At 39.6% G+C, this 45,972-nt stretch carries 35 protein-coding genes, 8 tRNA genes and 2 pseudogenes; 30 read left to right on the forward strand and 15 right to left on the reverse strand.

Translation table 11 applies throughout. The features are described 5' to 3' along the window. Nucleotides 1–141: 141 nt before the first annotated feature. Both FTV09_RS07805 and FTV09_RS07810 read left to right on the forward strand, forming a co-directional pair. On the forward strand, nt 142–552 hold the full coding sequence (locus FTV09_RS07805) for a hypothetical protein (RefSeq protein ID WP_180057778.1): 411 nt from the start codon (nt 142–144) through the stop codon (nt 550–552). Between the two features lie 24 nt (nt 553–576). Next, on the forward strand, nt 577–1,953 hold the full coding sequence (locus tag FTV09_RS07810) for a hypothetical protein (protein WP_180057780.1): 1,377 nt from the start codon (nt 577–579) through the stop codon (nt 1,951–1,953). 58 nt (nt 1,954–2,011) lie between these two features. Here the strand turns inward: FTV09_RS07810 and FTV09_RS07815 are convergent, their stop codons facing one another. The 4 genes from FTV09_RS07815 to FTV09_RS07830 form a co-directional block, all read right to left on the reverse strand. Beyond that, nucleotides 2,012–3,727 carry a proline--tRNA ligase gene (locus FTV09_RS07815; RefSeq protein ID WP_180057782.1) on the reverse strand — a complete coding sequence of 572 codons (1,716 nt, stop codon included), beginning with the start codon at nt 3,725–3,727 and terminating at the stop codon, nt 2,012–2,014. 96 nt (nt 3,728–3,823) lie between these two features. Continuing rightward, nucleotides 3,824–6,928 (reverse strand): efflux RND transporter permease subunit, encoded by a 3,105-nt coding sequence (locus FTV09_RS07820; RefSeq protein ID WP_180057785.1) that lies wholly within the window; start codon nt 6,926–6,928, stop codon nt 3,824–3,826. Nucleotides 6,929–6,951: 23 nt separating this feature from the next. Next, a complete protein-coding gene (locus FTV09_RS07825; RefSeq protein ID WP_067764569.1) occupies nt 6,952–8,055 on the reverse strand; it encodes an efflux RND transporter periplasmic adaptor subunit in 1,104 nt (367 codons plus the stop codon). 49 nt (nt 8,056–8,104) lie between these two features. Then, nucleotides 8,105–8,692: a hypothetical protein gene (locus tag FTV09_RS07830; protein WP_373685038.1), complete on the reverse strand. Its 588-nt coding sequence runs from the start codon at nt 8,690–8,692 to the stop codon at nt 8,105–8,107. Between the two features lie 349 nt (nt 8,693–9,041). Here FTV09_RS07830 and pilG point away from each other — a divergent pair, with 349 nt between their 5' ends. The 6 genes from pilG (at nt 9,042) to FTV09_RS07860 (ending at nt 17,658) form a co-directional block, all read left to right on the forward strand. Continuing rightward, complete coding sequence (gene pilG, locus FTV09_RS07835) at nt 9,042–9,425, forward strand: twitching motility response regulator PilG (protein WP_004723803.1); 384 nt, start codon at nt 9,042–9,044, stop codon at nt 9,423–9,425. Between the two features lie 24 nt (nt 9,426–9,449). Continuing rightward, the gene (locus FTV09_RS07840) at nt 9,450–9,818 is read left to right on the forward strand and encodes a response regulator (protein ID WP_067764563.1); all 369 of its coding nucleotides are present in this window, start codon (nt 9,450–9,452) and stop codon (nt 9,816–9,818) included. 6 nt (nt 9,819–9,824) lie between these two features. Further along, nucleotides 9,825–10,361: a chemotaxis protein CheW gene (locus tag FTV09_RS07845; RefSeq protein ID WP_067764559.1), complete on the forward strand. Its 537-nt coding sequence runs from the start codon at nt 9,825–9,827 to the stop codon at nt 10,359–10,361. A gap of 44 nt (nt 10,362–10,405) precedes the next feature. Further along, a complete protein-coding gene (locus FTV09_RS07850; RefSeq protein ID WP_067764556.1) occupies nt 10,406–12,481 on the forward strand; it encodes a methyl-accepting chemotaxis protein in 2,076 nt (691 codons plus the stop codon). Between the two features lie 161 nt (nt 12,482–12,642). Continuing rightward, complete coding sequence (locus FTV09_RS07855) at nt 12,643–17,193, forward strand: Hpt domain-containing protein (RefSeq protein WP_180057788.1); 4,551 nt, start codon at nt 12,643–12,645, stop codon at nt 17,191–17,193. 3 nt (nt 17,194–17,196) lie between these two features. Then, nucleotides 17,197–17,658: a hypothetical protein gene (locus tag FTV09_RS07860; protein WP_067764550.1), complete on the forward strand. Its 462-nt coding sequence runs from the start codon at nt 17,197–17,199 to the stop codon at nt 17,656–17,658. 56 nt (nt 17,659–17,714) lie between these two features. On the opposite strand, the gene dapE is transcribed toward FTV09_RS07860, so the two are convergent. From dapE to FTV09_RS07875, 3 genes are all read right to left on the reverse strand, one after another. Beyond that, complete coding sequence (gene dapE / locus FTV09_RS07865; protein WP_180057791.1) at nt 17,715–18,848, reverse strand: succinyl-diaminopimelate desuccinylase; 1,134 nt, start codon at nt 18,846–18,848, stop codon at nt 17,715–17,717. 115 nt (nt 18,849–18,963) lie between these two features. Beyond that, nucleotides 18,964–19,113 (reverse strand): entericidin A/B family lipoprotein, encoded by a 150-nt coding sequence (locus tag FTV09_RS07870; RefSeq protein ID WP_067764544.1) that lies wholly within the window; start codon nt 19,111–19,113, stop codon nt 18,964–18,966. A 151-nt stretch (nt 19,114–19,264) separates the two neighbouring features. After that, nucleotides 19,265–20,125 carry a DUF1853 family protein gene (locus tag FTV09_RS07875; RefSeq protein ID WP_180057794.1) on the reverse strand — a complete coding sequence of 287 codons (861 nt, stop codon included), beginning with the start codon at nt 20,123–20,125 and terminating at the stop codon, nt 19,265–19,267. 88 nt (nt 20,126–20,213) lie between these two features. Here FTV09_RS07875 and FTV09_RS07880 point away from each other — a divergent pair, with 88 nt between their 5' ends. The 11 genes from FTV09_RS07880 to FTV09_RS07930 all read left to right on the forward strand — a co-directional run bounded on the left by FTV09_RS07880 (nt 20,214) and on the right by FTV09_RS07930 (nt 23,133). Then, nucleotides 20,214–20,639 carry a YbaN family protein gene (locus tag FTV09_RS07880; protein ID WP_067764538.1) on the forward strand — a complete coding sequence of 142 codons (426 nt, stop codon included), beginning with the start codon at nt 20,214–20,216 and terminating at the stop codon, nt 20,637–20,639. Further along, nucleotides 20,632–21,126, forward strand: coding sequence for a cell wall-recycling L,D-carboxypeptidase ElsL (elsL, locus tag FTV09_RS07885; RefSeq protein WP_180057797.1), 495 nt, complete (start codon nt 20,632–20,634; stop codon nt 21,124–21,126). Before FTV09_RS07880 ends, elsL begins: the two co-directional genes overlap by 8 nt. Before the next feature lie 554 nt (nt 21,127–21,680). Further along, nucleotides 21,681–21,756: transfer RNA gene (locus FTV09_RS07890), tRNA-Val, on the forward strand. A 32-nt stretch (nt 21,757–21,788) separates the two neighbouring features. Continuing rightward, nucleotides 21,789–21,865: transfer RNA gene (locus FTV09_RS07895), tRNA-Asp, on the forward strand. A gap of 48 nt (nt 21,866–21,913) precedes the next feature. Next, nucleotides 21,914–21,990 (forward strand) — tRNA-Asp (locus tag FTV09_RS07900). 21 nt (nt 21,991–22,011) lie between these two features. Further along, nucleotides 22,012–22,087 (forward strand) — tRNA-Val (locus FTV09_RS07905). 13 nt (nt 22,088–22,100) lie between these two features. Continuing rightward, nucleotides 22,101–22,177: transfer RNA gene (locus tag FTV09_RS07910), tRNA-Asp, on the forward strand. Nucleotides 22,178–22,209: 32 nt separating this feature from the next. Next, nucleotides 22,210–22,285: transfer RNA gene (locus FTV09_RS07915), tRNA-Val, on the forward strand. Between the two features lie 44 nt (nt 22,286–22,329). Continuing rightward, nucleotides 22,330–22,406, forward strand: a tRNA-Asp gene (locus FTV09_RS07920). Nucleotides 22,407–22,515: 109 nt separating this feature from the next. Beyond that, nucleotides 22,516–22,591, forward strand: a tRNA-Val gene (locus tag FTV09_RS07925). An 80-nt stretch (nt 22,592–22,671) separates the two neighbouring features. Continuing rightward, nucleotides 22,672–23,133, forward strand: coding sequence for a DUF2750 domain-containing protein (locus FTV09_RS07930; protein WP_067764532.1), 462 nt, complete (start codon nt 22,672–22,674; stop codon nt 23,131–23,133). Between the two features lie 43 nt (nt 23,134–23,176). Here the strand turns inward: FTV09_RS07930 and FTV09_RS07935 are convergent, their stop codons facing one another. The 4 genes from FTV09_RS07935 to yccS form a co-directional block, all read right to left on the reverse strand. Continuing rightward, entirely contained in the window at nt 23,177–23,947 is a 771-nt protein-coding gene (locus FTV09_RS07935; RefSeq protein ID WP_180057800.1) for a YdcF family protein, read from the reverse strand. 137 nt (nt 23,948–24,084) lie between these two features. Then, nucleotides 24,085–26,748: a sulfite reductase flavoprotein subunit alpha gene (locus tag FTV09_RS07940; RefSeq protein ID WP_180057802.1), complete on the reverse strand. Its 2,664-nt coding sequence runs from the start codon at nt 26,746–26,748 to the stop codon at nt 24,085–24,087. A gap of 190 nt (nt 26,749–26,938) precedes the next feature. After that, nucleotides 26,939–27,499 (reverse strand): YcxB family protein, encoded by a 561-nt coding sequence (locus FTV09_RS07945; RefSeq protein WP_180057805.1) that lies wholly within the window; start codon nt 27,497–27,499, stop codon nt 26,939–26,941. An 85-nt stretch (nt 27,500–27,584) separates the two neighbouring features. Next, entirely contained in the window at nt 27,585–29,753 is a 2,169-nt protein-coding gene (yccS, locus tag FTV09_RS07950; RefSeq protein WP_180057808.1) for a YccS family putative transporter, read from the reverse strand. A gap of 134 nt (nt 29,754–29,887) precedes the next feature. On the opposite strand from yccS, the gene FTV09_RS07955 reads away from it, so the two are divergent. The 10 genes from FTV09_RS07955 (at nt 29,888) to FTV09_RS08000 (ending at nt 41,791) form a co-directional block, all read left to right on the forward strand. After that, on the forward strand, nt 29,888–31,090 hold the full coding sequence (locus FTV09_RS07955) for a multidrug effflux MFS transporter (RefSeq protein ID WP_180057837.1): 1,203 nt from the start codon (nt 29,888–29,890) through the stop codon (nt 31,088–31,090). Nucleotides 31,091–31,530: 440 nt separating this feature from the next. After that, complete coding sequence (locus FTV09_RS07960) at nt 31,531–32,880, forward strand: DcaP family trimeric outer membrane transporter (RefSeq protein ID WP_180057811.1); 1,350 nt, start codon at nt 31,531–31,533, stop codon at nt 32,878–32,880. A 632-nt stretch (nt 32,881–33,512) separates the two neighbouring features. Then, the gene (gene gltS, locus FTV09_RS07965) at nt 33,513–34,754 is read left to right on the forward strand and encodes a sodium/glutamate symporter (RefSeq protein WP_180057814.1); all 1,242 of its coding nucleotides are present in this window, start codon (nt 33,513–33,515) and stop codon (nt 34,752–34,754) included. Nucleotides 34,755–34,817: 63 nt separating this feature from the next. After that, nucleotides 34,818–36,293, forward strand: coding sequence for a sodium:alanine symporter family protein (locus tag FTV09_RS07970; RefSeq protein ID WP_180057817.1), 1,476 nt, complete (start codon nt 34,818–34,820; stop codon nt 36,291–36,293). A gap of 246 nt (nt 36,294–36,539) precedes the next feature. Beyond that, nucleotides 36,540–37,532, forward strand: coding sequence for a patatin-like phospholipase family protein (locus tag FTV09_RS07975; protein WP_180057820.1), 993 nt, complete (start codon nt 36,540–36,542; stop codon nt 37,530–37,532). A 366-nt stretch (nt 37,533–37,898) separates the two neighbouring features. Further along, nucleotides 37,899–38,075, forward strand: coding sequence for a hypothetical protein (locus FTV09_RS07980; RefSeq protein WP_167348721.1), 177 nt, complete (start codon nt 37,899–37,901; stop codon nt 38,073–38,075). 303 nt (nt 38,076–38,378) lie between these two features. Beyond that, entirely contained in the window at nt 38,379–38,900 is a 522-nt protein-coding gene (locus FTV09_RS07985) for an acyl-CoA thioesterase (RefSeq protein ID WP_067764501.1), read from the forward strand. A 197-nt stretch (nt 38,901–39,097) separates the two neighbouring features. Then, the gene (locus tag FTV09_RS07990; RefSeq protein WP_180057823.1) at nt 39,098–39,703 is read left to right on the forward strand and encodes a TetR/AcrR family transcriptional regulator; all 606 of its coding nucleotides are present in this window, start codon (nt 39,098–39,100) and stop codon (nt 39,701–39,703) included. After that, nucleotides 39,690–40,898 (forward strand): MFS transporter, encoded by a 1,209-nt coding sequence (locus FTV09_RS07995; protein ID WP_180057826.1) that lies wholly within the window; start codon nt 39,690–39,692, stop codon nt 40,896–40,898. The genes FTV09_RS07990 and FTV09_RS07995 overlap by 14 nt, the downstream gene beginning before the upstream one ends. Beyond that, the gene (locus tag FTV09_RS08000) at nt 40,898–41,791 is read left to right on the forward strand and encodes a LysR substrate-binding domain-containing protein (protein ID WP_180057829.1); all 894 of its coding nucleotides are present in this window, start codon (nt 40,898–40,900) and stop codon (nt 41,789–41,791) included. The genes FTV09_RS07995 and FTV09_RS08000 overlap by 1 nt, the downstream gene beginning before the upstream one ends. 81 nt (nt 41,792–41,872) lie before the next feature. Here the strand turns inward: FTV09_RS08000 and FTV09_RS08005 are convergent, their stop codons facing one another. Beyond that, the gene (locus tag FTV09_RS08005; RefSeq protein ID WP_180057831.1) at nt 41,873–42,784 is read right to left on the reverse strand and encodes a DUF4349 domain-containing protein; all 912 of its coding nucleotides are present in this window, start codon (nt 42,782–42,784) and stop codon (nt 41,873–41,875) included. A gap of 201 nt (nt 42,785–42,985) precedes the next feature. Between FTV09_RS08005 and FTV09_RS08010 the strand changes: the two are divergent. Continuing rightward, nucleotides 42,986–43,594, forward strand: a pseudogene (locus FTV09_RS08010) (glutathione S-transferase family protein). A 54-nt stretch (nt 43,595–43,648) separates the two neighbouring features. Here FTV09_RS08010 and FTV09_RS08015 read toward each other — a convergent pair. The 3 genes and pseudogenes from FTV09_RS08015 to FTV09_RS08025 all read right to left on the reverse strand — a co-directional run. Beyond that, on the reverse strand, nt 43,649–45,256 hold the full coding sequence (locus FTV09_RS08015) for a bifunctional 3-(3-hydroxy-phenyl)propionate/3-hydroxycinnamic acid hydroxylase (protein WP_180057834.1): 1,608 nt from the start codon (nt 45,254–45,256) through the stop codon (nt 43,649–43,651). A gap of 348 nt (nt 45,257–45,604) precedes the next feature. Then, nucleotides 45,605–45,826: a hypothetical protein gene (locus tag FTV09_RS08020; RefSeq protein WP_067764484.1), complete on the reverse strand. Its 222-nt coding sequence runs from the start codon at nt 45,824–45,826 to the stop codon at nt 45,605–45,607. Between the two features lie 35 nt (nt 45,827–45,861). After that, nucleotides 45,862–45,972: pseudogene (locus FTV09_RS08025) on the reverse strand (IS701 family transposase); the annotation flags it as partial.

The following is a 45,972-nucleotide window of genomic DNA, read 5'->3' on the forward strand; positions in this document are numbered from 1 at the left end:
AAAATCATTTGAATGATTTCTTCTTGGTCTACGTGCCATAAAATACTCCTTATATCGATGTTTATAACATTATTTGGGGAGCAAAATATCACTTATAGGTGTTGTTCAAATTTCCTGATCCACCTCTTTGTTATACCTGGTATGGAAAGTTTGGATGCGACACCTGAGACAAACTTTCTGTCGTTCAAGTCTAACTTTGAATTTAATACCCTCAGTGCAGCTGACCTATCTGATGAAAAGAAAAAAGGCAGTTATCTTAGTATTAGTAATGAAGATACGGGCGCATCAGGAACTAAAACATCTAGTTTGAACTTGAACAAGCTGCAAGGTCATTTAGGTATGAATGGGCGTATCTATATGAAGAGTGACTCAGTAGCGCTAGATAACCAAGTACAATTTAATTATAAATCTACGTTAGCTTCGGGTGGTCAGGGAACACCATTTAAAGCTGAAATGGCAATGTCGCCGTCGGGTTCGACTATGCAGAAAATAGCAGACATCGCGATTACTGGAGGTACCATGCGTAGTACTTTAGGTATTACCCCACGCTAAAAATAAAAAGATAGGGACTAGGGAATGAAAATAAAATTTTTATCGGCTGTAGTGACGCTGTGGCTAGGTATTACGCCTAGTTTTGCAATGACAGCAATGGATGATCAAGCATTATCTGAAGTGGATGGGCAGGCTTTATTAAATTTAGTTAAAGAGTCAGATACGGGTCAAGGTCTTGATTTTTATAAATTAGCTATTAGCGCTGAATTGTCACTTAATACCAATATCAAAACGCTGCAACTTGGTTGTGGTGGTGATAATGGTGCTGGTGGATGCGATATTGATATTTCAAATTTATCATTCGGATGTGTAGCAAATGCTAGTGGTACATGTATAACTTTACCGACAACAGTTGCTGGGCAACCGAAAGGGATTGATTATAATAATGATATTTCTAATCAAAATCAGTTAAAAGACTTTGTATTGACCAATCCTTTTTTCCAGTTTGCTATTCAGGGTGGAACTCAAGCTTCGACTCGTCAAGTAGTTGGTGTGCGATTAGGTGCGGAAAAAGCTGAAGGGCCAATGAGTGTTGGCACATTAAATACTTTTAGTGGCTATTTAACAGGTAAAACAAACTTAAATATTTCAGCACAAACTAACATTGCAGTAACTTGCCAAGGTGGCACTGCGGGTTGTAGCGATTCTGAGGCATCAAAATTTTCAGGACCAGGCTATGGGATGTCATCTAGTGGTACCGTGGCAACTGGCTATTTGGGTGTAAAAGATGCTGAAATTTTAAATTTGCTCGGTATTAAGGTTCGTTATAAAGATTTAACCATTGATACAAAATCAGCATCTTCAAATGCAGATGTAATAGCAAATGGAAAAAGGCTAACACAAGTTAAGATTGCTAATCTTGGATTAGGTACAACGGTAGACAATGTTGTAGCAGGTTTAAAAGTTAATCAATCTTGTGGAGAGTCAATATTTGGTGGATGTAATTTATTAACAAGTCCAGGAATTTCAAATGCTTTACTACCACTATTGGAAACTGGTATTCAAACGTATATGAAACAGCAAACTTTAAGTGGTTTAAATTTAGCAGTTCCGGCACAGGGTAGTTTGAGTGACAAAGATTATAGTGCGTTATTAACAAATACGTTGAATGCTTATTTACTGCCTTATAATTTAAACAATGTTCATCAATTAGATGTTAACTCTAGTTTATTTGGAATCGCCTTAACTTCATTAGATCAAGGCATTAAATATCCAGGTTATGCTCAAGCAGTGAATAAAGGTTGGTCAATGTATTTACAAGATGCATTTACACTGAATATTAATGATTCATTGACAAGTCTGATGTCAAACATGGTTCAAAACGGAAATGCAGCAGCAGGTAACATTACTATGCTAGAGCCAGCATATCGTAACTGTTTTGGAAATTTGAAATTTTGTTAATTTATTAGTCATAAAAAAATCCCGCCTTAAGCGGGATTTTTTTATGACTGAGTAAAGATTATTTCGCAATTTTTGCTAAAAGGTCTTCTTTACTAAGGTTGCTTGATTCTTCATCACGGCGACCTTTGTATTCGAATGTCCCTGCATCCAAACCTTTTTCACCAATCACAATACGGTGTGGAATACCCGTTAATTCGATATCAGAGAATTTAACCCCTGGGCGTTCATTACGGTCATCTAATAATACATCGTAACCAGCAGCTGTTAATTCTTCATACAGCGCTTCAGCTGCTTCTAAAGTACGTGGAGATTTATGCGCATTCATAGGCACAATCGCAACTTCAAATGGTGCAATCGCTGACGGCCAAATAATACCTTTGTCATCAAAGTTTTGCTCAATAGCAGAAGCAACTACACGTGTTACACCAATACCATAACAACCCATGGTCACGACTAGTGGTTTACCATCTTCACCTAATACTTTACAGCCCAATGCTTCGGAATATTTTTGACCGAGTTGGAAGATGTGACCTACTTCGATACCACGTTTAATTAAGATCGTACCTTGACCATCTGGAGATGGATCGCCTTCAACAACATTACGCAGGTCATACACTTCGGTAAATTGTGCATCACGTTCCCAGTTTACACCGACTGCATGTTTATCGATTTGGTTTGCTCCAGCGACAAAGTCTGAAAGTACTGAGGCAGCACGGTCAACAATCACTGTAATGCCTTTTTCGACTAAACCTTGTGGGCCACAGAAGCCCGCAGTTAAACCCAGCTCAGCTAGTTGAGCTTCAGTAGCAAACGTCAATGGTGCAGCAATTAACGGATGCTTTTCAGCTTTAATTTCATTAAGTTCGTGGTCACCGCGTAAGAATAAAGCAATAACTGGTGTAGCTTTACCTTCTTCAGCAACACCTTGTACTAATAAGGCTTTTACTGATTGTGCAGGGTCTGATTTTAAGAATTCAGAGACATCTGCAATAGTTTTTTGGTTAGGTGTATCTACAATTTCGAGTGCTTTGGTTGGCGCAGCGCGTTCACCCACAAGTACTGCTTCAGCCATTTCAACGTTCGCGGCATAGTCTGAGTCGGTAGAGAATGCGATATCGTCTTCACCACTTGATGCCAGTACATGGAATTCGTGTGAACCCGATCCACCAATTGAGCCTGTATCTGCTTGGACTGGACGGAAATTTAAACCCAAACGAGTGAAAATTTTGCAGTATGCAGCATACATATTGTCATAGGTTTCTTGTAAAGATGCTTGATCCACATGGAAAGAATAAGCATCTTTCATAATGAATTCACGTGAACGCATTACACCAAAACGTGGACGAATTTCGTCACGGAATTTCGTTTGAACTTGGTAGAAGTTCGCAGGTAATTGCTTGTAACTTTTTAACTCGTTACGTGCAAGATCAGTAATCACTTCTTCATGCGTTGGTCCAAGAACAAAGTCATTGTTATGACGGTCTTTAAAACGTAGCAGTTCAGGGCCATATTGCACAAAACGACCTGATTCTTCCCATAGCGAAGCAGGCTGAGTGACAGGCATTAGGACTTGAAGTGAACCGGCACGATCCATCTCTTCACGGATAATCGCTTCAACTTTATTTAATACGCGAACGCCCATCGGCAGCCAAGTGTATAAACCTGAAGCCAATTTACGAATCATCCCAGCACGAAGCATTAACTGATGTGAAATAACTTCAGCATCGTTTGGGGTTTCTCTTAACGTTGCAAATAAAAAGCGACTCGCGCGCATGGAAACTGTCCTAAAAAATTAAGCGTTAAAGTAGAGAGTATACAATAAAAAATGAGGCGAACATTTTTCAATGTCCCCTCAATTTAGATTTTGCAATTATGACATGATTTTTTTGGCTTGACGTGCAAGAAAATTACGGAAGTCATCAAGATAAGTAAAAATAACCGGCACCACCACAAGAGTGAGGAGAGTGGAAGTAATGACCCCACCAATCACAGCATGGGCCATAGGTGCACTTTGCTCACCACCTTCACCCAGCCCTAGAGCAAGTGGTACCATTCCCATGACCATGGCACTGGTAGTCATTAAAATGGGACGTAACCGCGTCTTACCAGCATCGATAATGGCATCGTAACGATCGACGCCACGATCCATGGCTTTTTTAATAAAGTCGATGAGTAGAATGGCATTTTTGGTGACTAAGCCCATGAGCATAATGATCCCGATAATGGAAAATAGATTCATGGTGGAGTTAAAAACAAATAATGCGAGGAACACACCGATTAGAGATAGTGGGAGTGATGCCATGATGGCCGCAGGGTGAATGAAGCTATTGAACTGCGAACCCAAAACGATATAAATAAACACAATTGAAAGGGTAATGGCAGTCATGGCATAGCCTGCGGATTCAGCCATATCTTTGTTCGCGCCTTGTGTAACAAAGCTATAGCCCGGTGGCAAATCAAAGTCTTTTTCAATTTGATTGATTTCTGCACCAATATCACCTGCAGGACGGCCTGCAGTATTGGCTTCCACCATTACTTCACGAGCCAAATCACGACGATTAATTTGTGAAGCACCTAAAGTTTGCTCAAAACTCGCAACACTGGCCAAAGGTACCAATATAGGTAAGCCAGCTCCATCGTTTTTTTGAGAAGTGATATACATATTTTGAATATCAGTGGGTAGGCGACGTTGATCTTCGGTGAGACGTAGATTTACATCATAGGTTTCACCTTTGTCGTCTTTCCATGTAGTCACATTGTCGCCTGCTAGAAGTGGGCGAACTACATTGGCAATTTGATTGACTGATAGTCCTAAATCACTCGCAAGAACACGATTTACGTGAACCCCTAAAGTTGGTTTTGGTTCCTTTAACGAGCTTTCTAAATCGACAATACCTTCTACTTTTGCTACCTCAATTAAGAAACGATCTGAAATACGTTGTAATTCGTTTAAGTCAGGGCCTTTAATAGAAATCATGACCGGTTTTTGACCACCTGAAACAGTTTCATCGGCTGAAGCGACTGATGTGATTGTAATCCCAGCCACATGTTTCAAGCGTTGACGGAATTCGTTGTTTAAATCAGTCAAACTCTGCTTACGTTCAGTACGGGGGGTAACTGTGACACGTAAACTCACATGGTTCTTACCACGATCTGTAGCACTATTAATTGCGCCGTAGGTTGCTTTGACTTCAGGATGTTGACGAACAATCTGATCAACTTGCTTCAGTTTGGCTTGTGAATATTCGAGCGTTGCATCAACAGGTGTTTCAAATTTAATGCGAATTTCACCTTTGTCTGGCACAGGGACAAATTCTGTCCCGATCAGTTTCGACAGACCAAGTGCACCAAATAAAGATGCAACAGCAATTAAAATAGTAATGAAACGGAAGCGTAAAGCCAGTTTGAGCAGCTTTTCGTAATGATGACTTAAGTTATCGAGCTTTCCAGAGATCCAATTAAAGAAACGCTTTACACGTCCTGGTTTTTTGTTTGGGTCATGTTTTTCAGCCCAATGCGCAGAGAGCATCGGGTCAAGGGTAAAGCTGACAAACATGGAAATGAGTACCGCCGTACTTACCGTGACACCAAACTGATAGAAGAAGCGGCCAATAATACCGCCCATAAAAGCGACAGGAAGGAACACCGCAACGATAGTGAGCGTTGTCGCTAATACAGCGAGGCCAATTTCTTTGGTACCATCTAGTGCAGCTGTGACATGGTCTTTACCCATATCGGCGTGGCGTACAATATTTTCACGGACCACAATCGCATCATCAATCAACAGACCAATACTCAGAGATAAAGCGAGTAAAGTCATCATGTTAATTGTGAAACCAAATATCCAAATAAAGGTTAGCGTGCCCAATAGAGCTATCGGTAAAGTTAAACCTGTAATCGCTGTAGAGCGGAATGAGCCTAAGAATAACAAGACGATTAATATCGCCAAAACGGCACCTTCAATAATGGTACGCGCTACATCTTTAATACTGCCGCGGATACCTTTTGAAGAATCGACGACGACTTCGGCTGTTGTTCCTTTAGGGAGTTGTTTTTGAATCTCTGCAAGGGTCTCACGGGTATTGTCTACGACTTCAATCACGTTTGAATCTGAACTGCGTAAGATGTCGACAGCAACAGCCGTTTTGCCATTGAGATAGGCGCTCGATTCCATTTCAGCTTGGCTATCTTCAATCTCCGCAATTTGTTTGAGATATATTGGTGCACCATTTTTATTGGTAACCACCAAATCACCAAAAGCTGAAGGGTGGATTACACGCGATTTAATTTCGACTACCAACTCTGAATTGGCTTGTTTAAGCGTACCGCCTGGAACTTCGATATTTTCAGCTTTTAAGGTATTTATGACTTGATCAATACCAATGCCATAGCTTTGTAATTTTTGAGGATTAACCTGAATGCGGATTTGTCGTTGAGCATCGCCGAGTAAATTGACTGTTCCGACCCCGGGCACAGTACGAAGTTGAGGCACAATCCGTTGATTCAAATAAGAACTCAGATCACGTAGGCTCATATCTTTGGATTCAAAGACAATGGACATGATAGCACTGGCTGTCGGATCGTAACGCTCTACAATGGGATCATCAATTTCATCACGAAATTGGGCGGTCACAGGTGCAATTTTATCTCGTATATCTTGTGCTGCAACTGAAGAAGATACGTCAAGATTAAACTCTACAATGACCGTTGATAATCCTTCACTGGATTGTGAGATGACTTGTTTGAGTCCAGAAATGGTGTTGATTTGATCTTCAAGTTTTTTGGTAATTTCAGATTCGACCGACTCAGGCGAAGCACCTGGATAATTGGTATAAACCACAACAAATGGAAAATCGACATCAGGAAATTCCTCGACACCCATCCGTTGCCATGAGGCAAGCCCAAGCACCATCAGACAGAACATCATCATAATGGTGAAAACAGGGTATTTCACACTAATTCGGGTTAACCACATAACAACAATCCTGATTTTTTCTTTTAGTTCTTGGCAATGCTTACGACTTGCTGAATATCTTCATCGTTAAATTTTACACGGCTAATCAAATCGCTATTTTGCAAGCCTTGAACGATCGCTGTGTTATTGCTGTAGCTTTGATTCAAAATCTGAATAGGTGCTTTAGCAATTTTATTTTGTCGAATGACCCACACATATGGGTTGTCTTTTACATTTTGAATCGTGTCGAGGGGAATTTGTTGACCACTTATGGACTGGGCACTAACGAGACTGCCATCAACAAAAGAACCAATACTTAAAGAGGTGATCGCTTCATTCGGTTGTGCAAAAAATTCAATTTGACGGCTGGTTTGATCGGCAATCGGGGAGATACGATTGACATTGGCAGTTAGTACATTGCTATTCCCTTGAATCGTGTATTCAATTTTTTGTCCAATTTTTAGTGCGGCTTGCATATCACTTGGCAGTTTGGCCTGAATTTCTAGGCGGTCAGGATTCACAATTTCAAACAAGGTTTGTCCCGCACTAACCGTTTGGCCTGGCTCGACTTCACGTTTAGTAATTACGCCACTAATAGGGCTATAAATGGTTCCATCTTGATTGGCTTTACGTGCAATATCTACATTGGCTTGTTGTGCACGAACACTTTCCATTTGACCTTGATAGTCCACGCGACTTTGCTCAAATTCAACTTTGGAAATAAAGCCTTGATTCAGTAAACGTTGTTTTCTTTCCATCATCAAGCGTGCTTGATTGGCTTGGGCTTGAGTGGACGCGAGATTGGCCTGTGCTTGAGCAAGACGTGATGCATTATCTTGATTGTTTAAATGGACAAGAATTTGACCTTTATGAACCTGTTGACCCACTTCAGCAGTGACATTGGTTGCAGTAGCCGTAACTTGAGCCTGAATACTACTTTGTTGCACGGCACGAATGGTGCCGGTAAAGGCAGTTTTACTGACCGCTGAACCTTGTTGAATCGGGACTAAATCTTGCTGAATTAACTCAATCTTATTTTGTGTTTTAACCGTTTCTTGCTTTTCATCTTTTTGACATGCTGCCAATGTTAGGCTTAAGCAAAGCAAACTAAGTTTAAAAAAATGAGATGAAGGCTGTGCAGATTGCATAATGGTCCTTTTATTCAGCTGTCTACAGAAAGCAATTGCATAACAGAATTTACTCCATCGCTTTTAAACGTGAGATAATTCTGTCGTATTCTGCTTCTGTATTTCGATAGCGAGTTTGTAACGATTGAATATATTCTTTTTTCGCTACCATGTTTTTTTGATTATTGTTTAATGTGGTTTTTAGTTTTGCAGGAACAGTTTCACCTTTCCTGAAATATTCACGTTCTTGGCGTACAAATAATACACGATCTGTTTGTAATTGTTTTAATTGTTCTTGTTCAAATACAATTTGCTTACGGATGCCGGTCAACGCATCACGCTTTTTCGCTGCAGCAGTACGACTATTGGTATAAGCTTTTTTTAATTTTAAATCTGCATCTTGCTGACGAGCTTGTGCAGCACGTTGAGGTGCTTGGCGAACATCCGATTCAGCATTGTATGGACGGTTACGTTTTATGACTTGCATGTTTTGGTCAAGTGCTTCATAACCGTAGCGGATGTGATTAGGTGTCACATTGGTACTAATATTGGCCACACCTTTGCTGTCGTAATAACGATACCAAGTGGCTTTTTGAACTTGTTGAGCAGATGTAGTTGCAGCTTGAATACAGGGAACCTGTGCAAACAAGCACAACATCAATATCGTTTTTTTTGTGATGCTTTTCAGACCAATGAAGGTAAGTTTTTTATTGAACTGACTCGACATTGTACTCCCCAGTTTAAAGTTGACTAAATTACTTATTTTTAAGTAATTAAAATGCTATATTATGCTCAATTGCGATAATTAAAAACTATTCCAAGATAAAAAAAAATCGTTGGTCATCGGAAAGTGTGAAACGGTTAATAAAAATGAGAATAAATGTGTCTTCGCGCAGAAATTGTTCGTTGATAATGCAAGTAAAGATATGTTGAAAATGTTCACAACTTGTAAAGAATAAAGCTACTAACTTAATTGTTTGTACAGCCTCAATGGGTAGGGTCAATAAATGGACGATAAATTCCAAAATCTAAAAGTCATGGTCATTGACGATTCAAAAACCATCCGTCGTACAGCCGAAACACTTCTTCAGCGTGAAGGTTGTGAGGTGGTTACAGCCGTTGACGGTTTTGAAGCACTTTCAAAAATTGCAGAAGCAAATCCAGATATTGTATTTGTCGATATTATGATGCCGCGTCTTGATGGCTATCAAACTTGCGCATTAATCAAAAATTCACAAAATTATCAAAATATTCCAGTCATTATGCTTTCAAGTAAAGACGGTCTTTTTGATCAAGCAAAAGGCCGTGTTGTGGGTTCGGATGAATATTTAACAAAACCATTCAGTAAAGATGAATTACTGAATGCAATCCGTAACCACGTAACAGCTTAATTAGATTTTTTATTGGGGAAAAGCATGGCACGTATCCTAATCGTTGATGATTCACCGACTGAAACATTCCGTTTTAAGGAAATTTTGGGCAAACATGGCTTTGAAGTCATTGAAGCTTCGAACGGGGCAGACGGTGTAACCATGGCGCAGGCCGAACTTCCAGACCTCGTGTTAATGGATGTGGTGATGCCAGGGGTAAACGGTTTCCAGGCAACACGCCAAATCGCACGTGGTGCAACGACAAAACACATTCCAATTGTGATTGTAAGCACCAAAGATCAGGCAACTGACCGTGTTTGGGGTAAACGCCAAGGGGCAAGTGACTATCTAACAAAACCTGTAGATGAACAACAATTAATTGATGTGATTAAGCAACACCTCAATGCAGGATAACGCTCTATGGCAGCAAATGGATTTATCGAATTACTTCGAATAGCAAAACGTGGAAACAAAAACTATGTTTCTACAGAAAATGAAGTAAACCGATGGTCAGGCATTGCTTTTGAGATGATGGGGCAATATTTCGTTGCCCCTCTTGGTGAAGTATCTGAAGTGATCTATCCACCAAAATATACGCCAGTTCCAAACACGCAAGCATGGGTGTTGGGACTTTCGAATATTCGGGGGCGCTTACTTTCGGTATCCGACCTTGCACAATATATAACAGGTCACAGAAGTAGTTTTTCACCTACTCAGAAAGTTTTATGTATTAGTCATAATGACCATTATGTCGGTTTAGTCGTCGATCAAGTTTTGGGTATTCAGCACTTTAATAAGAAAAGCTATTTTTCTAAACATAATGAGTTGGATAGTAATTTACAGGAATATTGTCAGGGGTATTTCCACCAGCATAACCAGCAGTGGAATGTATTTCTCTTCAGTCGTTTACTGCAAAATCCAAAATATATGAACGCATCTATAAAATTTATAAATTAATTATCGCGCAGCTACGAAAGAAGGCGTAATCGGGGAGAAGCTGAATGGGCTTTAAACTTAAAAAGAAAAATACGAGTGAAAGCACGGGTAGTCGTAAAGGCGGTAATGCTTTTCTGGCAAAATTGCAGTCACAAACAGATCAATTATCACGCGTATTTGGGGACAGTGAAAAATCTAAACCATTTATTTATGGTGCGATTGGTTCATTGGTGTTTGCAACACTCATCTTATTCTATCTCTTCTACAGTGTACCTCGTGGGAACGAATTAACACGTAGTCTTGGTGAATTACGTCTTCTATCGCAAACGATTTCTCGTCAGGCAACTGAAGCAACCGCTTCAGGTACTGAAGATTCAATGAAGAAATTGATTGAATCGCAAAACAGCTTCAAAGAAAACTTAGAAACTGTTAAAGATATTCACGCCAATACTGATGCATTGAAATCAGTTGATACTCAGTGGGCTGAAGTATCAAAAAGTATTGATTTAATTACGTCGCAACAAAAAATCATTAACAAGCTATACGACACGAACATTGCAATCGGTGAAACGATTCCAGGGATTCAGGCTGAATATAACTTGATGGTTGACCAAATGGCACGTCAAGACATGCCGTCAAACCAGGTGGTTATTGCGAAAAACCAGGTGTTTATTGCGGAACGTATTTTACGTTCGATCAGTTCTGTACTTTCTGGTTCAGACAGTTCACGTGAATCTGCAGATGACTTCAGTGCCGATACTGAAACATTTGGTTCTTACTTAGAAGCACAATTAAATGGTAGTGCTGAGTTGGGTGTACAACGTATTGAAAGCCCAGAACTTCGTGAGTCTTTAGAAGGCATTAAAGCTGAATACGATGATGTACTTAAATCAGCTGCTGCAACAATTCTGAAAAACTCTTCGCAAATTGTGAACGTACGTAAAGCGTCTTCTCAAATTTTTGCTGAGTCAGATAAGTTATTAGAAAACTTAAACCAATTGTCTTCAAATACTGGTCTTAAAACGATTTTACCAGCGGTATTGTTAATTCTTGCATTAACAGCATTCTTGATCTGTGTATTCAAATTACTTTCTTTACGTGGTCAGTCAGATAAACACCGTGTGGGTCGTTTACAAGAAGAATATGACCGTAACCAAAATGCGATTTTGCGTTTACTTGACGAGATCGCCGATCTTGCAGACGGTGACTTACGTTCATACGCAACGGTATCTGAAGACTTCACGGGCGCGATTGCCGATTCGATTAACTTCGCGATTGATCAATTACGTGACCTGGTATCGCGTATTACTGAAACATCGCAAGAGGTTGCACAATATACGGCGAATACTCAGGGTATTACCAACCAGTTAGCTGAAGCATCTGAGCATCAGGCGCAAGAGATTGCTGGTGCCTCTGCTGCGATTAACGAAATGGCAATGTCAATTGACCAAGTATCTTCAAACGCAGAAGAGTCAGCGGTGGTAGCAGAACGTTCAGTACAAATTGCTGCAAATGGTGCAGATGTCGTAAACCGTTCAATTGAAGGTATGGATACGATTCGTGAGCAGATTCAAGAAACTTCAAAACGTATTAAACGTCTAGGTGAGTCATCTCAAGAGATTGGTAACATCGTAGCCTTGATTAACGATATTGCCGACCAAACAAACATTTTGGCATTGAACGCTGCTATTCAGGCATCGATGGCTGGTGAAGCTGGTCGTGGTTTCGCCGTGGTAGCGGATGAAGTACAGCGTCTTGCGGAACGTTCTGCATCTGCAACCAAACAGATTGAAGGCTTGGTAAAAACCATTCAGACCGATACTAACGAAGCTGTAATTTCGATGGAGCAAACGACTTCCGAGGTTGTACGTGGTGCGAACTTATCTAAGGATGCCGGCGTTGCACTTGATGAAATTCAGTCTGTATCGGGTAACCTTGCAAAACTGATTGCAAACATTTCGGATGCTGCAAAACTTCAGTCTGCTTCTGCAGGTCATATTGCAACAACGATGAACGTTGTACAGGAAATTACCTCGCAAACAACGACTGCAACATTTGATACTGCACGTTCGGTATCTGAATTGGCAAATATGGCCGAATCATTACGTGAATCTGTATCTGACTTTAAACTTCCAGAATAAGTCAGGCGCATTATCGTGGTGTCCTACTTTAGGGTAGGACGCTACATCGATTACAGATAACACATCGACAAGATGAACTTGACCCACGGTTGAGTCTTGCGTGATGGTTACAATTAAGTTTGAGCAACCTTCTTGGTGGCAAAACATAAGAAGCCTTAGCTATGAAAGAAATATTAAAAAATTTAGTTGAAACGACTACGCTTCCTGAAGATAGTTATCTTGATCAAGATGCAGAAATTCTTGAGATTTTTGTTGAAGAAATAGAAGAGATCTTCGCTGAATTAGATGGTCTATTTACAACTTGGCTAGACAATCCACAAGATAAAGAAACCCTCACGACTATTCGTCGCCATTTCCATACGCTGAAAGGTTCAGGTCGTATGGTCGGGGCGAAATCGGCAGGTGAATCGGCTTGGGCGGTTGAAGATACACTCAATCGTGTGATTGCGGGTTCAGTTCAGTTAACACCTACAGTTCAAAAATTTGCTAAAACTGTTTTAAACGTTTATCAATACAAACTTTATCCACGCTTCAAAAATGTCGCAGAATTGGATGTAGACTTGCGTCCATTGGTTTTACTAGGTCAGCAATTACAACAAAATATGAGCCTAGAGCCAGCATTGGAAGAGCTGCTTGGTTTAGCAGATAGCTTAAACAGTGAAGATGGTGTTACAGGTTTAGAGCTTGTTGATCAAGCTGTTGAAGTAGCGCCTGCGCCTGAAACAATTGTAGTAGTGAATGAACTGGAACAAATAGATAATGCTGATGACTTTGATGATGCTCTGGTTGCTGAAACCCTGACGATCTTTATTGAAGAAGCAGAAGAGTATCTATCAACAATTGATCAGTTCTTACAAACCGAAGATTCAAAATCACAGGACTATAATGGCTTAATCCGCGCGTTACATACATTGCGTGGAAGTTCATCGATGGCACAAATTGATGAAATTTTTGAAGCAAGCTCAAAAGTAGAGAACTTATTTAAAACATTACTACAAGAAGAGATTGTTTCATCATCGAAAGAAGCTGCATTGTTAATTCAATATGCTGAATTTGTTCGTGATTATTTACATGTATTACGTGCTGGAAATACTGATAACTTACAATCGATATATGCAACATTCAACAAAGCTTGGGAAGACTATGGTTTTGCAAGTCAAGAACATCTAGAGTCAGAAGACAATCCTCAAGGCTTGGTTTCTAAGTTGATTGAATTAAATATTGATCAATTATTAGATGCCGAATTTGAGTTTGATAAACGCGCACTCGCAGAATTCCCAAGTTATATTGAAACGTTGAGTCAGCAAGCACAGCAATTGGCTGATCATACCAATACACGTGCGTCAGTCGGTATTCATGACTTTACGACAGAATTAAATGCTGCATATCAAGCACTGATTCAAAAGCCTGAATTACTGCACGCTGATTATGCATATGAGTTATTTGCTCAAGCACATCAAGAGTTCATTCAGTTATTTGACACATTGGCAGCAGGTCAACGTGTAGTTTTAAGTGAAGATATACAGAAATTCTTAGCTGAATTAACTGCATATGTTCAGCAAGATATTGAACAGTTTGCTAAGCTTAAGTCTGCCGATGTTGTTGAGGTAGCTGAAGCTGTAGAACCAGTGACTCAGGCTGAACATGGTGTTGACGATGTTCAAACCTCAACTTCAACTGCTGTCAAAGGCGTTGATTTTGCATTATTGAGTCAGCGCGTTCAGCAAGATCATCAACAAAAGCAATCAGATGCTGCTAACCGTGATTTTGATGAAGATTTATTAAATATCTTTATTGAAGAAGCTGAAGAATTATTGGTTGGGATTGACCAAGACCTCAGTACATGGACACGTGATCAAAGCAATACAGCGGCGCTGAATAACCTCATGCGTTATTTGCATACACTGAAAGGTGGTGCAAACATGATTTCAGCATCACATGTAGGTTTAATTGCACATGAGCTAGAGTCGATTTATGAACGGATTATTCGCCAGCAAATCAGTGTGAGCCCGAGCTTAATTCATATTATTCGTTTGGTTCAGGATGATATTGCCGATCGTATTCAAACGATTCGTGAAGAAGCAATTGATTATCCAGCAGATCAGGTCATCGATATTTTACAGAATATCCAATCGATTTCTTCGGGTGAGGTATCACATGTTGACGTGAAAGCGCCAGCTGAACAGTTTGATCAGCCTGCCGCGGTTGTTGATGATATTTCTGTTGTGGAGCAATTTGCTGATAGCAATACTGTAAACACAGAACAAGTTGTTGATGAGCCTCAACCGTCTCTATCAGAGCTTGAAATTGCTCAAGATTCAGCTGTTGAGATCTTAGAGCATGCTGTTGCTGAGCATGGACAAGATGTTGACGATGACCTTCGTGCAGTCATGGAAGAAACCTTCCTTGAAGAATCGGAAGAAATTTTAGAACAAGCGACCCAATTACTAAATCATTGGATTGAGCAACGTAGTGACCGTAACTTATTACTTCAATTGCAACGTGCAGCCCACAGTATTAAAGGTGGCGCACGTATGGTTGAAAATGAACCTGTTGCGTCGATTGCCTACCAAGTTGAAACCACATTTGAACAATTTGCGGTACATCATTTCAACTCGAATGCCTACGATGGTTTATTAAAAACCACCTTAAGCTGGTTAAAACAAGCTATTTTCAATAAAGATTATAGTAACTTTGACAGCATTAAATTAAGTCTTGAATCCATTCAATATGTCGACGTTACGGCTCAGTTGCCAAATCGTGTTGCTGAAATTGATCAAGGTATTGTGACTAAAGGCTTTGAATTTATTCAAGGTGATGGTGTCGAACCACCTTCAATGCTAGGTGAATGGGCCGAAGCAAGTAATACTGATAACAGCAATGAAATGATTCGTATCTCAGCTGACTTGGTTGAGAAGATGATTGACTTGTCTGGTGAGAACTCGATTAACCGCTCGCGTATTGAGATGGATTTGGGGCAATTGGGGAATACCCTCAATGAAATGGAATTGGCGATTAAGCGTCTTGCTGATCAGTTACGTCGAATGGATGGTGAGCTTGAGTCGCAAATTATTGCTAAGCACGGTTCTGAAAATTCGCGTTATGCCGATTTCGACCCATTGGAAATGGATCAGTATTCATCCATTAACCAATTATCAAAATCACTTGCAGAATCTGCGTCGGACTTAGTCGATTTTAAGAGTACATTGTCTGAAAAAATCCGTGATGCTGAAGGTTTGTTATTACAACAATCACGTATTCAATCAGAAATTCAAGAAAGCTTAATGCGTACGCGACTGGTGCCTTTTGATCGTTTGCTACCGCGTTTACAGCGTATTGTGCGACAAACATCTTCGACCTTGAACCGTCCAGCTGAATTGGTGGTACAAAATACAGAAGGTGAATTGGATCGTACCATTCTAGAGCGTTTGGTGACTCCGTTTGAGCATATGCTACGTAACGCGATTGACCACGGTTTAGAAGATACAGCTGAGCGATTGGCATTGAATAAGCCAGAAGTGGGTAATATTGTCTTGAATATTAGCCGTCAAGGTACAGACGTATTGGTATCGTTCAGTGATGATGGTAAAGGGATTGATGAAGCGAAGATTAAAGAAAAAGCTTTAAAACAAGGTTTAATCAAAGCAGACCAATTCTTAGATAAACAAGAAATTCTGCAATTAATCTTCCATCCAGGTTTCTCAACTGCGCAAGCAGTGACCCAAATTTCAGGTCGTGGTGTTGGTCTAGACGTTGTACAAAGTGAAATTAAAGCGTTGGGTGGCCATGTATCTGTAGACTCAGAAATGGGCAAAGGCACGACATTTACCATTCGTGTACCAACAACTGTAGCGGTCAGCGATGCCTTGATGGTGAAAGCCGGTGATCAGCAATATGCGATTTCACTTGCACAAATTGAACGTATTGTTCGTATTGCACCGTCAGCGCTAGAAGGCTATTTCAATGGTAAAGAAGACTTCTTCAAAATTGACAATACTAATTACAAACTGCGTTATTTATCTGAGTTTGTAGGTAACCAGCCAGTACCACGTTTAAGCAATGTGGCACATTCACTGCCAGTCCTGTTAATCAAAGGTAACAGCGGGCAAACCATTGCGCTCTTGGTAGATCAGCTTGTGGGTTCACGCTCGCAAATTGTGGTTAAACCAATTGGTCAGCAGTTTACCAGTGTCGGTGCCATTGCTGGTGCAACGATTTTGGGTGATGGCCAGGTATGTTTGATTCTTGATGGTCAAAATATTGCACGTCAGATTCAAACTACTCAACGCATTAAGCAATCAATCGATCAACGTGATCTTAGCCGTCAAGGTAATGCACGTCGCCTCGTTATGATTGTCGATGACTCGGTAACGGTACGTAAGGTAACGTCTCGTCTACTTGAACGCCAAGGTTATGACATTGTAACGGCCAAAGATGGTGTGGATGCAATTGAGCAGCTTGAAAATGTCCGTCCTGATTTGATGTTGCTAGATATTGAAATGCCTCGTATGGATGGTTTCGAAGTAACCAACTTGGTACGTCACCATGATATACATCGCGATTTGCCAATCATTATGATTACTTCGCGTACCGGTGAAAAACATCGTGAACGCGCATTTAGCTTAGGTGTGACTCACTATATGGGTAAACCATTCCAAGAGGCTGAATTACTTGCCAACATTGAAGCACTAATCGCAGAAAAGCAGGGGTAATCCATGAGCCAAAACTCTGTATCTAAAGTTGTAAGTGAAAAGATTGATCAGCAAGAGCTACAACATCTGATTACTGTTTCAACGGGTTTTATCGATGCTTACATCATTGATTGCCATGGCAAAGAACCCATGTTGTTGCCGCAGAACATTGTGTTGTCAGCACTCGATAGTCAGACTCAAGTTCCGTTTGTTGAATGGCATGAGTTGAAACTGCCTGTTTATACCGTCAATGACCCTGAAAAAAGTACTGGGGTGGCATTGGTTATTGAAGGAGACGATGTTGGACAGCGTTTTGCTTTGATGTGTAATCAAATGCCACGAACAATTCGTTTGCGTATTTCTGAAGTGGTTGATGAGGAAAAAGCGGGGACAGATCCTGATATTTTCCAATATGTTCGTATGGCAGATCAGGTTTTTCATATTCCTGATTTGGCTCATATTCAAGCCAGTATCGGTATTGCATAAAAAATCGATGTAAAAAAGGAACTCTTATGAGTTCCTTTTTTTGTCTGTGCTGTAGATTAAGCCAAAAGCTTCACTAAAATTTGTTCGTAAATTTCAGAAAGTGGTTCAAGTTCTTCCACATTTACATGTTCATTGATTTGATGAATTGTCGCATTCAATACACCAAGCTCAAGCACTTGTGCCCCTGTAGGTGCAATGAAGCGGCCATCCGACGTTCCACCACTGGTGGAAAGTTCAGTTTCAGTGCCAGTAACTTCACGAATCGCATCACGTGCAGCATTTACCAATTCACCAACTGGCGTTAGGAATGGTAAACCAGATAATGTCCATGAGATATCATATTCAACACCATGGCGATCGAGTATTTCTAATGTACGTGCTTTCAGTTCTTCCGCAGTTACTTCAGTTGAATAACGGAAATTAAATAAAACATTCATCGTACCCGGTACGACGTTGGTTGCCCCAGTACCAGCATTGATGTTTGAAATTTGGAAAGTGGTTGCTGGAAAGTATTCGTTTCCATTATCCCATACAGTTTCACAAAGTTCTGCAATCGCTTTTGAAGCAGTGTGAATAGGGTTTATCGCCAGATGTGGGTAGGCCACATGGCCTTGTTTACCTTTAATCGTAACATTGGCATTTAATGAACCACGACGGCCATTTTTTACAATATCACCTAAAGTGTTCGTACTTGATGGTTCACCAACCAAACACCACGTCATTTTTTCATGACGTGCTTCTAAAGTCTCAACAACTTTAACTGTGCCATTAATTGAAGGTCCTTCTTCATCTGAAGTGATGAGAAAAGCAATTGAACCTTTATGATTCGGGTGTTTAGCGACAAAACGTTCAGAAGCAACCACCATTGCAGCCAAAGCAGTTTTCATATCCGCACTGCCACGACCATAAAGTTTGCCATCACGAATTTCGGGTTGAAACGGGTCTGAACCCCAAGCATCTAAACTTCCCGTCGGAACAACGTCTGTATGACCTGCAAAGCAGAATACAGGTGATTCAGTGCCTTTACGTGCCCATAAATTATCGACATCATCAAAACGCATGTTTTCGATATTAAAGCCAATCTTGGCTAAGCGATCTGCCATGATGTTCTGACAAGTGTGGTCTATAGGCGTAACCGAAGGTTGGCGTAATAGTTCAAGGCTGAGATCTAGAGTTGCTGTTGAGGTCATGCTAATTACAGAAATCAAAAATGTCGCAATATAATAGGCGAATCATGTGATGAAAGGGAAATTTAGATATAAAAAAACCCTATTAAAATAGGGCTCTTTTTACTCGGCAGTAAAATTAATTACGGCGAATTTCATCTGAAGTTTTTTCAGCTGTATTGGTTACAGCATCACCCGCTTTAGATACGTCCTTTCCAACGCCTTTTACTGTATTACAACCAGTCAGTACAAAAGCAACCAAGAGTGAAGCAGCTAAAATTTTATTCATTGACCTTATTCTCCATATGAATGAATAATTTTTTTAAGATAAATTATTCTGTTGTGTGAATTAGAGTAAAAAAACACCGATTTAAACAGTAGGTGGTTTTTACAGTGGTTCGGTAAACAAATGTAAAAATGAATTAGCTCAGCTTATAACTTTAAACTTGGGGAAGTATTAAACGTGGTTGCCGATACATATAATAGTGTTCTTGATCTGCCTGTTTATATAAGCCGTCTGTCCACCACTGTGCAGTTAAACTACTCGGTCGAGGTTGTGGACAAATCCATTCATGTCGTTGCAGGCGATAGAAATTTTGATCTCGTGACGGTATTTGGTATCCCCATTCACCAATCCTGCGATGTGGATTCACCCAGTCAGGCAGTTCTTGCGGATTGTTTTGTGGTAAATAAAGCTGACCTTTCAAGATGCAATAGCGCTGCTGGATTTGCTCATTTAAAGCCTCTGTAAACTGAAATTGCTTTTGACTAAAATGATTCAGTTTTCGGCTGAGGGTATCACTGCGGTTTAACCCATACCAAAAGGGAAGTGTGTAATCACGTTCTGCGAGGTAATACTTTAATGCGACCTCCCAATGTTCAATTTCATCAGTTTCAGTATTACGAATGACAAAGTCCAGTTCACCGACAGTTCTAGGCCCATCAATTTTTTGAATGCTGTGTCCCAACAGCTCATATTGATGATAATGATGATCCAACAACCAGAACCAAATAAACATTTCAAAACGCAAACCCAAACGTGTGCTTTTTAATTTCTGTAAAAAATCCACGAGTTCATCTGCATTTTGATCCAATTCCAGCAAACGTGGATGGTAATTTTGCCAATGCTGTTGCCATAGTTCGGATGCGGGCAATTGGAATGAATGCACAAGTGATAATTCGTTTGGTAGGTGCTGCAAAATGCCAGGACTGGCAATACAGAAGGCAAGTTGACGTACCAGCGGATTTTTATAATTTAACCAAGGTTCAAACAATGGCGTTGTATCAATCAGATGAGACATAGATAAACCTTGAGAATAATGCACAATAACAACGGATAAACCTTGAAAACACTTTATACTACATAAATTGCAAACTTAGGGTTGTTGTATGAAAACGTTGTTTTGGCGAAGTTTGGTGGTCATCTTTGTCATATTGGGTTTTATAGGTGCTTTATTGCCAGGTATGCCAACAACGGTATTCTTAATTCTAGCTGCATGGGCTGCGTCAAAAGGCTGGCCACAAATGGATGCATGGTTGTTAAATCATCCTAAATATGGTCCTACACTGCGTGCTTGGCGTGAAAATGGCACTGTGCCTAGAAAAGCCAAATGGTTTGCATCCGTGATGATGTTGGTCAGTGCGATACTCATGCTTTTTACCAATGCACCCTTATTGGTCAAAGTTTTTACAAATTTAACCATGTTGGCAGTCAGTATTTGGTTATGGAAACGACCAGAACCACTCAAAGAATTCATTCAAATCGATCAATCTAAAACAACGACTTCAGTACAAAAAGAGAAAGAACATGTCTGATTATTCAATCGATCAAGCAGATGTGTTGATCAATCTGAAAGATCAAACCTTGAGTCTGCCAAAACTCAATAAATTTTATGTCGTATCGACAGGTAAAAATGGTATTGGTGAGCAGGAAAATAGTGGCAAGACACCACGAGGTTGGCATCGAATCGCTGAAAAATTTGGTGCGAATGAGCCTAAAAATGCGGTTTTTAAAGCACGCCAGTGGACTGGGGAGGTCTACGATGCCGAACTGGCAGCCGAATACCCTGAGCGTGACTGGATTTTGTCGCGCATTCTTTGGTTAAGTGGCTTAGAAGCAGGATTTAATCAAGGAGAGGGCTGCGATACCTATCAGCGCTATATCTATATACATGGAACACCTGATACAGAGCCGATGGGAATACCAATGTCGCATGGATGTATTCGTATGCGAAACGATGATGTTGTTGAATTATTTAATTTGGTGCCAATTGATGCGAAAGTTTATATATCAGAAAAGTAAGTTGAGATCATTTAGTTCAGTCTTTTAGGCTGTATTGATTTAGGCATTACAGATTTGAGTTATCTCAAAACGGTCATAAATCAGTTAGACAGTAAACGTCCTCCAATTTTAAGTTAGACAAAAGCCCATTTAGGGCTTTTGTTGTATTGATTACTTACTAGAAAATTAAATATTTAATGCTTTTAAGATGCATTTAGGGGCAATGAAATTGTTTTAAATGTACTTAAAATTTTGAGTTCATCATTTATTACAGTAAATAAATGCTGCTTAATAAAAATGAATGTACAATTAATGCGCTTAAATTGGTTTTGTGATTTTTATTACTAGTCAGTTTTATCGAAGATTATGTGAATGTTGTATAAATTAGAGGAATTAAATTGTAGAAAAAAGTGCAATTTAAAGCTAAAAAACATACAAAAATACTGATTTTTCCGCAATATAACTTATTTTTTAATCACTCAAACAGAAAAAGTGGAAAAGAGTTAGAAAAGCGTTTGACACTCGGTGAGGATTCTCTATAATGCACCTCATCAAACGATGAACATGTTTTGAAAGGGCGCTTAGCTCAGTTGGTAGAGCGTCTGCCTTACAAGCAGAATGTCGGCGGTTCGATCCCGTCAGCGCCCACCAAGCTTCTTTCATATTGTTTGAGATTTTATAGTGCAGCGGTAGTTCAGTTGGTTAGAATATCGGCCTGTCACGCCGAGGGTCGCGGGTTCGAGTCCCGTCCGCTGCGCCACTTTAAATCTCAATCATACGTTTGCCACAATAGCGACATTGTGTAAGTGCAGCGGTAGTTCAGTTGGTTAGAATACCGGCCTGTCACGCCGGGGGTCGCGGGTTCGAGTCCCGTCCGCTGCGCCATTTACATGATAGACCTTTTGAGGGCGCTTAGCTCAGTTGGTAGAGCGTCTGCCTTACAAGCAGAATGTCGGCGGTTCGATCCCGTCAGCGCCCACCATATTTTTTGTGATGCAGCGGTAGTTCAGTTGGTTAGAATATCGGCCTGTCACGCCGAGGGTCGCGGGTTCGAGTCCCGTCCGCTGCGCCATTTCAAAAAATATAAAAGTTGTAACCCTTAAAGGGCGCTTAGCTCAGTTGGTAGAGCGTCTGCCTTACAAGCAGAATGTCGGCGGTTCGATCCCGTCAGCGCCCACCATATCTTTTAAGATATAGGTTGTGTTTCGAAAGAAACATCGTGATGCAGCGGTAGTTCAGTTGGTTAGAATACCGGCCTGTCACGCCGGGGGTCGCGGGTTCGAGTCCCGTCCGCTGCGCCATTTATCTTAAAATATCTTAAATTCCTGAGATTTAAGATGTTTCAAATACCAAGACTTCGTATCCGTTTGTCTTGCGTCATAAAAACAACAGCGTTGTTTTTATTCCTCAGGGCGCTTAGCTCAGTTGGTAGAGCGTCTGCCTTACAAGCAGAATGTCGGCGGTTCGATCCCGTCAGCGCCCACCATATTCTCTTATAATACTTGCCTAATCTCTCTAGTTTTCATAGAATCCGCTCTATAATAATTTTAATATCGTATGTGATCTATGAGAAATCCATATCAGCGCAAGGCCGCGTCGAAAACTCAAACTACTAATTACAATCCTCAAGATACTTATAAGCAATTTATTGAAAATATGGTTGCTCAAGGTGGTGTTATTGCGCTTTATCAAGATGGTTGGGCACTTTGCGCAACACCTACAGGTCAACGCTCATTTGCAATTTGGCAAAACCGTGGATTAGCACGACTGCTTATTAAAGATAATTGGGCAAATTACCAGATTCAAGAAATCAGCTTGAAAGATTTTATTGAAAAAGTGATCCCGTTTTTACGTAGCGAAAATACTACTGTTTCTTTGGATTTAACGCCTGAAGGGCAAAATATTTTGGTTGCCCCTGAAAAGATGCTACTCGATATTAAAAATTATTTATATCAGGTCTATCAACAGCGCCCAGAAGTGTTTGAAAACATCAAAATACCCTTGCCTAGAACCATTCGTCTAAACTAATTTTCATCTTCGACCGTGTATATCTCTATAAATACACGGTTTTTTAGTATTCATTTAACAACCAGCCACTAATGAATGCAAAATATTCACGTAGCCATGCGTTATAACGAATGTAGAGTGGTGTAGGTGCACTGATAGGGTAAGTATTTGAATAACCTAAGTGTGCCGCGATTGCTTGTGCACGCGGTAAGTGAAAATCACTGGTAGCAATTGCAATTGGCGCATTTAGCGGGATATCTAGCTGTTTTAATATCACTTTAGTATTAATTAAATTTAGCTCAGTACTTGTGCTATGGATTTCTTGATAAATTTTATTGCTAACTTGAGGGTAGTATGTGCGTATGTAGCGTTGCATGACATCAGCTTCAGTGATGTTTTCATTAAAGCCTAAACCACCTGTCATGATGACGGCCGCTTGTGGTTGAGCGACTGCGACCTGAGCTGCCACATCAAGACGAGCTTTTAGCGTAGGTGAAGGTTGTCCATTTTCAATACCACTGCCCAGTACTACGATTGCTTGTACTTGAGCTACGGAATTATTTTTATGATTATTGAAATGTAGATAGGCAAAGAAAAGGAATAAGCTAAATAGCCATACCCAAAATATATTCCAACAAACACGATAAAGCACTTTAATGTAGGGATAGCGATTTAAAAGCTTTTGAATTGGTGCAGAAAAGCAGCTACAGATGAGAAAAAAAATGCCAATGATTAGCGGGAGTACAATGCCAAGATTTATCTTGTCCTGTGCCAATAACCAAGTAGCATCCGCGCAGAGTAGGGTGCCAAATATAATTAACAAGATTTTTTTCATTTAAATCGTACATTTTTTACTTGTCGCTAGTTTAGTCACTTTTATTGAAAAGCTGAATATAGAACTACAGATGTAAAAAACCAGACATGGCGTCTGGTTTTTTGAGGAAGATTAAATGACGATCTTAAAGAGCAGTCTTAGTAAACGTCACGGCGATAACGACCTTCGCTACGCATTTTCTCAACTGTATCTTCACCTAGAATATCAATCAGGGCATGATCAACATCAGTTGCCATACCTTGAATGCTACCGCACACATAGATGACAGCACCTTGTTTTTCCCATGCACGTAAACGTTCTGCTTGCTCACGCAGCTTATGATGCACATAGATTTTTTCTTGCTGATCGCGAGAGAAAGTTAAATCGATGTGCTGCACAAAGCCTGTGGTCTGCCACGCTTCGATGACATCTTGATAGAAGAAGTCATGCGCACGTTGGCGTTCACCAAAGATTAACCAGTTTTGGGTGTAGTCTTGGCGGACACGTGAGTGGAGTAGACTCATTAGACCAGCAATACCTGTACCATTACCAATACAAATCACTGGTCGATTGTCATCAATGAGGTGGAATGATGCATTGGTACGAATGCGAAGCTGTATAGGAGTATTTAGTGGTGCGTGTGCAGTCAACCAACCTGAACCTAGTCCTAATTCACCTTGCGCATTAGATTGCTGACGTACCACAAGGCGTAAAACTTGTTGACTTGGAATGCTGGCAATTGAGTACTCACGCGACGGTAGCGTCGGGAGTTGTTCTAGTAAATGATCTAGATTGGCAAATGGCTCAATTTCAACAGTTAAATCTTTATCCCAAAGGGCTTGTTCAATTGTTTGCTGAGTTGAATCGACCAATTGTTCTGCTGGAATATGCTGTTGCTGCATAAAGTGTTGAATACGTTCAGGGCTGTTGCCTGGTTGAATTTCTGCAATATCACCTGCTTGCCAGTTTGCTTCATGTTGCGCTTTTAATTCGATATTGAATGCTGGCGCACCTAAACTATTTGGATTAAGTAAACTACGTTGGGTTAAAGTCCAAGTGTCGAAGGTTTTGATAATATTCATTGCTTGCAGTTCAAGCTTTGATGCTTTTGCTAGTGCCGCATTCCACGCTTCAATGGCATTGGTGTCTGCATTATTTACTTCTATGGTTTTGAAAAGTGCTTGAGCACCATTTTTCGTCATCCAAGCCGCAATCGCATGACCAAAACTACAGTATGTATCTGGATACTCTTGAGAGCCAAGCGCGAGTACTGCAAACTGAATATGCTTCAAATCTAGCGTTGTACGCATAAATTTTCGTTCAAAACTGCTGGCTAAATCAGGTGCTTCACCTGTGCCATAAGTACTAGCAACAAACAACACTTGATGTACCTGTTGTAAGTCTCCTGTACTTAACTGTTGAACAGCTTTAACACTCACAGGTTGACGCGCTTCTTGTAGGCTCGTTGCTGTACGCCAAGCCAATTGTTCTGAAAGCCCAGTTTGGGTGGCATAGCAAATTAACCAAGGTTTAGCATTTGGATCAACACTAAGCGGTGCTAAGCTTGCTTTTGCTGCTTGAGTCAGTTTTTTCTGCTTGCGACGTTTTAAATACAGCATCCAACCTGTTACAAAGAACAGTGGCATAAGCAATGAGGCTACCATTGCAAAGAATTGGTAAATTGGACCGAAGAAGCTACCACGGTGTACAGGCAGCATGCTGCTCATGATTTTTTCATTGAGCTTTTTGTCTTCATACAACTCAACATCATTCAGTGATGAAGTTTGGTAGTTATAGGTTGCTTTGTTACGTGCGCGTTCATGTTGTGGAACAGCATCTACAAAGTTAATTTCTAATTCGCCATTGGCTTTTTTCGGAATATTAAAGGTAACTGATGAATATTCACGGCCAATTTTTTGATTAAAACCTGCCCAACTTTGGCTTAAGGCAATATTAATTTGTTCAGGTTTTAAACCTTCTTTTTTGCCATGACTCTCACCACGATGTTCTGCGTCTTGTCGCGTTTGACCTTGGTTATTTCCGTCGCCACGCATATGTTGTTCACCACGCCCAGCATCTTTTTTCTCAGAGCCTTGGCTATTAGTAGGATCTTTTTTAGCACCCTGATTTACTTGTAATTGAGGCTGCGGACGTTCAACTCCTAATACTTTGAACATGCCATTACGCCACCAGTCATATGACCAATACAAGCCTGTACATGCTAAAACAAGGTAGAAAATAATGACCCATGTTCCTACAACAGCATGCAAATCCCAAATGAAATTACGACCCTTAAGCTTGGGTTTAACTGCGAGCCATTGTTTTATTGAATGCTTTTTAGGCCAGCGTAAATATAAGCCACTGAGTACAAAGAAAATCAAAATAAGCGTACATGCACCTGTAATTTGCTTACCAATAGGGCCGACAGTTAAGTTACGGTGTAATTGTTGAACAAATTGAAAGAAGGCTTGTCCTTTTATTTCGGGTAAAACCTCAGCGGTGTAGGGGTTGACCATCATGTTATAGCCACGACGAGCCCCTTCTTTCACAATATTTACTGTGCTTGAAGCTGTAGGGTCTTGTGCAAGTGTAATACTATTAATTTTCATTTCAGGGTTCGTTTGACTGAAATGTTGATAGAGCTGGGCAGGGCTGAGTTTTGATTTTTGTTCAGCAACAACCGTATAACTGTCCTGATTGATGGCTTTTAATATTTGCTGTTCATAAGAATAAATTGCGCCAGTTACGCCCATAAGTGAGAGTATTAAACCAGCGGTAATTCCAAAGAACCAATGAAGTTGGAAAAAGGTCTTTTTTAGCATGATGGAGAGTATATGAATATACGGTGGCTGAATTGCGACGAATTATAAACGATGATTTGGCAGAGAATGTGGATTTTGTAATTAATATTCATTCTCATTATTGTAAATTTCAATAAAGTTTTGAATAAATTGCATAAAAAAACCTCCATGAATGGAGGTTTTCTATATCAGCAAATTTCGGTTTAATTCATTAAACAGATTTAGCTGGGCCAACAGATTCGTTCAAGTGCTTGCGAATGGTTGCAAAAGGAAACTTTTTGCTGTCCATGCGTTTCGGTAAAATATACGCACCATCTTGACCTTTAACTTTGAAGTTTAAAAGGATGAAGTCGGCAGTATCGTACCATTCATGAATATCTTTCCAACCGACAGTCATCGTACCCATGTTAGCACCCATACGTTGCTGCATAGAGATACCATGTGGTTGTACACCCATACGGATGCCTTTGATTTCTTGTACAGGCACTTCACTGAGTTTGCGTTTTGCATACCATTCAATGCCGAATTTACGCACTAGGAAGTAAATCACAACACAGACAATCGCTACCCAGCAAAATACGGTTGAGTAGTTTTTGATAAAGATCAGTCCAAGTACTGCAAGTGCGATAATAGCACCCATGATGAGCCACGCTTTTTGGCCAATTTTGAAATTGCTGCGCGAAAGAACAAGTTGCGCATAACGCTGTTCTTCTTCAGAAATTTCATAAGCTACTGGCTCTAGCGTATAGGCATATAAATTTTTTGCGGTCATAGTCAAAGTAACAGATTTAAAACTGTAAAAAGTTTAGCATTATTTATACCAATTCAGTGAGTATATTGTTCCAAAATCATCCAAATTATAAGGATGCCAATTCAGTCGATGCTTGATCATGCTCATGACTCAAGTTTTGCTTTAACTGACTGAATTGATTCAACACACTAAACATCAATGAAAGTTGTTGTAACACAATTAAAGACTTTTGATCATCATCATTATTTTGCGATAAGCGCTGACGAATCTCTTGCAGCATATTTTGTGCACTCAAGTCAGGTACTTCATCACGTAATAAAGCACCTTGAATATCTTCTAATGCTTTATCTAATAAGTTTAAAACTTGCTGATCTGAAATTTTTTCTCGGTGTGCGCCCAGTGCGGCAATATAGCTAATAAAGGTATGGTTTAAGCATAAGAACTCAAAAGCTAAGGCTTTTTGGGCAGGGTCAAAGTCTGGTTCAGTGGCTAAAGTTGAAATAAGTGAAGCCACATCTGCATCAGTATTATGTGCAGCACGACGCACGATACGATAATTTAGACCATTGTTACGTCCAGATTTATATTGCTCAACCACTTCTGCCAAGTAGTTACATTGGGCTTGAATAGAACGACTAATGGTGCGCGGTAAACGGCGAAATTTCCAATCGGGGAAAATAAAACTCACGCCTAACCATGCCAATGCACAGCCTATAAGGGTATCAATCATACGTGGTATGGCAGCTGCAAAGCCCATTCCATCGAGGTTGAAGTTAATGAGCGCTAGAATAGTAATAAATGCAGTTGCTTGAGCATATTGCTTACTCCGTAATTCAAAAAACAGTACGCCACTTAGGATAAGCAGTAGGAGTTGCCCCTCGACTGAAGGCACAAAATACAAAATCGCGTAGCCAACTGTAATACCAACCAACGTTCCGACAATGCGCAAATATAAACGACGTTTGGTGGCGTTAAAGTTGGGCTGACTCACAAAAAGCGCTGTGAGTAAAATCCAATATCCATAAGTGATATCGGTAATTTGTACAAAAATGTAGCCTACGAACAGCACAATCGAAAGTCTTACTGCATGACGAAACAATACGGATTCAGGACTGAGATGCTGTTTAAAACGCACCACGATGTCGTCCCAACCTTTTAGATCATCATCTTTTAAACGACTTTCAATAATGGCTTGTTTGTCGATATAGCGCTCAGTTTCGACATTACGTAGTTGAGCGTCAATGGCTTTTAAATTTTGGTATAACGAAAACAGTGAGTTTACCCAGACTTCATCGTATTGTTGTTCTTGGCGCAGCTTTTCGAGCGAGAGTTTCAGGTTATGAAAGGCATGCTTGAAGCGTTTATTATGATGGTAAGGTTTTCGTTGTAAGATGCTGATACTTAAATCTTTACACGCTTTACCTTGGATTGAAAGTACACGTTGAAAGCGGAATAAAATATCACTATGTTCAAAAATTCGGGTCAGCTTTTGATAGTCAATATGTGCTGAATCGGCACGTTCATGAATGTCTTGAGCAACAAAATAATATTGCAGGCTACGTCGGGTATCTTTTTGTCCACGGTCACCTTTTAAACGGGTGAGTAGGGCGGTTTTCATGTCGTTGAAGATGCCAATCAGCTTGCCATTTTCAAGTGACAATTCAATCATGCTTTGTTGATAACTTTCAGGTGTCATATCAACATCAAACAAGTTCGATTTAGCAAACAAGAAATCACCTAAAGATGAATAACTTTGCGCTAATTTATCTTGCACTTGGCGTACAGGGAACAGTAAAAAACTAATCGTTGAAAGTAAGCCGTACCAGATAGCACCAATGACGAGTAAGCCTGCTTGGGTATACCAGTTATCAAATAACTCAACACCGAGCATAGAATAAACTGCAATCACTAAGCAACCATAGGAAATGGTGGCATAACGTCGACCGAGTGAACCAAGCAAAATCCAACCGAGGCAAGAGACAATCAAACCAATGGCAAACAGCACTGGATGTGGAAATAACACATAGATTGAAACAGCGGTGATAAAGAAACCAATATAGGTATAAATTTGGTTCATGATGCGTACAGAGAAGCGATCATCGATATCACTGAGACCGGCTGCAACCACACCCAAAGTAAGCGGAATGGTCATCAGTTGCTGATCAAGATAATAGGGAACAAAGGCAGTACCTGCGAAGGCAATGATCATGCGCAGGTTATACATAAAGGTCGTGTTATATGTCGCTTGTTTCAGACGTGCAAGCCAGGCGTTCAAAATATTTCCTTTACAAAAGCTTATCGCTAAAAGAGATTTGTATCGTGTGAATTTTCACTTAGATGCTAAGAAATAATACTATGTGCAGTGTAAACTTGTCTGCAAAACTTGCTGTCCATCTACGAAATATTATTATGCCAATAACACCTGAAAAAAAGGACTTTTCCCAGCGCTGGATTTTACTTCTAGCGTTATTAACAGCACTGGGTCCATTATCCATTGATATGTATTTGCCTGCTTTACCACAAATGGCTGATGATTTTGGTGTTTCAACGCAGCAAGTGGCCAATAGTGTGCCTGCATATTTTTTAGGGCTTGCCATTGGTCAGTTAATTTATGGTCCTGTCAGTGATCGTATTGGGCGTAAAACTCCGCTTTATTTCGGCTTGGTTTTGTATATTGCTGCAAGTTTTCTTTGCATATTTGCAGATAGCGAATGGAGTTTAATCACAGCGCGAATCGTTCAGGCATTGGGTGGATGTGTGGGCGTAGTAATTGCTCGTGCGGCCATACGTGACCGTCTGAGTATGCAAGCTTCAGCACAAGCTTTTGCCAGTATGATGATTGTCACCACGATAGCGCCAATTATTGCGCCAACCTTGGGCGCTTGGGTGCTGAATGTATTTGAGTGGCAGTATATTTTTGCACTGTTAATGCTGGTGGGGGTACTTTGTTTGGGCTGTGTACATTTTTTCTTTGAAGAAACACTGCCTGTTGAGCGCCGCCTAAAATTAAACTTCACACAAATTATCAGCTTATACAGTGCAATTTTTCAAGATGATAGCTTTAGAAAACCGATGTTAGCAGGGTGTTTTTCAGGTGCAGTATTGTTTTGTTATATCAGTGGTTCATCTGCCATTTTGATGGATGAATATGGCTTTAGTCAGCAAAACTTCGCCTATATCTTTGGTGGAAATGCCCTAGGGATCATGTTGTTTTCAACTTTAAATAAGAAAATGGCGAACCGTTTTAATGTGCTTCAACGTTTACAGTTTGGCAATATCATCCAATTGATAGGCGTCATGGTCTTGTTAGTGTTAGCTATTATGCAACAAGTGTCTTTATATGGAGTGCTATTTGGCATGTTTTTATGTGTTGCATCTATTGGTTTTACCGGACCAAATGCAATGGCTTTAGCAATGTCTGAGCAGGGCGCACGCGCAGGAACAGCAAGTGCAATCATGGGGAGTGCTCAATTTGCATGCGGTTTACTTGGTGGGGCTTTACTAAGTGTGCTTATTTGGCAGCCGTTACTGAATATGGCAATCATCATGCTCTTGTTTGTTGGGGCTGCTATGTATTCAATTCAGCAGTTAAAAGCGAATATTCAAGCTTAAATTTAATGGTATTTTCTAAATTGTCATGCAGATATGACTATTTAATATAACTAATATGGATTGGTATGTAATACGCTATATATAAATTAAGGTAGACATTAGTTGCAGCACGGTTGCACTAGATGTCGGAAATCTATAATTTATTAAATACTTTCAGGGTATGTTTTTATACTTAAAAGGTATTTTATGTGGTGTTTTTGGTCATCTGATTGGGGGCGAGCGGACTGTCCGTGACTTGTTCTACCAGCAATATCAATAGATTATTATGAGGAATGTCAGTAGTTAACAATGCTTTTCACCTTTGTGTGTCATTGAATTTATATTCACTGCGACTAAAGCACAGATAGGCAGTTTGATTATTGTCCGCTCAAATAAAGCACAGCATAAAGTACCCATAGAAGGGGCTTAAAAAACAATGATAGGACGAAAGAGAGCTTAGAATGAAAATTCAAACTGTATTCCACCCAATGAAAACGCTTGTTGTTGCAATGAGCTTAGCAACAGTGTCAATGGCACATGCAGCAAGCAGCACTTCAGAGATTGAGCAACTTCGTGCAGAAGTTGCTGAACTTAAAAGTCTGATTAAAGCACAGCAACAAGTTCAAACTCAGCAACAGGCAGAAATCCAGCAAGTCAAAGCACGTCCTACTCCACCGCCACCACCTGCAGCATCTTCAGCGGGTTTCAAATCTAAAGCTGGTGCTGATGTAAATCTTTATGGTTTCGTTCGTGGTGATGCGAACTACATTATTGAAGGTGCTGATGATGACTTTAATGCAGTAAGCAAATCTGGTGCGAGTACTCCATTAGTAAAAGATAAATTACGTGCAACGGGTAAAACGACCCGTTTAGGCTTGGATTTTAATACACCAGTAGGTGATGCTAAAGTCGGCGGTAAAGTTGAAGTTGACTTTGCTGGAACCAATGAAGCCTTGCGTATTCGTCATGCTTATTTAACTTATAACGACTGGCTATTCGGTCAAACCACATCTAACTTCCTCTCGAATCACGCGCCAGAAATGATTGACTTTGGTACCAACGTCGGTGGTGGTACAGCGCGTATTCCGCAAGTACGTTATGGTCTAAAACTCGCTCCTGCAACTCAATTGTTCTTCTCTGCTGAAGAAGGTAATAGTTCTGCAACAGCTTTTAAACGCACTGTTACGGAAATTCGAGATACTACAGGTGCTGTCACTGGTACAAAGACAACTGATGAAGATGTAAATTCTGGTGTTAAATATAACTTGCCTGTATTAACAGCTAAATTAACGCAAGGTTTTGCTGATGGAAAAGGCGCCGTTTCAGGTCGTGCGTTACTTGAACACTATAAATCTGAAACAAGTGATGATGATAAAATGGGCTGGGGTTTGGCAGCTGGTGTAAATTATCAAGTATCTGAGCCATTAAAAGTTTCAGCTGATGTTTCACATGTCGTTGGTAACAGCAATTATTTATATGGTAGCAACTCTGCTTTCTATTTAAATCCAGTTAATGGCGATATAGAGCAGAATGAATTTAATGCGGTTCAAGTCGGTGCGACATATAAATTCTCACCTAAATTACGTTCAACTTTAGCGTATGGCGCAATCTTTGCTGATGATAGTACTGATTATGCAAAAATTTATCGTGCAGCAAATGAAGAAGTTCAACAAGCTTGGATTAACTTTATCTATTCACCCGCTGCGCCAATTGACCTAGGCGTTGAATATGTTAATGGTAAGCGTGAAACATTTGCAGGTGATTCATATAAAGATAACCGTGTCGGCTTAATGGCTAAATATAGCTTCTAAGACGAAAATGATCGTTATCAAAAAAGCCTGACTTTGTTCAGGCTTTTTTTATTTGTATGAACAGATTTTTAAACTTTATTGATAGGGTATAGGAATTTCCTATTCGCTACTGAACAAAGGCTTTAGATTAAAATTTGATTAAAAAGTATTCAAATAAATTAACTGAATGGTAAAAAAAAGCAGAAATATTCAATTTTTTTATATTTTGTATAGATTAAAAAAAGGTGCACATTCAAGTAAAAACAAATAGATATAAATTTAAATTATAGTAAATAAAACTTTTTGTAATTAAAATTAATGAAATTTATCTGTTCTCCACGCATAATGTGCGACTTTTCTAATCAGCATTCGATTTATGTCTTTCATCTATGATAGGAATGCTGTTGTAAGCGTCGGTTTAGTTAGAATGAACTACTTTTATGGATTTGTTTTGTCGAATTGAGTTTTCTCTTTTTTAAACTCAGGCATACATATTTGAATCAGATGATGAATGTTTATGATTGGCATTTAATAGGCTGCGAGCTTGATTTATTGGTTAAATTTACAAATTGGAATTGTATTTTAAGTAATAAAAGCTACTAATTTCTATTAAGTGGACTAATAAATATTCAAACCATTTTGGACAAATTATTATGGAATTTAGCTTTAACGCATTTTATACCTTAATTGCGGCGGTGATCGTTCTTTTATTAGGACGTTTTCTTGTAAAGAAAATCAGTTTTTTGAGTCGTTACAACATTCCTGAACCTGTAGCTGGTGGTTTGGTTGCTGCAATAATCTCACTGGTGGTACATAGCATTTGGGGTTATAGCATCACTACGAGTAGTGAATTACAAACCAGTTTCATGCTGATTTTCTTCGCATCCATTGGTTTAAGCGCAAACTTTGCCAAATTGAAAGAGGGAGGAATTGGTCTTGTCATTTTCCTCGTAGCCGTTGCTTCTTTCATTGTTGTGCAGGATGTTGTTGGTATCAGTCTTGCGACTTTATTAGGTATTGATCCACTGATTGGTTTAATTGCAGGTTCAATTACTTTAACAGGTGGACATGGTACAGCAGGGGCTTGGGGTGAAATTCTTGAAGTTGAACACGGTATACAAGGTGCATTAGCCTTGGGTATGGCGAGTGCAACTTTTGGTTTAATCATTGGTGGTATTATTGGTGGACCATTAGCTAAGTTGCTAATTAATCGCTATAGCCTAGCAACTCCGCGCACGAATGAGCAAATTGAGCGTAGTGATAACACACCATTAGCTGATATTAATTCAACCGAATATGTTCCTTTTGAATATCCACATCGTGTTCGTTTAATTACCGCAGATAATGCAATTACGACTTTGGGTCTATTTGCTGGCTGTTTAGCATTTGCTGATTTTATGACTGCTTTCAGTAAAGGTACGATGTTTGAATTACCAACATTTGTATGGGCTTTAGCTGGCGGTGTCATTTTACGTAATGTATTGGAAGGTATTTTCCGCGTACAAATTTTTGATCGTGCAATTGATGTATTTGGTAATGCTTCATTATCACTTTACTTAGCAATGGCGCTATTATCGTTAAAATTATGGCAGCTATCAGATCTTGCAGGACCATTAGTTGTCATTCTGGGTGCGCAAACATTAACAATGGCATTGTATGCTGCATTTATCACTTTCCGTGTAATGGGCAAAAATTATGATGCTGCGGTTTTAGCGGGAGGTCATTGTGGTTTTGGTATGGGCGCAACACCTACCGCCGTTGCAAATATGCAAGCCATTACCAATATGTATGGCCCATCTCATAAGGCTTTCTTAATCGTACCTCTATGTGGCGCTTTTTTTGTTGATTTGATTAACGCAACAGTTATTCAATTAATTCTTAAATTTTTTGCTTAATTTAGAAAGGCTCTTCAAAAAAGAGCCTTTCATAGTTTTGACCATTTAAAACTAGGGTTGAATATGAATGAACAATTAAATGAAACCCTGTTGGGGTGGATTAAAATTTTTAATGACCCACTTTGGGATTTCCTTGTTGTCTTCTTGGTTGCTGTCGGTATTTTTTATACGGTAGTAACAGGTGCAGTCCAGATTCGCCTATTCATTCACAGTATGAAAGTGATGAAGTCTAGCCGAAAGGAAGGCGATGATGATCATGGTATTACACCATTTCAGGCTTTTGTAACGGGTCTTGCAAGTCGTGTAGGTGTGGGTAATGTAGCCGGTGTTGCAATAGCAATTGCTATTGGTGGGCCTGGTGCAGTCTTTTGGATGTGGATGACGGCATTCTTAGGGATGAGTTCTGCATTTGTTGAATCTTCTCTAGCTCAACTTTTTAAAGTGCGTGATACTCAAAATCAGCAATTCCGAGGTGGACCAGCTTATTACATTACCCAAGGTTTAAAACAAAAATGGTTGGGTGTGGTATTTGCGATTGCCCTGATTTCAACCTATGGCTTTGTGTTTAATGCAGTACAAGCCAATGCCATTACAGGTGCAACTTCACATGCTTGGGGTTGGGATAAAGCCAATCTAGTATTGAGTTTGGGTAGTTTTAGTTTTGAAATTTCATGGGTAGGGTTATTCCTTGTTTTTATAACAGCGCTGATTATTTTTGGTGGTATTAAGCGTATTGCAAAAGTGGCAGAACGTTTTGTTCCATTTATGGCATTACTTTATTTGGCAGTCGCGCTCTATATCGCTTTTGCTAACTTTGCAATCTTGCCTGATATCTTCCAGTTAATATTCAGCAAAGCTTTTGAGTTTGATGCGGCGGCAGGTGGTTTCTTCGGTGCTATGGTTTCTATGGCGATGATGCAAGGCATTAAGCGTGGATTATTCTCAAACGAAGCGGGTATGGGTTCTGCTCCGAATGCTGCGGCAGCATCGGATGTTAAACATCCTGTAAACCAAGGCTTGGTGCAAATGTTGGGTGTATTTGTAGATACCTTCGTGGTGTGTACTTGTACCGCTATTATTATTTTGGCATCAGGTTTATACGAAAATGCTGGATTTGAAGGCGTTGCACTCACTCAGATGGCACTTGAAAGCCAAATCGGTGCTTGGGGCGATGACTTCCTAGCAATTATTCTATTCTTATTTGCTTATTCATCAGTGATTGGTAACTATGCTTATGCAGAAGGTAACGTCCAGTTTATCAATAACAATCCCAAAGTCATGTTCGTGTTCCGAGTGTTTGTATTAATGATGGTTTATCTGGGCTCAGTTATGAGTGTGCCAGTGATTTGGAATTTGGCAGACTTATTTATGGGCGTGATGGCTAGTATTAACCTATTCGCTATATTGTTGCTGACACCTTTCCTTTTGATGTTGTTAAAAGACTACACATCACAGTTAAAGAGTGGCGTGAAAGAGCCCGTGTTTAAGTTAGATAAACATCCAAAATATAAAGATAAAGTGAATTCTGATATTTGGTAATCCTGTTTTTATCAATAAAAGAAGCTGCTATTTATAGCGGCTTCTTTTTTACAGTACTGAATTGAGCTTGTATCAATTGGCACACCGTAACTTCATCGAAGAGCGCACCAGTCAATGTTTAATAGTTAAGGTTTCGATATAATAAAAGCAGTTTGGCTATTACCGAATTATAACAGTGGTTTCAAAACCGAGTGTTTAGACTACGTCTTTCCTTAAATCTTGAGTTCGAATTTGGAAAATCTCCCCATGAAAAGTAAAAGCATTTTGATTGCATCGGTAATCCTTGTTATTACAGGCTGTCAGAGTGTTCCCTCTAAACCGCTTAATGTTCAACACACTGCAGAAATTTCAAAATATATGGCTGCACCTGCACAAGTCTCGGCAAATCGTATTGATTTCAATAAAGTTAAAAAGCAAGAAAAGCGCCCGATTGTTGCTTTGGTTTTGGGAAGCGGTGGTGCACGTGGTTATGCGCATATTGGGGCGATTCAGGTACTTGAACAACAAGGCATCAAGCCAGATTTTATTGTCGGTACAAGTGCAGGAAGCATTGTGGGTTCATTGTATGCGTCAGGAAAAAATGCAGCAGAACTTCGAAAAATTGCCTTAGATTTAAAAGCCAATGATGTACGTGATATTCGATTAGACATGAAAGGCTTTTTTGATGGTAAAAAAGTTGAAGACTTCATTAATCAGCAAGTTGAAGATGTGCCTTTAGAACTCCTTAAAACACCAATGTATGTTGTTGCAACAGAATTAAAAGACGGCAAAAAAGTTGTTTTTAATTATGGCAATACAGGGCAGGCGGTGCGTGCATCTGTGTCTATACCCAGTATGTTTATTCCCACTATAATAGAAAAAACGGAATATGTGGATGGTGGCTTGGTTAGCCCTGTACCCGTGGATGTAGCACGTGAGCTAGGGGCGGATATCATAATTGCAGTTGATATCTTAGCGCGGCCGATACATACAGAAACTTCAAATGTATGGGGATTGTTTAACCAAAATATTAATATTATGCAAAATCGATTGGCGCAAGAAGAACTTAAACGTGCCGATATTGTGATTCAGCCTGATTTACGTGAAAAAGCACATATCTTTGATGTAAAGGGCCGTGAGGCGACAATGCAAGCGGGTGAGGAAGCGACTTTTGAAAAGCTTTATGACATTTCAAGGGTATATGCACAGCATAAATATAGTTCAGGTCATAATATTCATTATATGGCGGCACAAGATTAGTCAGCTCATTTGAACATATATTGCTGGCCTCTATTTTTTATGTAGAAATAGGGGCTTTTATTTCTACATAAAATCCAGCTATTGATTCAATAGTGATCGATAAAAGCTTAATCACTTATCGTAAATAGATATTATTTTATTGAATAAATTGTATTTATATTAAACAAAATATTCATTTTTAAAATTAATTTATTGATATTTATTAAAAAATAATAACTAATTGGTTTTAACTGTATACTTATATTATATATCTATATTACCCTTTTTATTCATATATTTAAGTTTACCGAGTGTTCTAAAGTGTTTAGACTTCCTACATTATATTAATACTTTAAATCAATAACTCTTTTATAGGGGGAAATGTAGATGCAAATGCTTCAGGTAGGACAAAAAGTTAAGCTTGCTATGATGGAAAACAGTGTATTTATCATCACTCAAGTGAAGATTGACAATACTTATACTGTTGAAAGTACTCAAGACGGTGGTCAAAAAACCAGTTATGACAATGTATCTTTCGAGATGTTAAAAGTCTTAGCGGATTAAATCATTGTGGTTAAAATCATTTCACCATATAAAATACTGACTGACGATCACCATTGCTAAAATGCAGATTGCTCATCGCTAAGTAAATCTGTATACAGGTGTTTATACAAATTATATCAATACAGTTTAAAAGTGACGGTAATATCGGCTTTTATTTGTGTTGATATATATTTTACTGAATGATGGCATGATCACTATAAATAATAATGATGGTTTTTTTGCCGAATTGAACATTTAATTTGCATTTAAATCTATATAATAATCACATTAATCATTGTTATATCACGAGTCTAGAGAAACAAGATGTCCCCATTAGATCAAATTGCGAATGCACTAGACGACCAGTCCGAATTATCGATGTCAGTCCTCATGACGCCTGACATGGCTAATTTCTCTGGAAATGTGCATGGTGGAACAATTTTAAAATTGCTAGACCAAGTAGCGTATGCATGCGCAAGTCGTTATTCAGGTAGCTATGTGGTGACCTTATCTGTAGATAAAGTTAATTTTAAAGAGCCTATTCATGTCGGTGAATTAGTAACTTTCCTTGCAAGTGTGAACCATGTTGGTCGTACTTCTATGGAAATTGGTATTCGTGTCGAAGCACAAAATATTCAAAAGCGTACTGTTCGCCATACCAATAGCTGTTACTTCACTATGGTTGCCGTTGATGAGCAAGGTAAGCCGAAGCAAATTCCACCATTAAATTTAGATAATGACTGGAAGCGTTGCCGTTTTGAAGCTGCAGAGCATCGTAAAGTTGCACGTTTACAGGAAAATCATCATCCTTCATGCAGTATTTATAAGAAAACGCCACAAAGCTAAGTGGCGACTTCTGTTTAAAAAAAGATCACTTATGTGGTCTTTTTTTTTCATTCAGATAGTGAATTTTATCCACAATAAATCCCGAGTGTTCTACTAAAGTTTAGGGCCTAAATTCTGTTTAAGCATAGTTTTTAGCTGTCTTAGCATTTAAAATAAAACGATACGTAGCGTTTCGTTTTTTGTTGGTGCGGTGCTAAATGAGTGAGAATGAAAAAACTTCTCGACGTAAGCAATGTATTTTGCAAGCTGTCGCAGATGCCTTGGCTGAACATGATTATCGTAATATGACGGTAGAAGATATTGCTGCACGCGCAGGGGTGGGTAAGTCAACCATTTATCGCTGGTGGAAACATAAATCTGATTTGGTTTTTGATGCCTTTAAAGAGCAAACAGCATCTGTATTTGATTTAGATTTAAGTCAAAGTTTAGAGTTCAATTTAAATCAGCAATTATTAAAATTATCTTATGCTTTGAACCAGCATGTCGGGCGGGCATTGTTAGTCGTAATGGCTGAACATCGAGAAGCTGCGGGTGAATTTTTTAAACAATATTTATTACCGCGTCGAGAAGCCACGCGTGCTCTGATTCAACTGTCGATTCAACGTCAAGAAATTCGTGCAGAGTATCCATTTGAGCTGATGCTGGATATGTTGTATGGGCCTATTCATTACCAAATTATTTTCTTTAATCGCAAACCTGATGCTGAATATATTCAGCGCTTAGTTGAACTTGCACTCGCACCGGTACGTCAAAATACAGCGTTGTCAGCACGCACACAGGTGAGTGTTGATGAAACAAAATAGCCTAAGCCTTTGGAACCGTGCGTTTATATTTTGCCTATTCAATAATTTATTTTTATTTACCTATTATTTTGCGCTGTTGACCATTTTGCCAATTTACATCATGAACGACTTGGGTGGAACGGTACAACAAGCAGGTATGGCACTGACCTTATTTTTAGTGTCATCCATTGCCATCCGCCCATTTTCAGGAATGATTGTAGAGGGAATTGGTAAGGCGCGTTCTGTACGTATAGCTGGCATCATTTTTGTTGTATTTGCTTTTGCTTATTTATTAATAGAAAGCATGTGGTCATTACTGCTGGTTCGTTTTCTTCATGGCTTTTGGTTCAGCATATTAACCACTGTGAATGTACCGATTGTGAATGATTACATTCCCGATGAGCGTAAGGGGGAAGGCATGGGCTACTTTGTGATGTCGACCAACTTAGGTGTTGTTTTTGGGCCATTTCTGGCACTAACCCTGATTCAATTTGCCAGTTTTAGGCTGTTATTTGCCGTCTTAGCTGGCATCGTAGCATTAGGTTATATTTTTACTTGGCTTATCAATATTCAAGAAAATACAACTGCTAAGCAGAGTCCAAAGCCTCAAGCTAAGGGGAATTCGAGTTTGCAGCTCCATGATATTGTAGAAAGCAAAGTATTAGCGATTGGTTTTGTTGCATTACTCACAGCATTTGCCTATTCCAGTGTAATGAGTTTTATCACAGCTTATGCAGAAGTGAAGCAATTACTCGCATATACCAGTGTCTTCTTTATTGTATTTGCTATTTCAATGTTGTTGGTAAGGCCTTGGGTGGGAAGGTTATATGACAGCAAAGGCCCGAGTGCGGTGATATACCCATCTTTTGTGTTTTTTGCCATCGGTTTAGTGATTGTGAGCTTTTTAAATAACCAATGGGTGATGTGGCTATCAGCAGTATTCATGGGTATTGGTTATGGCTCAGTTTTTCCATGTTTACAGACCGTTGCGATTCAATCGGTTGAAAAGCCACGCATGGGACATGCGATTTCTACCTTTTTCACTTTGTTCGATGTTGGTCTCGCTGTGGGTTCTGTCGTAATGGGAGTACTCATTACTTGGATGGGCTTTCAAGCGACTTATTTATTCTGTGCTGCGATGGTGATTGTGACTTTAGTTGTGTATCACCAAACTGTAGCAATCAAATTTAAACGCAGTGGGTTGGGAGTTGAATAATGGAATTACGACATTTGCGATATTTTATTGCGGTTGCCGAGGAACTCAATTTTACCAAGGCTGCACAGCGCATGTGTACGGTTCAACCGTCATTGAGTCAACAAATTAAAGATTTAGAGCATGAAGTCGGTGTGCAACTACTTATGCGTACCAATCGTAAAGTAGAACTCACGGCTGAAGGCCAAGCATTCTTAAAAGAAGCACGTTTAAGTTTAGAGCATGCTGAAAAAGCCATCATGGATGCACGTCAGATTGCGCAATTAAGTAAAGAGCAATTGAATATTGGTTTTGTACCTGTGGCAGAGATGAAAGTATTTCCATACATCATGCCAAATATTCGCGCGCAGTTCCCTGAATTAAAAATCCACTTCCATAGTTTGATGGACATAGATCAAATTAGTGCAGTTCGTAAGGGTGAAATTGATATTGCCTTTACCCGTTATGTCGAAGAAAGTCCTGAAATTGAATCTGTACAGATATTTACAGAACCACTTGCGTTGATTATTCCTAAAAATTCTCCCGTGGCTGAGCAGCGTCATATCAGCATCAAAAGCATGAATCAGCAAGACTTTATTATCAGTGACGAGCATTCATCACCTGAGCTGTATCGTATTATTCAGGACTTTTTCAAGCAAAATAAACTGAATGTAAATTTGGTACAGCATTCGACAAATATTTTGCTGAATGTGAATTTAGTCGGTATGGGGGTAGGTTGGAGTTTAGTTCCATCTTATGTGATTCCATTGCTTGGAGATAAGATTTTAGTGAAGAATACGGTTGAGCCCTTACCAACGATTGGGCTGTATGCAAGCTACCGCAAGGATCGTAAGAATGACGCCATTGAATTGATACTTAAAGTATTAAAAGAACAGTTCTACATGGGCTTTTTCTAAAAGTAGAACATAAGTAAAAAACTCCCCATTACATCGATGGGGAGTTTTTTTCAGCTGCTCACTTTTCAAAAAAGAGAAGTCTTATTTTGTCGATTTATCGATATACGGTTTGATCACACGATAAAGCAGCCAAGCCAAGAGGCCAATCAGATAAAGTGGCCAAATGGTAATGAGAATGACCAATAAACTGAGTACAAATTGCCAGCCTTTTTGTATGCCATACCAAGCACGTTGCCAGAAACTATCACCATTTAGTTGAGCAACTGCATCAAGATTGATGTCATAGCGCTCACGCACAGTTGTTGGTTGTGTCAAAGCAATCACTATCGTACTAAATTGAACGCGATCTTGTACTTCAAGTCGAGTCAACCGTGCAATTTCACTCAATTGTGCTGTAGCAACATGCTCAGGCAAAGTTTGGCTTTGTCCCATTTTTTGTTCGAGCAGTTTTAATTCATATCGTTTTGCTGAATATTGTTGAGCATTTAAAAAGTGCATCAGCGGTAATAATTGATTCACAAACTGCGCTGCTTTTGCACTTGGAATTCGGACAATCATCTCAGCTTGTGGAGAAACCTTTTCAAAAATTTTAATTTTGCCATCGGCAATGTTTTGAGAGGTTGAATCTTGCACGACAAAACCAATATTCTTTTGTTCGATAAAACCACCTGATTGAAGGGTAATTTTTTCAATTTCTAAGGCTGATTTCACTACATCTTTGGCTTCAAAATTAATATTTGCCTCACGCACCATCTTGCGGCCATTTTCCGCTGCATTCACCTGTTCATTAATGATTTGGCTGGGTTTTTGTTCGGTGATTGGTGCTGTGGATGGGGTGTTGCTTTGCGAGGTATCAGTTGTAGCTTCATTGGAAGCAACGACATGTGAGTCTTGCGTTTCTTGACTCGCCTCACTGGCTATTTCTTTAGTTTTTTTCGAACAACCTGACAGGACTATAAGCGTCAAAATTGCAACTAAATATTTGTTTTTCATTTAAAAGGCTCAAATTGGTATTGCTATGTATAAATTGGTTTTAAATTATTGAAGTATTTAAATTTAAAATTAGAGTGATTTTTTTCGTGTGGGTATTGTAACCAAATAGGCAAATGGAAAGATTATCCGCAACAATTTTCTACACAAATCGGCGTATAGTAAAAGCATAAAAACAAGGAAAGAAAACAACACATGAAAAGCATGAAGCTGTATAGCAATACACGATCACGTAGTAATACGATTTTACCTTTACTCAAAGAGTAGGATATTGAGCAGCAAATTGAAATTGTGGAAGTACCTTATGAAGAGATGCATCAACCTGCATATTTGAAAATTAATCCCATGGGTAAAGTGCCGTGTTTGGTCGATGGCGAGTCTGTTGTAAGCGAAACTGCTGCCATTTTTACCTATTTGGCCGATAAATATGCTGAGAAAGGTTTAGCACCAGCTTTAAATGATCCAAAACGTGGTGAATATCTGAAATGGATGTTCTTTTGTCATGGGCCTCTCACTGAATATATGGACATGAAAAATGTTGGTATTGGTGTAGAAACCATGAATGAGAAAAAGGGGAGTCTGAGTTTTGGTAATGAGACTATCTTATTGAATTTTATTCAAACAGGTTTGCGCCAAGCTAAGCCTTATTTATTGGGTGAAAATATTACTGCTGCGGATTTGTATTTGGCGTACTGGATGGTCTATGCCATCTCTTTTAAAATTTTACCTTATTTAGATGAATTTAAGCCCTTTATTCAACGTATACAGCAGCGTGAATCGGTTCAAGATGTAGCTTGGTTTCAAGCGGTTTAGCTTTAGATCGCAATAAAAAACCACGCGATTTGCGTGGTTTTTTATTGGCCTAAATTATTTTACATGTAGCTTGGCAAATAATTGTTGGCTCACACTGTCCAACGTTTGCGGAATCGCAAGTGCTGCTACAAAACGGTCAGGACGAAGAATCGTAACAGATTCAGAGGTTTTGCCGAACCAGCCGCGAATTTCTGTGCCGATATCACCAATCGTGATCACATTGTCATATTGAGTGCGTTTTTCATTACCAAACTGAACCGCTGGAATCACTTGGATGAATTTTACACCCAGTTTTTGCCATTGTTTCATTGTTGCTTCAGACAGTCCCCATTTCGGGTCCACGCCCCAAGCAATGATAGCGAAATCATTACCAATCACTTCATCAAGTAAAACCGTTTCACCAGACTCAAGTTTGACTTGAGGTTGGATAAACATTTTACCTACAGGTGATTCTTTATCACCATTGTTAACCAAAGCACCATCATGGTATTTCGGCATTGGTTTGAAGCGCATTTCTAATAAATATTGCTTGATTGGTTTGATGTAATTCAACGCATAAGCAATACCGTCACGAACAAAGCCTTGCCATTTTTTTGGTGGTGCAAGGACATGGCCGGCCATTACTGATAGGTCGATCATCGCTTTGGCATGGTCTTTACGTTCAACTTGATATGAGTCTAGAAGTTCAGGGCCAGCTTTGCCTTGTACAACCATCGCAACTTTCCAAGCTAGGTTAAAGGCATCACGCATACCGCTGTTATAACCTTGACCTTGCCACACTGGCATAATGTGTGCAGCATCGCCTGCAAGTAAAATACGGTCTACGCGGAATTTATCGGCAATACGTGCATTGTGTGTGTATACACGTTGACGAATCACTTCAATGCCATCTGTCGTTGGTAAGACTTTCGATAAAAGTTTTGCGATATTTTCTGGTTTGCTCAATTCTTCTTGTGTTTCACCTGGCATAACCATGAACTCGAAACGACGAATACCATGTGGTAACGCAGCAGAAACATAAGGGCGCACAGGGTCACAGCATAAGTAAATATGTGGTGTCGCTAGCGGATCATTTTCGATATCAATAACGATCCATTGGTTCGGCGCTGTTTTTCCATCAAAGCCGATATTTAAAGTACGGCGTACAATTGAGTTACCACCATCACATGCAATTAAATATTTGGCATGGATGCTTTCTTGTTGACCTTCTTTATTTTGAATATTGAGGGTAACGCCATTCTTGTCTTGGCTGAAATCTACCAATTGGCGAGAGAACAATACTTGTGTAGTTTCGTATTGCGCCAAGCCTTGTAAAAGCACATTATCCACTTGTGGTTGAATGAAGGCATTACGACGCGAGAAACCAAATTCACGTGTGAGCGGCTGAATGTCTGCAAAGCAACGTCCTTGAGGTGTTAAAAAGCGCATTGCATGGTTCGGTGTTGTATGTGGTAATACTTGATCAACCAAACCTAAAGACTGAATCGTGCGTAAAGATTCATCGTCAATACCAATTGCACGCGGGTAATCAATTAAGCTATCAAGTTGCTCAATGACAGTCACTTCTAAGCCTTGCTTACTTAAGTAGTTCGCAATGGTAAGACCGACAGGACCAGCACCTAAAATGGCAACTTCCGTTGTAAAATTTGCTTTATTGCTCATGCGTAAACATCCAATCACTTCACATATGCCTCTATTAAGAGGGAGGTCTGCTTAAGCAACAAGCTAGGCATAAGTCGAAACGATTAATCTAAAAGCATAAGATTTTTAAGCATATTAAGATAAGTTTATGATATTTCAATTATTAGTTAATTATTCACCATAATTTAGAATGATTTAGCGATCATAAATATCTATTGTTAGAACGTTTTTGAAATGGAATCAGGCATAAATAAACTGGATCAATCGTTAGACAGATCCAGTTTATTTACATTCAGTACAACATTGTGTGAGGGTTTAATGTTGATCAGCAGAACTGAACGTATTTAGCATGTGGAGAATGCTAAGTGATTACTGAGCCGGTTGAGCTGGAGCAGTCGTTTCAACATTTGCTTCAGACGCAGGTTGTGCGCTTGTACCTTCAGCAGCAGTCGTTTCAGTTGCAGGCTGTTCTTGTGTACTAACTACAACTTTTTCTTGTTCAGGTGCTTCTTGTTTATCTTTGCTTGCAGCAAAAGATGTAGCCGCAGCAGCAGCCAGAGTAGAAGCAAGTAAAATTTGAGTGAATTTCATTTTGAGCATCCTTATATATTAGGACTTACGCACTATTATTTATAGATTCTCTGTGGTAGCAGATGATTTTTATCGAGAATAAAGTCATCAATGAAGTTTTTGATAACTGGTCTAAATAATTTCTTCTGCCAACGATATACATTTTC

Origin of the sequence: Acinetobacter sp. YH12227, assembly GCF_013417785.1 — a bacterium.
GTDB lineage: Bacteria > Pseudomonadota > Gammaproteobacteria > Pseudomonadales > Moraxellaceae > Acinetobacter > Acinetobacter gandensis.

What these genes read in the sequence shown, in the direction of transcription:
- FTV09_RS07805 (WP_180057778.1), top strand. Translation starts at nt 142, where the DNA reads ATGGAAAGTTTGGATGCGACACCTGAGACAAACTTTCTGTCGTTCAAG.
- FTV09_RS07810 (WP_180057780.1), top strand. Translation starts at nt 577, where the DNA reads ATGAAAATAAAATTTTTATCGGCTGTAGTGACGCTGTGGCTAGGTATT.
- FTV09_RS07815 (WP_180057782.1), bottom strand. Translation starts at nt 3,727, where the DNA reads ATGCGCGCGAGTCGCTTTTTATTTGCAACGTTAAGAGAAACCCCAAAC.
- FTV09_RS07820 (WP_180057785.1), bottom strand. Translation starts at nt 6,928, where the DNA reads ATGTGGTTAACCCGAATTAGTGTGAAATACCCTGTTTTCACCATTATG.
- FTV09_RS07825 (WP_067764569.1), bottom strand. Translation starts at nt 8,055, where the DNA reads ATGCAATCTGCACAGCCTTCATCTCATTTTTTTAAACTTAGTTTGCTT.
- FTV09_RS07830 (WP_373685038.1), bottom strand. Translation starts at nt 8,692, where the DNA reads ATGTTGTGCTTGTTTGCACAGGTTCCCTGTATTCAAGCTGCAACTACA.
- pilG (WP_004723803.1), top strand. Translation starts at nt 9,042, where the DNA reads ATGGACGATAAATTCCAAAATCTAAAAGTCATGGTCATTGACGATTCA.
- FTV09_RS07840 (WP_067764563.1), top strand. Translation starts at nt 9,450, where the DNA reads ATGGCACGTATCCTAATCGTTGATGATTCACCGACTGAAACATTCCGT.
- FTV09_RS07845 (WP_067764559.1), top strand. Translation starts at nt 9,825, where the DNA reads ATGGCAGCAAATGGATTTATCGAATTACTTCGAATAGCAAAACGTGGA.
- FTV09_RS07850 (WP_067764556.1), top strand. Translation starts at nt 10,406, where the DNA reads ATGGGCTTTAAACTTAAAAAGAAAAATACGAGTGAAAGCACGGGTAGT.
- FTV09_RS07855 (WP_180057788.1), top strand. Translation starts at nt 12,643, where the DNA reads ATGAAAGAAATATTAAAAAATTTAGTTGAAACGACTACGCTTCCTGAA.
- FTV09_RS07860 (WP_067764550.1), top strand. Translation starts at nt 17,197, where the DNA reads ATGAGCCAAAACTCTGTATCTAAAGTTGTAAGTGAAAAGATTGATCAG.
- dapE (WP_180057791.1), bottom strand. Translation starts at nt 18,848, where the DNA reads ATGACCTCAACAGCAACTCTAGATCTCAGCCTTGAACTATTACGCCAA.
- FTV09_RS07870 (WP_067764544.1), bottom strand. Translation starts at nt 19,113, where the DNA reads ATGAATAAAATTTTAGCTGCTTCACTCTTGGTTGCTTTTGTACTGACT.
- FTV09_RS07875 (WP_180057794.1), bottom strand. Translation starts at nt 20,125, where the DNA reads ATGTCTCATCTGATTGATACAACGCCATTGTTTGAACCTTGGTTAAAT.
- FTV09_RS07880 (WP_067764538.1), top strand. Translation starts at nt 20,214, where the DNA reads ATGAAAACGTTGTTTTGGCGAAGTTTGGTGGTCATCTTTGTCATATTG.
- elsL (WP_180057797.1), top strand. Translation starts at nt 20,632, where the DNA reads ATGTCTGATTATTCAATCGATCAAGCAGATGTGTTGATCAATCTGAAA.
- FTV09_RS07930 (WP_067764532.1), top strand. Translation starts at nt 22,672, where the DNA reads ATGAGAAATCCATATCAGCGCAAGGCCGCGTCGAAAACTCAAACTACT.
- FTV09_RS07935 (WP_180057800.1), bottom strand. Translation starts at nt 23,947, where the DNA reads ATGAAAAAAATCTTGTTAATTATATTTGGCACCCTACTCTGCGCGGAT.
- FTV09_RS07940 (WP_180057802.1), bottom strand. Translation starts at nt 26,748, where the DNA reads ATGCTAAAAAAGACCTTTTTCCAACTTCATTGGTTCTTTGGAATTACC.
- FTV09_RS07945 (WP_180057805.1), bottom strand. Translation starts at nt 27,499, where the DNA reads ATGACCGCAAAAAATTTATATGCCTATACGCTAGAGCCAGTAGCTTAT.
- FTV09_RS07955 (WP_180057837.1), top strand. Translation starts at nt 29,888, where the DNA reads ATGCCAATAACACCTGAAAAAAAGGACTTTTCCCAGCGCTGGATTTTA.
- FTV09_RS07960 (WP_180057811.1), top strand. Translation starts at nt 31,531, where the DNA reads ATGAAAATTCAAACTGTATTCCACCCAATGAAAACGCTTGTTGTTGCA.
- gltS (WP_180057814.1), top strand. Translation starts at nt 33,513, where the DNA reads ATGGAATTTAGCTTTAACGCATTTTATACCTTAATTGCGGCGGTGATC.
- FTV09_RS07970 (WP_180057817.1), top strand. Translation starts at nt 34,818, where the DNA reads ATGAATGAACAATTAAATGAAACCCTGTTGGGGTGGATTAAAATTTTT.
- FTV09_RS07975 (WP_180057820.1), top strand. Translation starts at nt 36,540, where the DNA reads ATGAAAAGTAAAAGCATTTTGATTGCATCGGTAATCCTTGTTATTACA.
- FTV09_RS07980 (WP_167348721.1), top strand. Translation starts at nt 37,899, where the DNA reads ATGCAAATGCTTCAGGTAGGACAAAAAGTTAAGCTTGCTATGATGGAA.
- FTV09_RS07985 (WP_067764501.1), top strand. Translation starts at nt 38,379, where the DNA reads ATGTCCCCATTAGATCAAATTGCGAATGCACTAGACGACCAGTCCGAA.
- FTV09_RS07990 (WP_180057823.1), top strand. Translation starts at nt 39,098, where the DNA reads ATGAGTGAGAATGAAAAAACTTCTCGACGTAAGCAATGTATTTTGCAA.
- FTV09_RS07995 (WP_180057826.1), top strand. Translation starts at nt 39,690, where the DNA reads ATGAAACAAAATAGCCTAAGCCTTTGGAACCGTGCGTTTATATTTTGC.
- FTV09_RS08000 (WP_180057829.1), top strand. Translation starts at nt 40,898, where the DNA reads ATGGAATTACGACATTTGCGATATTTTATTGCGGTTGCCGAGGAACTC.
- FTV09_RS08005 (WP_180057831.1), bottom strand. Translation starts at nt 42,784, where the DNA reads ATGAAAAACAAATATTTAGTTGCAATTTTGACGCTTATAGTCCTGTCA.
- FTV09_RS08015 (WP_180057834.1), bottom strand. Translation starts at nt 45,256, where the DNA reads ATGAGCAATAAAGCAAATTTTACAACGGAAGTTGCCATTTTAGGTGCT.
- FTV09_RS08020 (WP_067764484.1), bottom strand. Translation starts at nt 45,826, where the DNA reads ATGAAATTCACTCAAATTTTACTTGCTTCTACTCTGGCTGCTGCTGCG.